The sequence below is a fragment of the Comamonas sp. DB36 genome (assembly GCF_057914905.1).
Window position 1 is genome coordinate 616,220 of sequence record NZ_CP196632.1, and the last position, 54,665, is coordinate 670,884.

Annotated in this window: 56 protein-coding genes (2 of these 56 running past the window's edge); 38 read left to right on the forward strand and 18 right to left on the reverse strand. The window is 65.9% G+C overall.

Translation table 11 applies throughout. The features are described from left to right. The 3 genes from ACSVDO_RS23835 to ACSVDO_RS23845 form a co-directional block, all read right to left on the reverse strand. Positions 1-951: the 5' portion of a Bug family tripartite tricarboxylate transporter substrate binding protein gene (locus ACSVDO_RS23835; RefSeq protein WP_442881460.1), read on the reverse strand. Its footprint begins 63 nt before the window's first position; the window shows 951 of its 1,014 coding nt (coding positions 1-951); the start codon lies at positions 949-951; its stop codon lies off the left edge, out of view. Positions 952-1,124: 173 nt separating this feature from the next. Beyond that, positions 1,125-1,919, reverse strand: a complete 795-nt coding sequence (locus ACSVDO_RS23840) for a class II aldolase/adducin family protein (protein WP_332536137.1) — start codon at positions 1,917-1,919, stop codon at positions 1,125-1,127. Between the two features lie 143 nt (positions 1,920-2,062). Further along, positions 2,063-3,109: a LacI family DNA-binding transcriptional regulator gene (locus tag ACSVDO_RS23845; RefSeq protein WP_332536139.1), complete on the reverse strand. Its 1,047-nt coding sequence runs from the start codon at positions 3,107-3,109 to the stop codon at positions 2,063-2,065. 138 nt (positions 3,110-3,247) lie between these two features. Between ACSVDO_RS23845 and ACSVDO_RS23850 the strand changes: the two genes are divergently transcribed. The 5 genes from ACSVDO_RS23850 (at position 3,248) to ACSVDO_RS23870 (ending at position 9,907) form a co-directional block, all read left to right on the forward strand. Then, entirely contained in the window at positions 3,248-4,234 is a 987-nt protein-coding gene (locus tag ACSVDO_RS23850; protein ID WP_489596770.1) for a Bug family tripartite tricarboxylate transporter substrate binding protein, read from the forward strand. After that, positions 4,231-5,049, forward strand: a complete 819-nt coding sequence (locus tag ACSVDO_RS23855; protein WP_442881461.1) for an HpcH/HpaI aldolase family protein — start codon at positions 4,231-4,233, stop codon at positions 5,047-5,049. Before ACSVDO_RS23850 ends, ACSVDO_RS23855 begins: the two co-directional genes overlap by 4 nt. A gap of 14 nt (positions 5,050-5,063) precedes the next feature. Then, positions 5,064-6,488 (forward strand): FAD-binding oxidoreductase, encoded by a 1,425-nt coding sequence (locus tag ACSVDO_RS23860; RefSeq protein WP_489596771.1) that lies wholly within the window; start codon positions 5,064-5,066, stop codon positions 6,486-6,488. Between the two features lie 73 nt (positions 6,489-6,561). Then, a complete protein-coding gene (araD, locus tag ACSVDO_RS23865; RefSeq protein ID WP_489596772.1) occupies positions 6,562-8,289 on the forward strand; it encodes an L-arabinonate dehydratase in 1,728 nt (575 codons plus the stop codon). 175 nt (positions 8,290-8,464) lie between these two features. Next, on the forward strand, positions 8,465-9,907 hold the full coding sequence (locus ACSVDO_RS23870; protein ID WP_332547883.1) for an NAD-dependent succinate-semialdehyde dehydrogenase: 1,443 nt from the start codon (positions 8,465-8,467) through the stop codon (positions 9,905-9,907). 21 nt (positions 9,908-9,928) lie between these two features. Here ACSVDO_RS23870 and ACSVDO_RS23875 read toward each other — a convergent pair whose 3' ends face one another. Next, positions 9,929-10,810 carry a LysR substrate-binding domain-containing protein gene (locus ACSVDO_RS23875; RefSeq protein WP_489596773.1) on the reverse strand — a complete coding sequence of 294 codons (882 nt, stop codon included), beginning with the start codon at positions 10,808-10,810 and terminating at the stop codon, positions 9,929-9,931. Between the two features lie 131 nt (positions 10,811-10,941). On the opposite strand from ACSVDO_RS23875, the gene phnD reads away from it, so the two are divergent. The 5 genes from phnD to phnX all read left to right on the forward strand — a co-directional run bounded on the left by phnD (position 10,942) and on the right by phnX (position 15,600). Further along, entirely contained in the window at positions 10,942-11,817 is an 876-nt protein-coding gene (gene phnD, locus ACSVDO_RS23880) for a phosphonate ABC transporter substrate-binding protein (protein WP_489596774.1), read from the forward strand. Then, entirely contained in the window at positions 11,814-12,605 is a 792-nt protein-coding gene (gene phnC, locus ACSVDO_RS23885) for a phosphonate ABC transporter ATP-binding protein (RefSeq protein WP_489596775.1), read from the forward strand. The genes phnD and phnC overlap by 4 nt, the downstream gene beginning before the upstream one ends. Further along, entirely contained in the window at positions 12,602-13,429 is an 828-nt protein-coding gene (phnE, locus tag ACSVDO_RS23890; protein ID WP_489596776.1) for a phosphonate ABC transporter, permease protein PhnE, read from the forward strand. The genes phnC and phnE overlap by 4 nt, the downstream gene beginning before the upstream one ends. Positions 13,430-13,547: 118 nt before the next feature. Further along, positions 13,548-14,636 (forward strand): iron-containing alcohol dehydrogenase PsrA, encoded by a 1,089-nt coding sequence (gene psrA, locus ACSVDO_RS23895; RefSeq protein ID WP_489596777.1) that lies wholly within the window; start codon positions 13,548-13,550, stop codon positions 14,634-14,636. Between the two features lie 73 nt (positions 14,637-14,709). Continuing rightward, positions 14,710-15,600 (forward strand): phosphonoacetaldehyde hydrolase, encoded by an 891-nt coding sequence (gene phnX, locus ACSVDO_RS23900; protein ID WP_489596778.1) that lies wholly within the window; start codon positions 14,710-14,712, stop codon positions 15,598-15,600. Positions 15,601-15,668: 68 nt separating this feature from the next. Here phnX and ACSVDO_RS23905 read toward each other — a convergent pair whose 3' ends face one another. Further along, on the reverse strand, positions 15,669-16,565 hold the full coding sequence (locus ACSVDO_RS23905; protein WP_489596779.1) for a LysR substrate-binding domain-containing protein: 897 nt from the start codon (positions 16,563-16,565) through the stop codon (positions 15,669-15,671). A 100-nt stretch (positions 16,566-16,665) separates the two neighbouring features. Between ACSVDO_RS23905 and ACSVDO_RS23910 the strand changes: the two genes are divergently transcribed. The 3 genes from ACSVDO_RS23910 (at position 16,666) to ACSVDO_RS23920 (ending at position 19,184) form a co-directional block, all read left to right on the forward strand. Next, positions 16,666-17,868 (forward strand): MFS transporter, encoded by a 1,203-nt coding sequence (locus ACSVDO_RS23910; protein ID WP_489596780.1) that lies wholly within the window; start codon positions 16,666-16,668, stop codon positions 17,866-17,868. A gap of 34 nt (positions 17,869-17,902) precedes the next feature. Then, entirely contained in the window at positions 17,903-18,718 is an 816-nt protein-coding gene (gene dkgB / locus ACSVDO_RS23915; protein WP_489596781.1) for a 2,5-didehydrogluconate reductase DkgB, read from the forward strand. Between the two features lie 97 nt (positions 18,719-18,815). Beyond that, on the forward strand, positions 18,816-19,184 hold the full coding sequence (locus ACSVDO_RS23920; protein WP_489596782.1) for a helix-turn-helix domain-containing protein: 369 nt from the start codon (positions 18,816-18,818) through the stop codon (positions 19,182-19,184). A gap of 31 nt (positions 19,185-19,215) precedes the next feature. Here the strand turns inward: ACSVDO_RS23920 and ACSVDO_RS23925 are convergent, their stop codons facing one another. Further along, positions 19,216-19,530 carry a DUF5710 domain-containing protein gene (locus tag ACSVDO_RS23925; protein ID WP_489596783.1) on the reverse strand — a complete coding sequence of 105 codons (315 nt, stop codon included), beginning with the start codon at positions 19,528-19,530 and terminating at the stop codon, positions 19,216-19,218. A 133-nt stretch (positions 19,531-19,663) separates the two neighbouring features. Here ACSVDO_RS23925 and ACSVDO_RS23930 point away from each other — a divergent pair, with 133 nt between their 5' ends. After that, positions 19,664-20,611 (forward strand): sensor domain-containing diguanylate cyclase, encoded by a 948-nt coding sequence (locus ACSVDO_RS23930; RefSeq protein WP_489596784.1) that lies wholly within the window; start codon positions 19,664-19,666, stop codon positions 20,609-20,611. Positions 20,612-20,620: 9 nt separating this feature from the next. On the opposite strand, the gene ACSVDO_RS23935 is transcribed toward ACSVDO_RS23930, so the two are convergent. Further along, positions 20,621-21,379, reverse strand: coding sequence for an SDR family NAD(P)-dependent oxidoreductase (locus ACSVDO_RS23935; protein WP_332536170.1), 759 nt, complete (start codon positions 21,377-21,379; stop codon positions 20,621-20,623). 1,288 nt (positions 21,380-22,667) lie between these two features. Between ACSVDO_RS23935 and ACSVDO_RS23940 the strand changes: the two genes are divergently transcribed. The 5 genes from ACSVDO_RS23940 to ACSVDO_RS23960 all read left to right on the forward strand — a co-directional run bounded on the left by ACSVDO_RS23940 (position 22,668) and on the right by ACSVDO_RS23960 (position 27,670). After that, positions 22,668-23,681, forward strand: coding sequence for a ParA family protein (locus ACSVDO_RS23940; protein ID WP_489596786.1), 1,014 nt, complete (start codon positions 22,668-22,670; stop codon positions 23,679-23,681). A 2-nt stretch (positions 23,682-23,683) separates the two neighbouring features. After that, complete coding sequence (locus tag ACSVDO_RS23945) at positions 23,684-24,688, forward strand: ParB/RepB/Spo0J family partition protein (RefSeq protein ID WP_332536173.1); 1,005 nt, start codon at positions 23,684-23,686, stop codon at positions 24,686-24,688. Further along, complete coding sequence (locus ACSVDO_RS23950) at positions 24,681-25,229, forward strand: hypothetical protein (RefSeq protein ID WP_489596787.1); 549 nt, start codon at positions 24,681-24,683, stop codon at positions 25,227-25,229. The genes ACSVDO_RS23945 and ACSVDO_RS23950 overlap by 8 nt, the downstream gene beginning before the upstream one ends. Positions 25,230-25,420: 191 nt before the next feature. Then, positions 25,421-26,335, forward strand: coding sequence for a hypothetical protein (locus ACSVDO_RS23955; protein WP_489596788.1), 915 nt, complete (start codon positions 25,421-25,423; stop codon positions 26,333-26,335). 774 nt (positions 26,336-27,109) lie between these two features. Next, positions 27,110-27,670 carry a DUF3455 domain-containing protein gene (locus ACSVDO_RS23960; RefSeq protein ID WP_489596789.1) on the forward strand — a complete coding sequence of 187 codons (561 nt, stop codon included), beginning with the start codon at positions 27,110-27,112 and terminating at the stop codon, positions 27,668-27,670. Positions 27,671-27,695: 25 nt separating this feature from the next. On the opposite strand, the gene ACSVDO_RS23965 is transcribed toward ACSVDO_RS23960, so the two are convergent. Further along, a complete protein-coding gene (locus tag ACSVDO_RS23965; protein ID WP_489596790.1) occupies positions 27,696-28,616 on the reverse strand; it encodes a substrate binding domain-containing protein in 921 nt (306 codons plus the stop codon). A 105-nt stretch (positions 28,617-28,721) separates the two neighbouring features. Between ACSVDO_RS23965 and ACSVDO_RS23970 the strand changes: the two genes are divergently transcribed. From ACSVDO_RS23970 to ACSVDO_RS24005, 8 genes are all read left to right on the forward strand, one after another. Next, positions 28,722-29,552 carry a DODA-type extradiol aromatic ring-opening family dioxygenase gene (locus tag ACSVDO_RS23970; protein WP_489596792.1) on the forward strand — a complete coding sequence of 277 codons (831 nt, stop codon included), beginning with the start codon at positions 28,722-28,724 and terminating at the stop codon, positions 29,550-29,552. A 141-nt stretch (positions 29,553-29,693) separates the two neighbouring features. After that, positions 29,694-30,260 (forward strand): sigma-70 family RNA polymerase sigma factor, encoded by a 567-nt coding sequence (locus tag ACSVDO_RS23975; RefSeq protein WP_332535467.1) that lies wholly within the window; start codon positions 29,694-29,696, stop codon positions 30,258-30,260. Next, the gene (locus ACSVDO_RS23980) at positions 30,257-31,018 is read left to right on the forward strand and encodes an anti-sigma factor (protein WP_489596793.1); all 762 of its coding nucleotides are present in this window, start codon (positions 30,257-30,259) and stop codon (positions 31,016-31,018) included. Before ACSVDO_RS23975 ends, ACSVDO_RS23980 begins: the two co-directional genes overlap by 4 nt. A gap of 129 nt (positions 31,019-31,147) precedes the next feature. Then, positions 31,148-31,456, forward strand: a complete 309-nt coding sequence (locus ACSVDO_RS23985; RefSeq protein WP_332535471.1) for a TrfB-related DNA-binding protein — start codon at positions 31,148-31,150, stop codon at positions 31,454-31,456. Beyond that, a complete protein-coding gene (locus ACSVDO_RS23990) occupies positions 31,453-32,226 on the forward strand; it encodes a ParA family protein (RefSeq protein ID WP_332535473.1) in 774 nt (257 codons plus the stop codon). Before ACSVDO_RS23985 ends, ACSVDO_RS23990 begins: the two co-directional genes overlap by 4 nt. Beyond that, positions 32,223-33,260: a transcriptional repressor gene korB gene (locus tag ACSVDO_RS23995; RefSeq protein ID WP_489596796.1), complete on the forward strand. Its 1,038-nt coding sequence runs from the start codon at positions 32,223-32,225 to the stop codon at positions 33,258-33,260. The genes ACSVDO_RS23990 and ACSVDO_RS23995 overlap by 4 nt, the downstream gene beginning before the upstream one ends. A gap of 139 nt (positions 33,261-33,399) precedes the next feature. Then, positions 33,400-33,846, forward strand: coding sequence for a type III secretion system chaperone family protein (locus ACSVDO_RS24000; RefSeq protein ID WP_489596798.1), 447 nt, complete (start codon positions 33,400-33,402; stop codon positions 33,844-33,846). 24 nt (positions 33,847-33,870) lie between these two features. Then, on the forward strand, positions 33,871-34,134 hold the full coding sequence (locus ACSVDO_RS24005; protein ID WP_489596800.1) for a hypothetical protein: 264 nt from the start codon (positions 33,871-33,873) through the stop codon (positions 34,132-34,134). Between the two features lie 36 nt (positions 34,135-34,170). Here ACSVDO_RS24005 and ACSVDO_RS24010 read toward each other — a convergent pair whose 3' ends face one another. Together ACSVDO_RS24010 and ACSVDO_RS24015 are read right to left on the reverse strand one after the other, a co-directional pair. Next, a complete protein-coding gene (locus ACSVDO_RS24010) occupies positions 34,171-35,556 on the reverse strand; it encodes a metal-dependent hydrolase family protein (RefSeq protein ID WP_489596802.1) in 1,386 nt (461 codons plus the stop codon). Positions 35,557-35,729: 173 nt separating this feature from the next. Then, positions 35,730-36,011 carry a hypothetical protein gene (locus tag ACSVDO_RS24015; RefSeq protein ID WP_489596803.1) on the reverse strand — a complete coding sequence of 94 codons (282 nt, stop codon included), beginning with the start codon at positions 36,009-36,011 and terminating at the stop codon, positions 35,730-35,732. A gap of 420 nt (positions 36,012-36,431) precedes the next feature. On the opposite strand from ACSVDO_RS24015, the gene ACSVDO_RS24020 reads away from it, so the two are divergent. Then, entirely contained in the window at positions 36,432-36,944 is a 513-nt protein-coding gene (locus ACSVDO_RS24020) for a nucleoside 2-deoxyribosyltransferase (protein WP_489597376.1), read from the forward strand. 7 nt (positions 36,945-36,951) lie between these two features. Here the strand turns inward: ACSVDO_RS24020 and ACSVDO_RS24025 are convergent, their stop codons facing one another. Both ACSVDO_RS24025 and ACSVDO_RS24030 read right to left on the reverse strand, forming a co-directional pair. Then, positions 36,952-38,325 (reverse strand): sensor histidine kinase, encoded by a 1,374-nt coding sequence (locus tag ACSVDO_RS24025; protein ID WP_332535484.1) that lies wholly within the window; start codon positions 38,323-38,325, stop codon positions 36,952-36,954. Beyond that, complete coding sequence (locus tag ACSVDO_RS24030) at positions 38,322-38,981, reverse strand: response regulator (protein WP_489596805.1); 660 nt, start codon at positions 38,979-38,981, stop codon at positions 38,322-38,324. The genes ACSVDO_RS24025 and ACSVDO_RS24030 overlap by 4 nt, the downstream gene beginning before the upstream one ends. A gap of 129 nt (positions 38,982-39,110) precedes the next feature. On the opposite strand from ACSVDO_RS24030, the gene ACSVDO_RS24035 reads away from it, so the two are divergent. The 3 genes from ACSVDO_RS24035 to ACSVDO_RS24045 all read left to right on the forward strand — a co-directional run bounded on the left by ACSVDO_RS24035 (position 39,111) and on the right by ACSVDO_RS24045 (position 45,216). Continuing rightward, positions 39,111-40,937, forward strand: coding sequence for a phosphoethanolamine transferase (locus ACSVDO_RS24035; RefSeq protein WP_489596807.1), 1,827 nt, complete (start codon positions 39,111-39,113; stop codon positions 40,935-40,937). Between the two features lie 272 nt (positions 40,938-41,209). Beyond that, positions 41,210-42,769 (forward strand): M28 family peptidase, encoded by a 1,560-nt coding sequence (locus ACSVDO_RS24040; protein WP_489596809.1) that lies wholly within the window; start codon positions 41,210-41,212, stop codon positions 42,767-42,769. 311 nt (positions 42,770-43,080) lie between these two features. Then, the gene (locus ACSVDO_RS24045) at positions 43,081-45,216 is read left to right on the forward strand and encodes a putative bifunctional diguanylate cyclase/phosphodiesterase (protein ID WP_489596810.1); all 2,136 of its coding nucleotides are present in this window, start codon (positions 43,081-43,083) and stop codon (positions 45,214-45,216) included. A 46-nt stretch (positions 45,217-45,262) separates the two neighbouring features. On the opposite strand, the gene ACSVDO_RS24050 is transcribed toward ACSVDO_RS24045, so the two are convergent. Further along, positions 45,263-45,733 carry a guanylate cyclase gene (locus tag ACSVDO_RS24050; protein ID WP_489596812.1) on the reverse strand — a complete coding sequence of 157 codons (471 nt, stop codon included), beginning with the start codon at positions 45,731-45,733 and terminating at the stop codon, positions 45,263-45,265. A 24-nt stretch (positions 45,734-45,757) separates the two neighbouring features. Then, positions 45,758-46,855 carry an extracellular catalytic domain type 1 short-chain-length polyhydroxyalkanoate depolymerase gene (locus tag ACSVDO_RS24055; protein ID WP_489596814.1) on the reverse strand — a complete coding sequence of 366 codons (1,098 nt, stop codon included), beginning with the start codon at positions 46,853-46,855 and terminating at the stop codon, positions 45,758-45,760. A 238-nt stretch (positions 46,856-47,093) separates the two neighbouring features. On the opposite strand from ACSVDO_RS24055, the gene gntA reads away from it, so the two are divergent. Together gntA and ACSVDO_RS24065 are read left to right on the forward strand one after the other, a co-directional pair. After that, on the forward strand, positions 47,094-47,789 hold the full coding sequence (gntA, locus tag ACSVDO_RS24060; RefSeq protein ID WP_489596815.1) for a guanitoxin biosynthesis heme-dependent pre-guanitoxin N-hydroxylase GntA: 696 nt from the start codon (positions 47,094-47,096) through the stop codon (positions 47,787-47,789). After that, positions 47,782-48,387 carry a DUF1989 domain-containing protein gene (locus ACSVDO_RS24065; protein ID WP_489596817.1) on the forward strand — a complete coding sequence of 202 codons (606 nt, stop codon included), beginning with the start codon at positions 47,782-47,784 and terminating at the stop codon, positions 48,385-48,387. Before gntA ends, ACSVDO_RS24065 begins: the two co-directional genes overlap by 8 nt. A gap of 190 nt (positions 48,388-48,577) precedes the next feature. Here the strand turns inward: ACSVDO_RS24065 and ACSVDO_RS24070 are convergent, their stop codons facing one another. After that, entirely contained in the window at positions 48,578-48,934 is a 357-nt protein-coding gene (locus ACSVDO_RS24070) for a DUF3703 domain-containing protein (RefSeq protein WP_489596819.1), read from the reverse strand. 153 nt (positions 48,935-49,087) lie between these two features. Here ACSVDO_RS24070 and ACSVDO_RS24075 point away from each other — a divergent pair, with 153 nt between their 5' ends. Then, positions 49,088-49,795: a pentapeptide repeat-containing protein gene (locus ACSVDO_RS24075; protein ID WP_489596821.1), complete on the forward strand. Its 708-nt coding sequence runs from the start codon at positions 49,088-49,090 to the stop codon at positions 49,793-49,795. A gap of 20 nt (positions 49,796-49,815) precedes the next feature. Here ACSVDO_RS24075 and ACSVDO_RS24080 read toward each other — a convergent pair whose 3' ends face one another. After that, a complete protein-coding gene (locus tag ACSVDO_RS24080) occupies positions 49,816-50,352 on the reverse strand; it encodes a GNAT family N-acetyltransferase (RefSeq protein WP_489596823.1) in 537 nt (178 codons plus the stop codon). An 82-nt stretch (positions 50,353-50,434) separates the two neighbouring features. On the opposite strand from ACSVDO_RS24080, the gene ACSVDO_RS24085 reads away from it, so the two are divergent. The 3 genes from ACSVDO_RS24085 to ACSVDO_RS24095 are packed head-to-tail and all read left to right on the forward strand — an operon-like array spanning position 50,435 to position 52,482. Further along, positions 50,435-50,836 carry a VOC family protein gene (locus ACSVDO_RS24085; RefSeq protein WP_332535502.1) on the forward strand — a complete coding sequence of 134 codons (402 nt, stop codon included), beginning with the start codon at positions 50,435-50,437 and terminating at the stop codon, positions 50,834-50,836. 42 nt (positions 50,837-50,878) lie between these two features. Further along, positions 50,879-51,505, forward strand: a complete 627-nt coding sequence (locus ACSVDO_RS24090) for a glutathione S-transferase family protein (RefSeq protein WP_332535503.1) — start codon at positions 50,879-50,881, stop codon at positions 51,503-51,505. 14 nt (positions 51,506-51,519) lie between these two features. Continuing rightward, positions 51,520-52,482 (forward strand): D-2-hydroxyacid dehydrogenase, encoded by a 963-nt coding sequence (locus tag ACSVDO_RS24095; RefSeq protein WP_489596824.1) that lies wholly within the window; start codon positions 51,520-51,522, stop codon positions 52,480-52,482. 215 nt (positions 52,483-52,697) lie between these two features. On the opposite strand, the gene ACSVDO_RS24100 is transcribed toward ACSVDO_RS24095, so the two are convergent. Then, positions 52,698-53,558: a LysR family transcriptional regulator gene (locus ACSVDO_RS24100; protein WP_489596826.1), complete on the reverse strand. Its 861-nt coding sequence runs from the start codon at positions 53,556-53,558 to the stop codon at positions 52,698-52,700. 115 nt (positions 53,559-53,673) lie between these two features. Here ACSVDO_RS24100 and bla point away from each other — a divergent pair, with 115 nt between their 5' ends. Then, positions 53,674-54,573: a class A beta-lactamase gene (bla, locus tag ACSVDO_RS24105; protein WP_489596827.1), complete on the forward strand. Its 900-nt coding sequence runs from the start codon at positions 53,674-53,676 to the stop codon at positions 54,571-54,573. A gap of 21 nt (positions 54,574-54,594) precedes the next feature. Here bla and ACSVDO_RS24110 read toward each other — a convergent pair whose 3' ends face one another. Further along, positions 54,595-54,665, reverse strand: partial view of a DJ-1/PfpI family protein gene (locus ACSVDO_RS24110; RefSeq protein ID WP_489596828.1) — the end only. Its footprint extends 511 nt past the window's final position; 71 of the gene's 582 nt are visible here — the last part of the coding sequence; the start codon falls outside the window, past its right edge — the gene reads right to left on this strand; the stop codon is at positions 54,595-54,597.

The window sequence follows — 54,665 nt, forward strand, 5'->3', positions numbered from 1 at the left end:
CATGCGCGCGAACTGCTCGGGCGTGCCGCCCACCGGGTCCGCGCCTTCGCGCACCATCTGGTCATTGAGCTGGGGCAGGATGGCGTTGACCTCCTTGTTGATCAGCTGCACCACCTCGGGCGACACGCCCTTGGGCGCGAAGAAGCCGAACCACGAGCCGGCCTCGAAGCCCGGAACGCGGCTGGACACCGTGGGCACCTTGGGCAGGGCGCGCGAAGCCTGGCTGCTGGACACGGCGAGCGCCTTGAGCTTGCCCGCATGGATATGCGAGACCACCGAAGGAATGGTGGCAAACATGAACTGCAGCCGGCCCGCGAGCAGGTCGTTGAGCGCGTTCGCGCCCTTGTACGGAATGTGCAAGGCCTCGACGCCCAGGTTCTGCATCAGCATGAAGCTCGACAGATGCGACGAAGTGCCCACGCCCGTGGAGCCATAGTTGAAGTCGGCCGGACGCGTTTTGGCATAGGCGAGGAATTCATCGAAGGTGTTGGCCGGCACCGACGGGTGGACCACCAGCACATTGGGCACGTCGGCAATCTGCACGATGGGAACGAGGTCCTTGAGCGGGTCGTAACTCATCTTCTTGTAAAGCGACTGATTGACCGAGATGGGGCCTACCGAGTTGACGATCAGCGTATAGCCGTCGGGCGCGGCGCGCACCACAGACTCGGTGCCGATATTGCCGCCGCCGCCCGGGCGGTTCTCGATGATGAACGACTGCCCCAGCTTTTCTCCGAGCTTCTGCGAGACGCTGCGCGCCAGCAGATCGGTGGTGCCGCCCGCGGTGAAGGCGACGATGATTTTCACGGGCTTGGCGGGGTAGGCCGCGGTCTGTGCCTGGCTGGCGAGCGGCATGAGCCAGGCCAGTGCCAGGCCGGTGCACAGCGCGCGGCGCGGGGCGCGCAGGGGAGGGAGGCGAACGCCGGCGGTGTGATCGGGTGCGGGTTTCATGGGTTTGTCTCCTTGTTGTGAATTTTTCTGGCCTGCGCTTCGAGGCGCAGCGCAGCCGCCGGCAATGCAGCGGCTCAGCAGGGGTGCATAGGCAGACTCCTGGTGCGGAGGGGGGCAGCGGGCGCGGCGCCCGCGGCACCCGCGGCACCCGCGGCACCTGCTAAGGACCGGTCTCAGAGCCGGTAGCTCGGGTCCAGTCGATCGAGCTTGCGCAGCAGCGCCGGCCATTCCATGAGTCCGTAGGGGCGGCGCGTTCCGGGCTGGTAGTTGTTCCAGGTTTCCTCGAGCACGGCGGGCGCGACGGCGACGAACGGCGTGTTGCAGGCCATGGCCGCGAGCTGGGCGCGGCAGGCGAGTTCGAGTCTGTGCATCCAGTTGAAGGCTTCGCCCACCGAGCGGCCCACGGTCATCGCGCCGTGGTTGCGCAGGATCAGGGCCTCGCCCTGGCCCAGGTCGCGGATGATGGACGCCTGCTCGTCGAGGTTGAGCACCACGCCCTGGTAGTCGTGGTAACCGATCTTCAGAAAGCGCATCGCGGTCTGCGTCAGCGGCAGCAGGCCGCATTCCAGCGACGAAACCGCCATCGAGGCCCAGCTGTGGGTATGGATCACGCAGTCGACTTCGGGGCGCGCGCCGTGCACCGCGCTGTGGATCACATAGCCGGCCTTGTTGACGCCATAGTTCAACGCGCCGAAGTCGGGCGTGGACAGCACGTTGCCGTCGTGGTCGACCTTGATCAGACTGGAGGCCGTGATCTCCTCGTACATCATTCCATAGGCGTTGATCAGGAAGGCTCCGTCTTCGCCGGGTACGCGCGCCGAAATGTGATTGGCCATCATGTCGGCCATGCCGTAGTGCTCGACCAGCCGGTAGCAGGCCGCGAGGTCTACACGTGCCTGCCATTCGGCGGCCGAGCAGCGCTCGCGCATGGAGGGAATGTTCAGCGGCTGGAAGTCGGGGGAAGTCATCGGGGTCTCCTGGGTTTTGTCATCGCAGGCCTGGGGCCGGGCTGCAGCGCGGCTGAAGGCGTGGGAGGACTGTAGGCAGGGACCGGGCGCGCGCATAGTCTGCCAAGCGCACCCCCTCTTCACTTTGCGTGAAGGGCAGGCTTTCAGTTGTGGCGCGCGCGCGCCGCCGCTGGCGCGCGCGTGCTGGCGCGCGCAATCACTTCGAAGCCCACGTCCTGTGCGGGCGGCACGCTGTCGCCGCGCATGCGCGCGATCAGCGCCGCCGCGCCCAGGCGGCCGATATAGGCGCCGTCCACTTTCACCGTGGACAGCGCGGGAATCGCATCGGCGGCCAGCGCCTGGTCGCCAAAGCCCAGCACGCCCAGCTGCCGCGGCACCTGCAGCCCCAGCGCATGGGCCTGGGCGAGCACGCCCTGGGCGAGCGCGTCCGAACTGCAGAACACCGCATCGGCGTCGGGCGCCTGGGCCAGCAGCGCGCGCAAGGCCTCGCGCCCGCGGCCGGCCTGGGGGCTGTCTTCGGGGAACACGATTTCCGCCGGCGCCGGCGCGCCGCTTTCCGCCGCGGCGCGCGCAAAGCCCAGCGCGCGCCGCTGGGCGCGGCTGTCGTCGGAGCGCAGGACTGCGGGCCGCTGGTAGCCGCAGGCCGCCAGATGGCGAAACGCGGCCCGGCCCGCGTCTTCCTGCGAGAAGCCGATGATCACGTCCAGCGGATGGGGCGTGTAGTCCCACAGTTCCACCACCGGAATGTCGGCGTTGAGCAGCAGGCGCCGGGTGCGCGCCGTGTGCTCGGTGCCGGTCAGCACAACGCCTTCGGGCCGGCGGCTGAGCATCGCCGCCAGCCAGGTTTCCTCGTGCTCGGGGTCGTAGCGTGAAATGCCCAGCGTGGTTTCATAGCGCTCGCTGGCCAGGCCCGTGACCAGGGCGTCGAGCATGTCGGAAAACAGCGAATGCCCCATCGAGGGCACGATGGCCGCGACCAGGCGTGTCTGGCGTGAGGTCAGCCCGCCGGCCAGCGAGTTGGACACATAGCCCGACTGTTCCACGGCCTGGGCCACGCGTGCGCGCGTCGCCTCGGCCACGAGTTCGGGCCGCTGCAGCGCGCGCGAGGCCGTGATCGGCGACACGCCGGCCAGGCGCGCGAGGTCCTTGAGCGTGGGTGCGGAGGAGGGGCGCGTAGGGCGTTGGGGCATGTTGCTATGGTTGAAATGATTGCCTTGTCATGATAACCATGATGGCCAGCATTTCTGGTTGGTTGCGAATCGGTGAACGTCCCGATGAACCATTGGGCGAAAGCGTGAATGATTGCGCAATCATTTTCGGAGACATCGATGGACAGATCCCTTCCTGACCGCCGCGCCGCCCTGACGGGACTGCTGGCTCTTGCTGTTGCGCCGCTGGCGGCCCAGGCCCAGCCGGCCTATCCCAGCAAGCCCATCACGCTGGTGATTCCGTTTCCCCCGGGCGGCCAGACCGATGTGCTCGGCCGGCTGTTCGGCGAGCGCCTTGGGCAGCGTCTGGGCCAGCCCGTGGTGGTGGAAAACCGCGCTGGAGTCAACGGCTCGCTGGCCTCCGAAGCCGTGGCGCGCGCCAAGCCCGACGGCTATACGCTGGTCATCGGCGGTCCGGGAACGCATGCGATCAACCAGCTCGTCAACCCCAACGTCAAGTACGACACGCGCAAGGACTTCACGCACATCGCCATGCTCAGCCGCGTGCCCATGCTGCTGCTGGCCTCGCCCGAGCTCAAGGCGGGAACGATCGCCGAACTCGTGGCCCTGGCCAAGTCCCGGCCCGGCAGCCTGAATGTCGCGCTGACCGGAATCGGCTCGTCCAGCCACATGACCACGGAGCTGTTCAAGCAGACGACAAAGACTTCCCTGAACGGCATTCCCTACAAGGGCGACATGCCGGCAATGACCGACCTGATAGGCAGCCAGGCCGATCTGCTGTTCGTTCCCGCGACTTCGGCGCTGCCCTTCGTGCAGGGCGGCAAGCTGCGCGCGCTGGCCGTGGCCGGCAGCCAGCGGCTGGCGAGCCTGCCCGCGGTGCCGACCATGGCCGAGGCGGGTCAGCCGCGCGTCGTCAATTATTCCTGGACCAGCCTCGCGGGCCCCGCGGGCATGCCCGCCGACATCGTGCAAAAGCTCAACAAGGCCTGCCAGGAGATTCTGGCCCAGCCCGACGTGATCGCGCGCATGACCACCATGAGCAACGAGCCCACGCCCGGAACCCCGGAGCAGGCCGCAGGCTTCATTGCCGCCGAAGTCGCGCGCTGGACCGACGTGGTGAAGACCGGAAACATACGCATCGAGTGAACATGCTGCAGACCAACCATTTCAAACATGCGCTGCGCGCAGGCCAGGCCCAGATCGGCGTCTGGTCGACGATTCCCTCGCCCTATATCAGCGAACTCATTGCGGGCGCAGGCTACGACTGGATGCTGCTCGACACCGAGCATACCCCTGCCGATGTTCCGCAGATGCTGCAGCAGCTGCAGGCCGTGGCCGCGGCCCAGCCCGCGCCCGATGCGCTGCCCACGCAGGCCGTGGTGCGGCCCGCGTGGAATGACCCGGTGCTGATCAAGCGCTATCTGGACATAGGCGCGCAGACGCTGCTGCTGCCTTTCGTGCAGAACGCGCAGGAAGCCCAGGCCGCCGTGGACGCGATGCGCTACCCGCCGCACGGCATACGCGGCATGGGCGGCTCCACGCGCGCCGCCAACTTCGGCCGCACCACCGACTATGTGGCGCGCGCGGCCGACGAGCTGTGCCTGCTGGTGCAGGTGGAGACCGGCGAGGCGCTGGATCAGATAGAAGCGATCGCTGCCGTGGACGGCGTCGATGGCATTTTCATAGGCCCGGCCGACCTGTCGGCCAGCCTCGGCTACCCGGGCCAGACGCGCCATCCGGAAGTCAGCCGCGCGATCGACGACGCGATCCGCCGGATACGCGCCTGCGGCAAGGCACCTGGCATTCTGATGGTCGACGAAGCGCGCGCGCGCGAATGCCTGGCGCTGGGCGCGCAGTTCGTCGCCGTGGTGCTCGACACGCTGGTGCTGCGCGACGGTCTGGACGCGACGGCGCGGCGCTTTGGCGGTGCGGCCGCCGAAGCGCCGGTCAGCAGCTATTGAGCGGAGACAAACGCATGACTTTCGATTCTGTGTCCTGGCTGGAGCAGGCGCGCGCGCTGATCGGTCCGGCCCATGTGCTCAGCGAAGCGGGCGGCGACGATGTCTCGCCCCATACCCGCGACTGGCGCGGCAAGTTCCAGGGCCGGGCGCTGGCCGTGCTGCGCCCGGGAAGCACGGCTGAAGTGCAGGCGCTGGTGCGGCTTGCCGCGCGCACGGGCGTGGCGCTGGTGCCCCAGGGCGGCAATACCGGCCTGTGCGGCGCATCGGTGCCCACGGCCGACGGCCTGCAGGCGGTGCTGCAGCTGGGCCGGCTGAACCGCGTGCGCGAGATCGACGCCGAGAACAATACCGCCACCGTCGAGGCCGGCTGCATACTGCAGACGCTGCAGGAACAGGCCGCGGCCGCGGGCCGGCTGTTTCCGCTGTCGCTGGGCGCCGAAGGCTCGTGCCAGATCGGCGGCAACATCGCCACCAATGCGGGCGGCGTGCAGGTGCTGCGCTACGGCAATATGCGCGAGCTGGTGCTGGGCCTCGAAGTGGTGCTGCCCGATGGCGAATGCCTGGACCTGCTGCGCGGACTGCGCAAGGACAACACCGGCTACGACCTCAAGCAGCTGTTCATAGGCGCAGAAGGCACGCTGGGCATCATCACCGCGGCCACGGTCAAGCTGTTTGCCGCGCCCGGCGCGCAAGCCGTGGCTTTCGCCGGCGTGTCGTCCATTGCCCAGGCCGTGCGCCTGCTGGGCGCGCTGCGCGGCCATCTGGGCGAGCGCTTCACGGCTTTCGAGCTGATCTCCGGCCCGGCGGTGGCGCTGGTGCGCCAGTACTTTCCCGAAACCCCGGCGCCGCTTTCCGGCGACTGGCCCTGGTATGTGCTGATGGAAGCCGCCGACGGCGGCAGCGACGAAGTGCTGCGCGAGGCGCTGCAGACCGCGCTCATGGCCTGCCTCGAAGACGGCTGCCTCGAAGACGTTGCGCTGGCCGGCAACCTGGCCCAGGCACAGACGCTGTGGACGCTGCGCGAGAACATCACCCATGCGCAGCAGCTGGACGGCAGCAACATCAAGCACGATGTCTCGCTGCCGATCTCGCGCATTGCGGGCTTTGTCGAACAGATGCTGGCGCAGCTGCCGCAGGCATTTGCGGGCGCGCGGCCCATCGTCTACGGCCATCTGGGCGACGGCAACCTGCATTTCAACGTCAGCGCGCCGCCGGGCGTCGCGCCCGACGCCTGGCAGCGCCAGACCGAGGCCGTCAACCAGCTGCTGCACGACGCCGTGGTCGCGCTGCGCGGCAGCATCAGCGCCGAGCACGGCATAGGCCAGCTCAAGCGCGATGAAATGGCGCTGTACAAGACCGCGGCCGAACTGGCCGTGATGCGCCGCATCAAGCAGGCGCTGGACCCGCAAGGCCTGATGAATCCCGGCAAGGTGCTCTAGCCTCACGCACCGCCTGCCTTTTTTACAAGCGGCCCGCGCCATGCGCGGGCCGCCAACCGCAAGACAGACTTTCATGAAACGATCCCCCGAGTCCCTGCGCAGCGCACGCTGGTTTGCCCCCGATGACTTCCGCTCCTTCGGCCACCGCTCGCGCGTGCTGCAGATGGGCTATGGCTATGAGGACTGGATGGGCAAGCCCATCATCGCCATCATCAACACCTGGAGCGACGCCAACCAGTGCCATGCGCACTTCAAGCAACGCGTCGACGACGTCAAGCGCGGCATCCTGCAGGCCGGCGGCTTTCCGCTGGAGCTGCCCGCGATCTCCCTGTCCGAAAGCATGGTCAAGCCCACGACCATGATGTACCGCAACTTCCTCGCCATGGAGACCGAGGAGCTGCTGCGCAGCCACCCGGTCGACGGCGCGGTGCTGATGGGCGGCTGCGACAAGACCACGCCGGGCCTGACCATGGGCGCGCTGAGCATGGGCCTGCCGTTCATCTACCTGCCCGCCGGACCCATGCTGCGCGGCAACTGGAAAGGCAAGGTGCTGGGCTCGGGCTCGGACGCCTTCAAGTACTGGGACGAGCGCCGCGCGGGCCGGCTGTCGGACCAGGCCTGGAACGAGATGGAAGCCGGCATCGCGCGCAGCCACGGCACCTGCATGACCATGGGCACGGCGGCGACCATGACCGGCATTGCCGAAGCCGTGGGCCTGGCGCTGCCGGGCGCGTCGTCGATTCCCGCGGCCGACGCCAACCATATCCGCATGAGCGCGGCGACCGGCAGGCGCATTGTCGACATGGTCTGGGAAGACCTCACGCCGGCGAAGATGCTCACGCGCGCCAACTTCGAGAACGGCATTGCCTGCGCCATGGCCATGGGCTGCAGCACCAACGCCATCATCCATCTGATTGCCATGTCGCGGCGCGCGGGCCATGCGGTGAGCCTGGACGACTTCGACGCCTTCAGCCGCCGCGTGCCGGTGCTGGCCAATATCCGGCCCAGCGGCGATGCCTACCTGATGGAGGATTTCTTCTACGCGGGCGGGCTGCGCGCGCTGCTCGAACGCATACGCGGCCACCTCAAGACCGAGGCACTGACGGTCAACGGCCGCACGCTGGGCGAGAACATCGCCGGTGCCGAGGTCTACCACGATGACGTGATACGGCCGCTGGACAAGCCCATCTACGCCGAAGGCGCGCTGGCCGTGCTGCGCGGCAACCTCGCGCCCGGCGGCGTGGTGATCAAGCCCAGCGCCTGCGCCCCGCACCTGCTGCAGCACACGGGGCGCGCGCTGGTGTTCGACGACTACCCCAGTCTCAAGAAGGCCGTGGACGACCCCGATCTCGACGTGACGGGCGACGACATCCTGGTGCTGCGCAACGCCGGCCCGCGCGGCGCGGGCATGCCCGAGTGGGGCATGCTGCCGATTCCGACCAAGCTGCTCAGGCAGGGCGTGAAGGACATGCTGCGCCTGTCGGATGCGCGCATGAGCGGCACCAGCTACGGCGGCTGCCTGCTGCATTGCTCGCCCGAATCGGCGGTCGGCGGGCCGCTGGCGCTGGTGCGCAGCGGCGACCGCATCAGCGTCGATGTGCCCGCGCGCAGCATCCACCTCGACGTGAGCGACGAGGAACTCGCGCAGCGCCGGGCCGCCTGGACTGCGCCGCCGGCGCGCCACGAGCGCGGCTATGGCTGGCTGTTCGGCCAGCATATCCTGCAAGCCAACGAGGGCTGCGACTTCGACTTTCTCGAAACCAGCTTCGGCAAGGCCGTGCCCGAACCCGACATATTCTGAAGCGCGGCGCGCGCGCATGACTGCCTCGGCGACAGGGTGTCATGGCGCAAGCCCTGGCGGCAGCCGATTTCATGTCACCATGTGCGGTGCCGCCCGCAGTGCGCGCCCTGCGCCCGCAGCGTTTAGCCCCGTGACCGGTCTCCGGTCTTCAGAAATGATGGAAAGAAGATCCTTTATGAGCGTTTCCTACCCCAATGTCCAGCTGCTGATCGCCAACAACTGGGTCGATGCCGACAGCGGCAAAAGCATAGACGTGCGCAACCCGGCCACGGGCCAGGTCATAGGCACCGTGGCCCACGCGGGCATTTCCGACCTGGACCGCGCGCTGGCCGCGGCCCAGAAGGGCTTTGAAGTCTGGCGCGATACCTCGGTCTACGAACGCGCGGCCGTCATGCGCCGCGCCGCTGCGCTGCTGCGCGAACGCGTGGAAGAGATCGCCAGCGTGCTGACCCAGGAAAACGGCAAGCCGCTGGCCGAGGCCCGCGTTGAAATCAATGCCGGCGCCGACATCATCGAATGGTTTGCCGACGAAGGCCGGCGCGTCTACGGCCGCATCGTTCCGGGCCGCAACGTTGCCGCCCAGCAGATGGTGATCAAGGAGCCCGTGGGCCCGGTCGCGGCCTTCACGCCCTGGAACTTCCCGGTCAACCAGATCGTGCGCAAGATAGGCGCGGCGCTGGCCACGGGCTGCTCGTTCCTGTGCAAGGCGCCCGAGGAAACCCCGGCATCGCCGGCCGCGCTGCTGCGCTGCTTTGTCGACGCCGGCATTCCTGCGGGTGTCGTCGGCCTGGTGTTCGGCGACCCGGCTGAAATCTCCAGCTATGTGATTGCCCACCCCGTGATCCGCAAGGTGACGTTCACGGGCTCGACCGCCGTGGGCAAGCAGCTGGCCGCGCTGGCCGGCCAGCACATGAAGCGCGCGACCATGGAGCTGGGCGGCCACGCCCCGGTGATCATTGCCGAGGACGCCGATGTGGCGCTGGCCGTCAAGGCCGCGGGCGCGGCCAAGTTCCGCAACGCCGGCCAGGTCTGCATCTCGCCCACGCGCTTTCTGGTGCACAGCAGCCTGGTCGGCGAGTTCAACCAGGCTTTCGTGCAGTACGCGCAAGGCCTCAAGCTGGGCGACGGCCTGGCCGAAGGCACGAGCCTGGGCCCGCTGGCCAACCCGCGCCGCGTGACGGCGATGCAGCAGGTCGTGGCCGATGCGCGCCAGCGCGGCGCCGAGATCCTCACGGGCGGTGAACGCGTGGGCGACAAGGGCAACTTCTTTGCGCCTACGCTGATCGCCAACCTGGAAACCGACTCCGACCTGTTCAACCAGGAGCCGTTCGGCCCCATCGCCGGCATCCGCGCCTTCGACCGCCTGGAGGACGCGATCAGCGAAGCCAACCGCCTGCCTTACGGCCTGGCCGCCTATGCGTTCACGCGCTCGTTCAAGAACGTGCAGCTGCTGTCCAGCCGCGTCGAGACCGGCATGCTGTGGATCAACCAGCCGGCAACGCCTTCGGCCGAGCTGCCTTTCGGCGGCATCAAGGATTCGGGCTATGGCACCGAAGGCGGCCCCGAGGCGCTCGAGGCCTATCTCAACACCAAGGCCGTCTCGGTCGTCGGCATCTAAACGCCGCCGCCGCCGCGCCTTTCAGGCCGGCGGCTCGGACTGCGGCGTGATGCGCTGCGCCTGCAGGAACGACTGGATCAGCAGGCTGCGGCGGCGCTCGCGCGCATAGTAGAGATAGGTGCTGGTGGTGGCCGGGTCGCCGTCAATGCGAATGGCCACGAAGCGCGGATCGGCAATGAACTCCGCTTCCGACACCGCACCCACGCCCAGTCCGCGCGCGACGGCCTCGCGCAAGGCTTCGCGGCTGCCGACTTCCAGCGCGCAGCGCGTGCGCACGCCCGCTTCCCGCAACGCCGCATCCATGGTGGCCTGGGTCGTGGAGCCGGCTTCGCGGCGCAGCAATTCCATTCCCTCTAGCCGCTCCAGGGTCACGCTGGCGTGGCGCGCCAGCGGGTGTTCGCGGTGGGCAAACAAGATGATGGGATGGCGCGCATATAGCATGCTTTCGAGCGCCGGGTTGTCGTGGCTGCCCGCGAGCACGCCGATGTCGGTGGTGTATTGCTCCAGATCGGCCAGCACCTGCCTGGAGTTGCCCATGCGTATCGACACCTCGATTCCCGGACGGCGCAGCCGGTGGGCGGCGACCATTTCAATCACATGGAAGGGCCCGACCGCGCCCAGGTGCAGCTGGCCCTGGTTGAGCTGGCCCGAATCGCGCAGGAAGAAATCGGCTTCGGCCTCCAGCGCCAGGATCTTCTGCGCGATAGGCAGCAACTGCGCGCCCGCGCTCGACAGGCTCATGCGGTAGCCGCGGCGGTGAAACAGCTCCACCGGGCTGTGTTGTTCCAACGCGCTGATCTGCGCGGAAATCGTCGGCTGGCTCAGCTGGAGCGCGCGCGCGGCGGCGCTGAGGCTGCCGTGGTGGGCAACGGCCACGAAGGCGCGGTAGCGGGCGGTCGACATCTATAGGCTCCATCTATAAAAACACAGTGGAACCAGTCTAAAAATTTCACATGAAAGAAATATGTCGTTCCTACCATCAAGTGGTCAGACAGCCAGTCTCCCACCACCCGATGCCCACCAGGAACGCCCCCATGAACACCACCCGCAGAAACTGCCTCCAGCTTGCCGGCGCCGCCGCGCTGGCCTTTGCCACGGTGAGCACTGCCTTTGCGCAGACACCCGAATTGCGCGTCGGCCTGATTCCTTCCGAGGATGCCCAGGCCATGATCCGTGCCAGCCAGCAGGTCATGGACCAGCTGGCCGAGAAGACCGGCATGAAAGTGCGGCCCTTTGTCGCCAACGACTACAACGGCGTGATCGAGGCGCTGCGCTCGGGCAAGCTCGACATCGCCTACCTCGGCCCGTTCTCCTATGTGCTGGCCAGCAGCATTGCCAACGCCGAGGCGTTTGCCGTCGCCGTGACCAAGAAGACCGGCAAGAGCGCCTATCACAGCGTGGTCATCACGCGCAAGGATTCGGGCCTGGACAGCGTCGCCAGGCTGCAGCGCAAGACCTTTGCCTTTGTCGACCCGACCTCGACCTCGGGCCACCTGTTTCCCAAGGCCGGCCTGCTGGCCGACGGCTTCGATCCCGACAAGCATTTCTCGCGCGTGATCTTCTCGGGCTCGCATGACGCCAACATCATGGCCGTGGCCAACGGCAAGGTCGACGGCGCGGCCGTCGCCGACCGGATCTTCGAGTCGGCCGTCGCCAAGGGCGTGGTCAAGGCCGAGGACTTCCAGGTGATCTGGCGCTCGCAGCCCATTCCCGAGTCGCCCATGGTCTGGCGCAAGAGCCTGGACGCCGCGACCAAGCAGAAGGTCGCGGCCGCGCTCGCCGAGATCAAGGACCTGCCCTGGGGTGACCAGGGCGTGCTCAGCGGCTTCGCGCCGACCACCGACAAGGCCTACGACGTGGTGCGCCAGACCGCCAAGGCCCTGAGCCTGGACCTGGGGAAAATGAAATGATCCACATCCGCGAACTGCGCAAATGCTACGGCAGCAACCAGGTGCTGCATGGCATAGACCTCGATGTACAGCCCGGTGAATTCGTGGTGATGTTGGGATTGTCGGGTGCCGGCAAGTCGACGCTGCTGCGCTGCCTCAACGGCCTGGCCAGTGCCGACAGCGGCACGCTGCAGGTCGGCGGCATTGACCTGATGGCGCGCCACTCGCGCCGTGCACTGGCGCGCGAAGCCGCGATGGTGTTCCAGCACCACAATCTGGTGCCGCGGCTGTCGGTGCTCAAGAACGTGCTCACGGGCCGGCTGGGCGCGCTGGCCACGCTGCCTTCGCTGCTGCAGCTGTTTCGCCAGAGCGACATCGATCTGGCGCACGAATGCCTGGAGCGCGTAGGCCTGTCGCACAAGGCGCATGAGCGCACCGAGGACCTGTCGGGCGGGCAGATGCAGCGCGTGGGCATTGCGCGTGCGCTGGCCCAGCAGCCGCGCGTCATCCTGGCCGACGAGCCCGTGGCCAGCCTGGACCCCAAGACCGCGCGCACGGTGCTGCAGTATCTGCGCGATGCGACGCGCGGCCTGGGCATTGCCGTGGTCTGCAATCTGCACCAGGTGGACTATGCGCGCGAGTTCGGCGACCGCATTGTCGGCCTGGCCCAGGGCCGCATGGTCTATGACGGCAATGCCCAGGGGCTCGATGACGCCGCGCTGCACGCCATCTACCACGCGCCGCCCGCCGCCGTGGCGCCGCCCGCGCCCAGCCAATGGCAGGCCATTCCCGCCGGAGGTCTGCTGTGAGCCATACCGTGCACAGGAATTCCTACCGCTGGACCGCGCCCAGACCCGAGGGCACGCTGGGCTGGCTGGGCTATGCCGCGCTGGCCCTGGCCCTGGGCTGGACGCTGCAGTGGAGCGCCAGCGGCGCGCAGATGAGCTGGGGCGAGCTCGCCAACGGCATGCCGCAGATCGGCGACTTCCTGTCGCGCTCGGTGCCGCCCGATCTGAGCATACTGCCGCGGCTGTGGGCGCCGGCGCTCGAGACGATACAGATCGCGATCTGGGGCACGCTGCTGAGCATCGTGCTGGCGCTGCCGCTGTCATTCATCGCGGCCAGCAATCTGCACGGCTGGCACGGCCTGCGCCGCGCCACGCGCCAGTTCCTCAACGTGGTGCGCAGCATCAACGAGCTCATCCTGGCGCTGGTGTTTGTCTCGGCCGTGGGCCTGGGGCCGTTTCCCGGCGTGCTGGCACTGGCGCTGCACGGCATGGGCATGCTGGGCAAGTTCTTTGCCGAAAGCATAGAGGAAATCGACAGCGGGCCGCTGGAGGCGCTGCGCAGCGCCGGCGCCAGCCAGCTGCAGATCATCGTGTTTGGCGTCGTGCCCCAGGCGATCACGGCCTGGATTGCAGTGGTGCTCTACCGCTTTGAAGTCAACCTGCGCTCGGCCACGGTGCTGGGCATGGTGGGCGCGGGCGGCCTGGGCTTCGAGCTGGTCGGCAGCCTCAAGCTGTTTCGCTACCAGGAAACCGCGACCTGCATCATCGTCATCACCGTGATGGTGATTGCCGCCGACCTGGTCTCCAACCTGCTGCGCCAGCGCGTGCAGGGCAGCCGGCGCTGAACGCCGGCGCCGGCGGCGCCCCTTCCCATGATTGCCCGTCCCGCAGCGCCCCGCGCCGGCGCGGCCGGGCCCTGGGCGCGCGCATTTCACCTTCTCACTCTTTTTCAGGCAAATCACCGTGTGGACCTATCACAACCCCGTCAATATCCAGGCCGCGCCGGGCGCGCTGGCCCGGCTTGCCGGCCTGCTGGCCGGCCGCGACTGCATTCTCGTGACCTTTCCCCAAGCCCATGGTCTGGGCCTGGTCGAGCGCATGCAGGCGCTGCTGGGCGCGCAGCTGCGCGGCGTGATCAGCGACATCCTGCCCAACCCCGATGTGCAATGGCTGGCACCGCTTTATGAGCAGGTGCAGCGCGACCATGCCGATGTGCCCTGCGTGGTCGCGCTGGGCGGCGGCAGCGTGATCGACAGCGCCAAGGCGCTGCTGTGCGCCACGCCCTCGGGCCGCTTTGCCGAACTGCTGGCGGTGCTGGAGCAGGGCGGCGAACTGCCGGCCGGCGCGCACAAGGCGCTGATCGCGATTCCGACAACGGCCGGCACGGGCAGCGAAGTCACGCCCTGGGCCACGCTGTGGGACCAGGCGGGCGGGCGCAAGCATTCGCTGCACCAGCGCTGGACCTGGCCCGAAGCCGCGCTGATCGACGCCGATCTGATGCGCAGCCTGCCCGCGGGCGCGACGCTGGCCAGCGGCCTGGATGCGCTGTCGCATGCGCTCGAGTCCTTGTGGAACGTCAACCGCAACCCGGTCTCCAGCCAGTTGGCCGTGGGCGCGGCGCGGCGCATCCTGCGCACGCTGCCGGCGCTGATGCAGGATCTGGGCCATGCCGGCCTGCGCGCCGAGATGGCCGAGGCGGCGCTGCTTGCCGGTCTCGCGTTCTCCAACACCAAGACCGCGCTCGCGCATTCGCTGTCCTATGACATCACGCTGCGCTACGGCCAGGTGCATGGCATTGCCTGCTCGTTCAGCCTGCCGCTGGTGCTGGAGATGGCGCTGGGCGCGGACGCGCAATGCGACGCCGCGCTGCTGTCGGTGTTTGACGCGGCCAGCGGCGAAGTGGCCGTGGCCAGCCTGCGCGACTTCCTGCAGGGCCTGGGCGTGTCGACCGATCCTGCCCAGTTCGGCCTGAGCGCTGGCGACTGGGAGCGCATGGTGCGGTCCGCGGCCTGTGGCCCGCGCGGGCGCAATTTCATTCGCGCCCTGGCCTGAGCCATGTCGCTGGCCACCTGCTGTCAGTTGCCGCTGTGCTGTCTTTCCCTGTCCTCTTCTTGCGCCATTTCCCATGACTCTTGCTCTCGCTCCCCATCCCGCTGCCGCCACCTCCTGCGCCTCGCCTGCGTTCTTGCCCGAAGGCGGCTGCGCCGACTTGGCGCCCTTGCAGGCCGTGATCTTTGACTGGGCCGGCACGCTGGTCGACTTCGGCTCGCTGGCGCCTACCCAGATCTTTGTCGAAGCCTTTGCCACCTTCGGCATCACCATCACGCTGGCCCAGGCGCGCGGCCCCATGGGCCTGTCCAAGTGGCAGCATATCCACCAGTTGCTGCAGGAACCCGCGATCCATGCGCAATGGGTCGGCGTGTTCGGCCAGGCGCCGCAGGACGCCGATGTCGATGCGGTCTACGCGCGCTTCATGCCGCTGCAGATCGCCAAGGTGGGCGAGTTCTCGGCGCCCATCGACGGCGCGGCCGAGGTGCTGCGCTGGCTGCGCGACCAGGGCCTGCGCACCGGTTCCTGCTCGGGCTATCCGCGTGTGGTGCTTGACAAGCTGCTGCCCCAGGCGGCCGCGGCCGGCGTCGCGCCCGAACATGTGGTGGCCGGCGACGAGCTGGCCGCGGGCGCACGCCCCGGCCCGTTCATGGCGCTGGCCAACGTGCTGGCGCTGGGCGTGAGCGACGTGCGCGCCTGCGTCAAGGTCGATGACACCGTTCCCGGCATAGAGGAGGGGCGCAACGCCGGCATGTGGAGCGTGGGCCTGAGCCTGTCGGGCAACGAAGTCGGCTATTCGCTGGAGGAATATGCGCGCGCCCCGGCCGGGGAAGCGGCGGCGCGCATTGCGGCGGCCGACGCCAAACTGCGTTTGGCCGGAGCGCATTACGTGGTGCACAGCGTGCGCGACCTGCCCGAAGTGCTGCTGGCCATCGCGGCGCGCATGCGGGCGGGGGAGAGGGCTTAAGCAAGGGGGCTGAGGGCTGGCCGTTCACCCTTCGACAAGCTCAGGGCGAACGGAAAACACTCGGCCCCTCAGCCTTGATTCCCGCGCAATTCCCTGCCCAGATAGTCCACAAACACGCGGATGCGTGCCGCCAGCTCCGTGTTGCGGTAATAGACCGCGTTCACGGGCTGCAGCTGCTCGACGGTATGGGGAATGAGCAACTGCACCAGGTCGCCGCGCGCGCGGTCGGCCCGGGTCATGAAGTCGGCCAGGCAGGCAATGCCGTGGCCGGCAAGCGCCAGTTGGCGCACGGTCTCGCCGCTGGAGGCGCGCAGCACGGGCGTGATTTCGTAGTCTTCGCCGCCCGCATGGCGCAGCGGCCAGCGGTTGAGGCTTTCGGGCTGGGTGAAGCCTATCAGGCCGTGCTGGCGCAGATCTTCCACCGTGCGCGGCTTGCCATGGGCCTTGACGTAGGCTGGTGAGGCCAGCACGCGCAGCGCAAAGCGCGCCAGCGGCGTGGCATGCAGCGTCGAGTCGCGCAGCGCGCCTATGCGTATGCCCACGTCGGTGCGCTGCTCTATCAGGTCGATCAGGTCGTCGTTGCTGTTGAGCTCGAGCTCGATGTCGGGATACTGGGCGCGAAAGCCCGCGAGCAGCGGCACGACCGCATGCAGCATGAAGGGCGAAGCCGCATTCACGCGTAGCCGGCCCACGGGATGTTCGCGCCGCGCGGCCATCTCGTCCTCGGCCGACTCGACGGCATCGAGCACCGCGCGCGCGCGCAGCAGGAACAGGCTGCCTTCCTCGGTCAGCGCCAGGCGGCGCGTGGTGCGGCGCAGCAGCGTGGTGCCCAGCTTTTCCTCGAGCCGGCGCAGCGTGCGGCTCACGCCCGACACCGTCTGCGCGAGGTGCTCGGCCGCGGCGGTGATCGAGCCGGTATCGATCACGCTTACAAAGGCCTGGAGTTCATCAAGCGTGGTTTTCATGGATTATTGATTCTGAGTCAAGAGTATTGTGCTGATGACCGTCTTTTTCTGCAAGTATCCGCGGCGCATAGTACGGCTATTCCACTTCCATGCCCCTGCCATGCCACTTGCTCTTCTTGCGCTGACGATCAGCGCCTTTGCCATTGGGACGACCGAGTTCGTCATCGTCGGCCTGCTGCCCACGCTGGCCGCCGACCTGGCCATCAGCCTGCCGTCGGCGGGTCTGCTGGTGAGCCTTTATGCGCTGGGCGTGGCCATAGGCGCGCCGGTGCTCACCGCCCTGACGGGCAAGCTGCCGCGCAAGCTGCTGCTGCTGGGCCTGATGGCGCTGTTCACCGCCGGCAATCTGCTGGCCTGGCAGGCGCCCAGCTATGAAGCCCTGGTCGCGGCGCGCGTGCTCACCGGCCTGGCCCATGGCGTGTTCTTCTCGATAGGCTCGACCATTGCGACCAGCCTGGTGCCGCGCGAAAAGGCTGCCAGCGCAATTGCCATCATGTTCACCGGCCTCACGGTGGCGCTGGTGACCGGCGTGCCGCTGGGCACGTTCATAGGCCAGCACTTCGGCTGGCGCGAGACCTTTCTCGCGGTGTCGCTGCTCGGCGCGCTGGCCTTTGTCGGCAGCTGGGTGTTTGTTCCCGCCAAGCTGCGCCACACGCTGCCGGCGTCGCTGGCCCAGCAGGCCGGGGTGTTGACCCAGCCGCGGCTGCTGCTGGTCTATGCGACCACGGCCATTGGCTACGGCGGCACCTTCATTCCGTTCACTTTCCTTGCCGCCATCCTGACCGAGATCTCGGGCTTCAGCGCCGCCGCCGTGGGCTGGGTGCTGCTGGTCTACGGCGTGTCGGTGGCGGCCGGCAACCTCTGGGGCGGGCGCCTGGCCGACCGCAAGGGCGCGATTGCCGCGCTGAAGATCATCTTTGCGGCGCTGGCCGGCGTGCTGCTGCTGCTCAACTTCACCGCGCCCCATGCCTGGCTGGCGCTGGCCACGGTGCTGCTGTGGGGCGCGGTGGCGTTCGGCAATGTTCCCGGACTGCAGGTCTATGTGGTCAAGCAGGCCGAGCGCTTCGCGCCCCAGGCCGTCGACGTGGCTTCGGGCCTGAACATCGCGGCTTTCAATCTGGGCATTGCAGGCGCGGCCTGGGCCGGCGGGCTGATCGTGAGCCACTGGGGCCTGAAGCACACGCCCTGGATAGGCGCGGCAGTGGTGCTAGTGTCGCTGGCCCTGACCCATTGGAGCGGGGCGCTCGATCGCCGCGACAGCGCGGCCGCGCGCCGCCAGGGCCTGGCGTCGGCCGCCCATTGATTTCCTTTTCTCTCATTTTTTCAACGGAACATCCATGACGACTTCCTTTCATATCCCCGACCTGGGCCTGGGCACCTTCCGCCTGACGGGCAACGCCGTGATCGACTCGGTGCGCAATGCGCTCGAGGTCGGCTACCGCGCGATCGATACCGCGCAGATCTACGGCAACGAGGCCGAGATCGGCCAGGCGATTGCCGACAGCGGCGTGGCGCGCGACCAGCTGTTCCTGACGACCAAGATCTGGACCGAGAACCTGGGCGGCGCGCAACTGCTGCCCAGCCTGCGCGAAAGCCTGGCCAAGCTGCGCACCGAACATGTCGAGCTGACGCTGATCCACTGGCCTTCGCCCGCGTCCGCCGTGCCCCTGACCGAGACGCTGGATGCGCTGATGCAGGCCAGGGAGCTGGGCCTGACCCGGGCCATAGGCATCTCCAACTTCCCGGTCGCGCTGCAGCAGCAGGCGATCGACGCCATAGGCGCGCACAACATCGCCACCAACCAGATCGAGCTGCACCCGCGGCTGCAGAACCCGGCCGTCGTCGCGCATGCGAAGCAGCACGGCATACGCATCACCTCGTACATGACGCTGGCCTACGGCCAGGCGCTCAAGGAGCCGCTGATCCAGGCGATTGCCGCGGCGCATGGTGCGACGCCCGCCCAGGTCACGCTGGCCTGGGCGCTGGCGCGCGGCTTCGCGGTGATTCCTTCGTCCACGCAGCGCGTCAACCTGGCAAGCAACCTGCAGGCCTTGGCACTGCGCCTGAGTGACGCAGAGCTCGCGCAGATCGACGCCATGGACCGCAGCGAGCGCCTGGTCAACCCCGAAGGCCTGGCGCCGCGCTGGGACTGAGGGCGGGCGCCGCAGCCGGCGGCGCGGGCATTAAGATGCAGTCAAGGCCCGCGCCGCCAACTTTAGCGGCTAAAAATCCTGGCCGCGTCCGCCCGCCATGTACCAAGAAATCTTTCTGCGCAATGTGCTCAGACTGCTCTATGAGAAGCAGATGACCCGCCAGGCCCTGGCGCACAAGGCCGGCATGTCCCTGTCCTTCCTGTCGGATCTGACCCATGGCAAGGCCAATCCTTCGCTCAAGATCATGGCGGCGCTTGCCGACGCGCTCGAGGTGCCCTTGCCGCAACTGCTGGAAGTCGCGCAGCCGGCGCTCCATGAGGAAGAAGTCGAATACAAGACGGGCAAGCCTTTGCCCGCAGGCCTGACGCGTGTGGCCGCGGTGCTGACCGACTACCAGGCATTCAATGTGCGGCAATGGGACGCGGCCAACCGCAGGCAGCTCGCCAAGGAGAGGAAGCCGCGCTGAAGCCTGGAGCTGGGGTGCTGCGCGCGCTCGCTCAGTCTTCCCAGGGAAGCTTGTCCGAATTGTCGGGCGCCACCTGCGCCGGACCCGTGACAATCGCTGTCGCCGCGCTGGCCGAGCGCGCCGCCTGCGGTCTGGGTGCGGCCGGCGCGCCGGCCTTTTTCAACGCTTCCACGGCCTGCGCGCCCTGCGCCTTGAGTTCCTGCGGCCACCACGCCTGGAACGGCTGTATATCGACGCCCAGCGGTACATACCAGCTGCGCTGCTGTGGATCCCAGCGAGCGCCCAAGCCTTTGGCCTGGTCCTTGGCCGCGAAGGGAACGTTGAGTAGGAGTTGGGCTTGCTTCATGGTCCAATCTTAAGCGCAGCACAAGGCCAATTCGGCAAGGTATCCTGCGGGCATGTGAATGCGGCTGCGGCCCGCATTCGGCACCCGCGCACGCACGGGCTTTTCATCGAAACGGATCAGGGAGTGGACGAGAATGTCCGAAGTGACTGAATTCAGCAACGACCCCACGGTGTACCAGGCGCTGCTGGAATCGACCCGGGCCATCCCCTGGAAGATCGACTGGGCGAGCATGACCTTTGCCTACATAGGTCCGCAGATCGAGACGCTGCTGGGCTGGAGCCGCGAAAGCTGGCGCAGCGTGGAAGACTGGGCACTGCGCATGCATCCCGACGACCGCGAGCGCGTGGTGAACTTCTGCGTCACACAGTCGCAGGCGGGCGTGGACCATGAGGCCGACTACCGCGCACTGACGCGCGATAACGGCTATGTCTGGATTCGCGACGTGGTGCATGTGGTGCGCAACGACCAGGGCGAAGTCGAGGCGCTGATAGGCTTCATGTTCGATATCAGCGAGCGCAAGAAGACCGAGGAACGCCTGCTCACTCTGCAGGGCGAACTCGAGGCGCTGTCGTTCAAGGACGGCCTGACGAACATCGCCAACCGCCGGCGTTTCAATACGAGCTTCGATCTGGAGTGGGAGACGGCGCGCAAACAGGCCCAGCCGCTGTCGCTGCTGATGATAGACATCGACTACTTCAAACAATACAACGACCTGTACGGACATCTGCGCGGCGACCAGTGCCTGGTCGAGATCGCCCAGACCTTGAGTCTGGCACTCGACGGCCCGCGCGACCTGGTCGCACGCTTTGGCGGCGAGGAGTTCGTGATCCTGCTGCCCGCGGCCGATGCCGCCGCCGCCTGGAATGTCGCGCAGCGCTGCCAGCGCCTGATCCAGAAACAGGCGATCACCCATGCGCTGTCGCCGCACGACAGACGTGTCACGGTGAGCATTGGCGTGGGCACGGTCATTCCGGATGCCCAGGCGGGTTCCTCGGGGTTTGCCGACGCCATCGATCAGCAGCTGTATGTGGCCAAGAACAATGGCCGCAACCGCATAGAGCGCCGGGAACTGGCGGTCTGAGCTGCCGGCTCAGGTCAGGTTCAAGCCGCCGTCCGACAGCAGGATCTCGCCCGTCAGATAGTCCGAAGCCACCAGCATGGACACGGCCTGGGCAATGTCCTCGGGGCGCGCCGCCCGGCGCATGGGTGAGCGCTGCTGCCAAAGCTGCTGGGCCTGCTTCCAGTCCGCCGTGAGCGGGGTATTGACCAGACCGGGCGCGACCGCGTTGACGCGGATGTCGGGCGCCAGCGACAGCGCGAGCAGCCGGGTCATATGGTTCAACGCGGCCTTGCTCGCGGCGTATGGGATGGATGCGCCCTTGGGCCGCTCGCCCGCATGCGAGCTGATGTTCACCACGCAGGCCGCGCGGCCTGGCTGCGCCGCGGCACGCAGCGCCGACTCGGTCAAAGCGACCAGGCGGAAGGGCGCAATCACGTTGACTTCGTGCAGCGCATGCCAGATTTCCGGCGTCGCGGCCGCGAGATCGGCATGCGCAATCACCTGGCTGATGCCTGCATTGTTGACCAGCACATCGAGCCGCCCCCATGCCGCCAAAGCGTGATCGACCAGCCGGATACGGTCGGCGTCCAGCGCCAGATCCGCCTGCACGTAGACGGCATTGCCCAGTTCAGCGGCCAGTGCCTGACCCGCGTCGATTGAACTGCGCGAATGCAGCACCAGCGCAAATCCTTCGTTCGATAGACGGCGGGCGATCGCGGCACCGATGCCTGAGGTGGATCCGGTGACGAGGGCTACGCGGCGGGAGGTGGTGATGGGGACTTGGGGCATGGACGGCATGCGAGGTCGTGTGGACCCCGCAGGGCATTATCCGATGATTGTGCGCGATAGACGCAGCCGCTGTGCAACGGGGCCTGTGGACATGGCGGCGCTGCACCGGTCTGGCATCCAACGCTGGGAGGGCATGTGGAAAGCTACATATGCGTTGGCTGCCAAAGCAGTCAGGTATTGAATACAGCTTACATAAATAAGATCTGTCTTTGCCACAAGCTTTTATAGACAAACCGGATGCAAGGCAGACAACACCCACGTTGTTTACAGCAGGCAATGCAACAGCAGGTAGCGCCCCGCATATAGGAGCAGATCTTCGTGACAGGATGCTGCGCACGGCGGGCGGCCGGCATGCGTCCCATCATTTCCTGCGCTGTCCTGGATTGGGTGTATCAGTTCAGCGGGTGTGGCGCACGCTGCGACTGCGGCGATGCCAGCAGCGCGCAATGCCTGCGGGCGCCGGCCTCTTGCCCACCACGTGAAGCATCGCGGTGTTGCTTGCCGGGTATTCAATCCGAGCCAGCAACAGACATCATGGTGCCAAGCGCATTTCAAGGCCGCTGCTGCACCGGTTGGTGGCATGCAGATGAGCAGGCCCGGGGCCAATGGGACTCACATTTCGCAAATTCCAGTCGGTGAAGTACTATTTAGCCTATCTGTATACAGCTTACATGATATAAACCAATATTCAAACATTCAAAAAGTGAACTGATAAAGGCGACATGTAAGCAGCATAGATGTTCATCAGAATCAAAAACTAGGAGTGAGTGCCAACATGCGATGCTTTGAATCTGCAGTTGCGCAGACAACAATGCACTGGCGAGTTGGCGTGAACCCATCACAGGCAGCCGCCTCGAAGCACTTGGGAAACAGCAGGTTCACACTCATCACGACGCATGACATGTACGGTCACAATCGTCCACTTGCTAATAAGTAGCACATACCGTTTTTCTGACAGACATCGATGCAGCGCAGGCACGACTCATCCTAGCGAACATCCTGATGAAAGTTGACCCTCAGCCGACAAGCGATCTGTGCAGTGACCCAAGCTCACGCTAGCAATAAGGCAACTGTCTGGCATCGTGCGGCTGGATCAATCTTTTATTGTTGAGGGAAAAGCTTGGGGACGATGCTCAGCGTTTGGTAGTTTTTTTAAGAGAATCCAGAAAAAACTTGTCAACATTGTTGTTCGGCCTTATGCTTCGCTTCTCAAACATGAGATACGTTGGTTAATGCCATGGCTAGAGCGATTCAATTCAAAACATCCGTAGCGACAGCCCTGTCAGGCTTGGATGTTTCCGCCAAAAAGTTGCAGGAGTTGGTGGGTCGCGAAAAGCCTGCAGGCCAGCACCACATGAAGTACACGCCTGCCGACATGCGCGCAGCGCGCTACCGTGCGGCGGGCATGGTGCCGCCGACCACGCATTCTCTACCCCTCGGTTCCACGAATCTTCCACCAGTCATCGTGACCCGCATGACCAAAGGTGGCGTGGGCAAGACCAGCGTTTCGGTCAACGTTGCTTCGTCCTTGGCGATGATGGGTTTTCGGGTGCTGGTCATCGATGCCGATCCCCAGGCATCGGCGTCCAACCTGCTCGGCATTGATACAACTGGTTACGAAACCGACATTCGACACATCGGCCACTTTTTGCGCAAGGCGGAGAAGGAACCCGATGCAGAGCTTCCTTCGGCCATCAAGCACATTTACGAGGGCGGATTTCTCGACCTGATTCCAGCCGACATCACCTTGGCCGAGACCGATGCCAGCCTGGTGGCAGTCATGGCCAGCCATGCGCGCGCCCAGCTTTTTCTCAACCGCAACGGTGCATTCCTGTCGAGCGCCTATGACGTCATCATTGTCGACACCGCTCCAGGCACCACACCTATCGGGCTGGCATTTTCGTTCGCCGCAAAAGTGTCGGGCAAGGTGCTGACCATCGTCGAGCCCGAAGGCAGCTGCCTGCGCGCGCTCGATTCGCTGGCATCGAATCTGGCCGAAATCCAGTCGGTCACTGGTGCCGAAGTCGGCATGGAAGTCGTGATCAACAAATACCATCCCAGCCTCAAGCATGTGCGCGAGAGCATGGGCTTTCTCTATTCGAAATACGGATCCATGCTCAATGACTCGATCATTCCGCAGTTTTCCGGGTTTGCGCGCCAATTGAATCCCAATGCGCGTGAAACCGCGCCGCTGGTCGAAGTCGAGCCAAGCTCGGTGGGCGCGGCTGCGATTTACGATGTCGCCAAGAGCCTGATTCGCAGCTACCGGATCACCATGCCAGGCATGCCGGTTGGAGAATGACGATGGCCAAACCACCGCCAAAGCTTTCCGGCCTGATCAAGAGCGGATCCGTCGTTCCGGCGTTTCCGCTGCACGCGTTGCCGGACATGCCCGTGGCCAAACCCGACGCGGAGAACATTCCGGCCGGCAACGATGACCAGGTGGCTGCGCCTGTACGACAGGCCGAACGCTATGTCCAGCAGATCAGTCTGCAGCTGATAGATCCCAATCCATTGGCGCCGCGCGAGGTCTACACCTCGGAGATGATTCTTCAGCGCGCGGAGAATCTGCGCACGCAGGGTCAGCATGACCCAATACACGTCATTCCCAATCCCAGCGCTGCGGGCCGGTTCATCATCTGCGATGGCTGGACGCGGGTGCAGGCCTGCCGCGAGCACAAGGTTTTCGAATCGCTGCTGGCCGAAGTTCACCTCGATCTGACGCTGGAAGAATCGGCCTGGTTCGGCTACGAGCAGAACGAATGCCGTCAGCAGCATTGCGACTTCGACCGGGCGATGTTCTACGAGAAGTTGATCATTGCGGGCGAGTCGGCTTCGGATATCGCTCGGCGCGCCAAGCTCTCCAAGACATTGATGAGCTTTTACCGCGCCTACGCCAAGCTGCCCGAAGATCTGCTGGAGCTGGTGCGCCAGCATCCCGAGAAGTTCGGTGCCAATGCCGCGTATCAGTTGCTCAAGGTGCACGAGAAATGCGGCCAGCGCCGTGCGGTCTCGCTGGCCAACAAGTTCGCGGCCGAAGACCAGCCGCTGCGCTGGTTGTCCAACCAGGTACAGGCTTTTCTGAACCCATCGGGCTCCAAGAGCGCGAGCCCGTCCAAACAGATCAAGTACTCCAACGGCTACTACAAGCAGCGCGGAGATGTCTTCGAAGTGTCGATTGCCGTGCCGGACGACAAGCGGCTCGCATTCGCGACAGCGCTCGAGAACCTGCTGGACACGGTTGCCGTGGTCTTGCCCGCGGAGCCCGAGAAGTCGCCAGTTGCTGAAAAGCCCGGGCTTCATGACTGAAACCGTTTATACGCATAAACAAGCCGCCGTGCGCAAGCCCGTGCGGCCTGTTTGCTTTATGCGCTGCGCTTCGGCGCGCGCGCAACATGCGCGCTTGTTCTCCTATGCCCCGCCGTCGCGCGAACGCGTTTCACATGCTGTCGATACGCATGAATTTCAGACCCCTGCCGCGCTGGAAAGCGTCTTGCGCATGGCGGACGTTGGAGTTCATGCGTATCCGCAGATTTCGTCCACGCTACAGGTGTGCACTTTGCCCTTGGCATCGCGCTCAACTGTTTATACGCATAAACCGGCTCGCCAATACGCCGGTCAGCATGGACATTGGGCTGCGGATGTCTGCGGTTTGCTGCAGGACTGGTCCTTGGAAGTTGTTTATACGCATAAACAGCTGCCACCGCCCATGGCGCAGCGGCCAGCCCCGCGACGAGGGCAACGACGGCTCACCCAATCTGTTTATACGTATAAACACCCCACCGAACCCCGCCCCGAGCGGGGTTCGGTGCGTCTGGGCCTGCCAACCTGGAGATCGACCATGACTTGAGTTCCAGCACTTTCGTTCAGAAAACAAAAAACCCTCAAAGCGCCAACTTTGAGGGTTGCTTGTGAATCTTGATGATTCTTCCCAAATTCCCTTCAACCGACGGAAATCGGTCAAAAGCTCTCCGAATGAGCGAATAGTAAGGGAACTGAGAAGAAGTCGTCAAGGGATTTTCGTGTCCTTTGGAGACTGCGATGGAAAAACTCGCCCCTACTGTTTACCCTTCGATGATTGCGCGCGCCTGTTCGGCACTGGATGAGTCGCCTTTGTTCCGCGACATGCCCGACGGCTATCTGCGCGTGATTTTTCGCATCATCAAGAAAATCAACCTGATTCGGCTGAATTCGCCGATTCTGGCCAGTCGCGGCACACTTGCCGCGGAATCGGGGAAATCGGTGGAAACCGTCCACCGCGTGGTCAAGTGGCTGGAAGACCGCGGGCTGATCGAAAGGGTGCAGAAAGCCCGCGCCGGCCTGCGTGGTTCCAGCTCCCCATTGATTCCCACTGCCAAGTTGCTCGACGCGCTGCTGCTGACCGACAGCCGCCACGCGGGCAAGACGCCGGTGATCGCACCCATGCAGCCGCCGGCCCGCAACGCGCCAGCGCGCACAACTGCGAGCGAGCCATCTCCCGATTCGCAGTTCGAGACCGTAGGCAAGCTCAAGCTGCCTTCGGACCTGGTCTGGCTGGTTCGCGACCAAGGCATGCAAGGCACGGGCGTGCTGCAGCTGATGAAACTCGCCAAGCAGACCAGGCAGCGCCTGTCGGACGTGGTGGGCGCGACGCGCAAGTACCTGGAAAAACTCGAAGGCCGCCGGCTCTATGCCTATCTGCGCGCCCTGCTGGGCAGCGACAACGACTTCGGCCAGCGCGCGCAGGCCGCGACCAGCGAGGCGCTCGAACAGCAGCAACAGAGCTATCTGCAGGAGAAAACCGCGGCCTTCGCCGGACAGACATTCCAGAGCCGCGATGCGCGGCTGGTGGTCACGGTCGACGCCTGCGGCATGCTGCTCGAAGAACGTGATGGCCGCCGCGCGGCGCGGCCCATGTGCCAGACATTCCTCGATGCGATCGCCGCAGGCCGCCTGATCGCCCGGCGCGATGCCTGAGCCGACCCTGAAAACGCGCCGAAATGTGGATAACTTTCACGCCACCAGATGTCAGCGCTGACGCCTCTAAATCAGAGTTTTAAAACCACAATCTAAAGAGAACAACCCGCTGTGCGTGCTTTTTTTCAGCATCGACCACGAATGCCAGACGACTGGGCACCGACGCCGGCGCTGCATGGGAGCGGTTGCCATGTTCGGCCAGCAGCAGGCATGCGCACGTTTGGCGCGGCCGGCCAAAGCCTGCAGGTGTCGTTGCCAGGCCATGCTGCTCGCGCTGCCTGGGGCAACGCGCCTGGCAGCAAGCACATGTCGTCATGTGCCCGGTCGCGTTGGCCGCGCTTGACCGTTTGCATTCAGGCGCTGCCATCGGAGTCTTCCAACCGTGCGGCATTGCCTGCCGCTGCTGCGCCGGCAGTCCAGCATTCGCCGCACGTTTGCCACGCGCTTTCTGCGCCATCGAGCCCAACCTCAGCCTGGCCGGCTGGTCGTGGTGAACAGGTTTCCACGCGCAGTGACTGCGCCGCCTGGCAGTAATTGCGCCTGGCCGCGTGCCCCGAGATCGCCATGCAGGCCGGATGGCTATCGTTCAGCAGTCGAATGCACGCAGGCTTTTCTTGTTGAATCCGGAGGCGACTGCGCGTTTGGCGAACGGCTCGCAGCGGCCGGCAAATTTATTTTGCATCCACTGCATCCAAAGTCCGCTCTGGTGGGTAGTACCCATAGCAGCTCATCAAGCTGCCTGGTTCCACCCCCATTTTCTTCTGGAGAATTTCCATGAAAACGCTTTCTGCTTCCATCCTCACACCCGCTGCTATCGTCGCTTCCGCGCTGTTGCTCACCGCATGCGGCTCCATGGACAAGTCGCAGCCTCAGTTCAACCCCATGAGCGTTCCCGAAAGCGTGCGCGTGCCCGCAGGAAACAAGATCGCCTGGGAAACGACTACGGGCGGCGGCAAGATCACCTATGAGTGCCGCGACAAAGCCAATGCACCGGGCCAGACCGAGTGGGTGTTTGTCGGTCCGCAGGCCGATCTGATGGATCGCAGCGGCAAGAAAGTGGGTACTTACTATGGCCCTCCTGCCACCTGGGAAGCGCTCGATGGTTCCAAGATCACTGCCACCCAGCTGGCCGTCGCACCGGCCGGAGAAGGCAATCTTCCCTACCAGTTGGTCAAGGCCAATCCGGCGATGGGCAGCGGCGCGATGAGCGGCGTGACCTACGTCCAGCGCGTCGCGCTCAAGGGCGGCGTGGCGCCGGCAATGGCCTGCACCGCAGGCAACAAGGGCCAGCGCCAGATCGTCATGTACCAGGCCGACTACATTTTCTGGAAGTGAAGCCGGCGCGGTCCAGCGCAGCGGTTCATCCCGCGTGCGGCGGCGGCGCCAACGCGGGAGAAAAGGCTTCGACCAGATAGTCGATCATGGCCCTGACCTTGGCCGGCCGGCGGCGATCGGCGGGAAACAGCACATGCACGCCTCCCAGATCGAGCACCGGCTGGTCGAGTTCCAGCAGCATCAGGGCGCCGCTGGCCAGCGCTTCGGCGACGATGAAGTGCGGTTGGTAGATGATGCCCTGGCCGCCGACCGCAGCGGCAAGCAATGCGTCGCCGTTGTCGGCCCTGAGGTTGCCTTGCACCGGCACCAGGATCTCGGCCCCGTGGCCAAAGGCCCAGGTGCCGCGTGCCTGCACCGGTGACAGCGTATAGCTGAGGCAATTGTGTGCCGACAGTTCTGTGACACGCCGCGGTGTGCCGTGGCGCTCCAGATAGCCCGGTGCCGCGCAGATCCGCAAAGGGCAATCGGCCAGGCGACGCGCCTTGAGCGCGCTGTCCGCGAGATGGCCAATGCGTATCGCCATGTCCCAGCCTCCCTGTATCAGGTCCTGCTGGGCATCGCTCAGGCCCAGCTCCACCTCGACCTGCGGATAGCGGCGGCTGAACTCGGGCAGCAGCGGCGCGATGAAGCGCGTGCCGAACGACAGCGGCAGATTGATGCGCAAGCGGCCCACCGCGTCTACGCGCCGGGCCGCGACTTCCGATTCGGCTTCTTCCATTTCCTGCAGGATGCGCCGGCTCGCGGCCAGGTAGTCGGTGCCGGCTTCGGTCAACGTCAGACGCCGCGTGGTGCGGTGCAGCAGCTTGACTCCCAGCCGTGCTTCGAGGGCATCCACATGTTTGGTCGCCATGGCGGGCGACATGTCCAGCGCGCGCGCCGCGGCCGACAGGCTTGCATGGCTAGCCGCCAGGATGAAAACCTGCATGCCGGTAAAACGATCGAGCATTTATTTGATACCCGTAGTAAGAGCTCTTGGCTTGAATCAAAGGATTCTATGTTTTATTGAATCAAATTATCATCGAATCCCAGGCCACAAAAACACCCCGACCCCATGCACCAACTCCCCGTCTCGCCGTCCACCGCCGCGCTCCAGCCCGTGCTGTTCATTCCCCATGGCGGCGGCCCCTGCTTCTTCATGGACTGGTCGCCAGCCGACACCTGGAGCGGCATGGCCGAGTTTCTGCGCGGCGTGGCGGCCACGCTGCCCGCGCGGCCCAAGGCGATCGTGCTGGTCTCGGCCCACTGGCTCACCCCGGGTTTTCGCGTCACGTCGGGCGCCCGGCCAGGCCTGATCTACGACTACTACGGTTTTCCCGAACACACCTATCAGCTGACCTATCCCGCGCCGGGCGACACCGCGCTCGCCGAGCGCGTGGCGGGGCTGATTGCGGCCACCGGTCTGGACAGCGGTCTGGATGGGGCGCGCGGTTTCGACCACGGCATGTTCATTCCGCTCAAAGTGATGTTTCCCGCAGCGGATATTCCGGTGGTGCAGCTGTCGCTGCGCGACGACTTAGATCCCGCGGCGCATCTCGCGCTGGGCGAGGCGCTGGCCGGGCTGCGCGCCGAAGGCGTGCTGATCATAGGCAGCGGCATGAGCTTTCACAACATGCGCGGCTACGGCGATGCGCGCTACACCGCCCCGTCGCAGGCGTTCGACGACTGGCTCACCGCGGCCGTGGAGTCGCAACCTGGGGAATGCCGCGCCGCCTTGTGCAATTGGGCGCGCGCACCATTCGCGCACGACTGCCATCCCGCAGGCCATGAGGAACACCTCATTCCGCTGATGGTGACCGCGGGCGCGGCCGGTCAGGACCCGGGTCGCAAGGTGTACTCGCAGCAGGTCATGCGCACCCAGGTGTCGGCATATCGTTTCGGTTGAGATCGAAGGGCGCAGACCCTGGTCCGTGGCATCATCCAGCGTGCGGCATGTTCAACGTCGCATCCCCTGCAGCGGCGCACGCGCCGCTGCAGGGGCCGTGATCAACGGGCGTGAAATTCTCACTTGTCTGGAGCCAAGACCTTGTCTGTTCACTTCGACGATTTCGACTACGAGGCCACCTTGCTCGCCTGCGCGGCGGGCGAGCGCGCCGCAATGCAGAGGCTTTATGAACAGGAAGCCGGCCGCCTGTTCGGCGTGGTGCGGCGCATCGTGCGCGACGCCGCGCTGGCCGAAGACGTGCTGCACGATGCCTGCGTCAACATCTGGACCCGAGCCGCAAGCTTCGATCCCGCGCGCGGCTCGGCACGCGGCTGGATCTACAGCGTCGCGCGCAACCTCGCGCTGAATGCCAGACGCGATGATTTGCGCGAAGCCGATGTGCCGCACGAAGCCTTGCAGGCGATCGACGACCAGGCTTCGCTCGCTGCCTGGGAAGCGGTGAGCCGCTCGGACCAGTGGGCCGACAGCGCGGGCCGCGTCAGCCACTGCCTGGCCGAGCTCGAGCCGGTGCGACGCGACTGCATCATGTATGCCTATGTCGAAGGGCTGTCGCAAAAGGAAATCGCCGCGCGTGTCGAAGCCCCGCTGGGCACCGTGAAGGCCTGGATACAACGCAGTCTCGTGGCCCTCAGGGCCTGCATGTCATGAATCAGACGACTTCGCCGAATTTTCCCGATGATGCCGACAACGCCCAGCAGGCGCTGGCCGGCGAGTATGTGCTGGGCACGCTGTCGCGCGAGGAGCGCCAGGCCGTCGATGCGCTGCTCGGCAGCAATCCCGCATTGCGCGCCGCGGTCGACGCCTGGCAGCAGCGCCTGCTGCCTTTGGTGTCTCTGGTCGAACCGGTTGCGCCGTCTGAGCGTCTCTGGCAGCGCATAGAGCGCAGCCTGGACCATGCGGATGCAGCCGCCAAGGTGTCGCCCGCGCGCGCCGCGCCCAGGTCCGTGCCCTGGTGGCGCGATTTCCAGTCGCTGGCCTTGTGGCGCGGCCTCACGGCCGGAGGCTTTGCGCTGGCCACGCTGCTGGCCGCGGTGCTGGTGCTCAAGGTGGCTGCGCCCCTGCCGGGCACGCGCTATATGGTGGTGCTGGTCGCGCCCCAGGACCGTTCACCGGGATGGGTGATGCAGACCAGCAGCGATCGCAAGATCGAGCTGATTCCCCTGGGCGCCATGGAGATCCCCGCCGACAAGGCGCTGGAACTGTGGACCAAGGCCGATGATTGGAATGCGCCGATCTCGCTGGGCCTGGTCAAGCCCGGAGAGCGCGTGCAGGTGCCGCTGGACCGGATTCCTGGCGTTCAGCCCAACCAGCTTTTCGAGCTGACGCTGGAGCCGCCCACCGGATCGCCCACGGGTCGTCCGACCGGCCCCATCCACTTCATCGGCCGCTCGGTGAAAGTGTCCTGAATCGCGGAAAAACACCTGCGAGCAAAGCCGTTGTCAGCTGCTTTAGCAGCTAAAATCTGGGGCACCAGTTTAGCTAAACCTGCGTCCTGGGCCGGCATTCCGCCGGCCCTCGATGCCGTCTTGAACTCCATGAAAAAACGGCTCAGCGAGGCGCAATTTCAGGCGTGCATTCACGGCCTGGACGTGGGCGCGCAGACCCTGCAGATCGCCCATGGCGTTCTGGTGCGTGGACAGACGCAGGCCTCCTTCGTCCAGGCCCTGGGCCTGAGCAAGGGTGCGGTGTCCCAGGCCGTGCACCGGGTCTGGCGCGTGTTCACGCGCAGCGATATCCCGCCAGGGTATGAACGCGTGTCTGCGGTACTGCCGCAGCATCAGGCATACATCGTCAAGAAATGGGCCGAGGACGCACAGGCCAGGAACAACGGATCAAAAATATGAAGACCTTGGTCGTAGCACAGCAAAAAGGCGGTGTCGGCAAAACGTCCAGTGTGGTGCACTTGGCGTTCGATTTTCTGGAGCGCGGCCTGAGCGTGGCCGTGATCGATCTCGACACCCAGGCCAACGCGTCCTACACCCTGGGCCAGTACAAGATCGAGGCCCGGGCCAGCCAGCTGTTCGGCCCGGTGCCGGCCGACCGCTGGCAGCAGGCCGCGCAGGCGCAGGACGATGGCCCGCGCCTGGCGCTGATCGAGGCCGATCCCGAACTCGCCAACGCCGTGTTCCTGCCCCTGCCCAAGGCCAAGAAGAACATGTTGGCCAACATCGAGGCGCTGGCCGAACAGGGCTTCGATATCTGCCTGATCGACACCGCGCCGGGCCTGGGCGTGGCCCTGGTCGCGGCGCTGTATGCGGCCGACTGCGTGCTGTCGCCCATTGAACTCGAGGCCTACAGCATCCAGGGCATCAAGATGATGCTCACGACCATCATGAACGTGCGCAAGGAAAATCGCAGCCTGCAATTCCTGGGAATGGTGCCGTCCAAGGTCGATGCGCGCAATCCGCGCCATGTGCGCCACCTGGCCGAGCTCAAGGCGGCCTACCCCCAATTGATTGTTCCGGTCAGCATCGGCCTGCGCAGCAGCATCGCGGATGCGCTGGCCTCTGGTGTTCCGGTCTGGAAGATTCGCAAGACCGCGGCCCGCAAGGCCACGCAGGAAGTGCGTGGCCTGGCCGCCTATGTCTTTGACAAAATGGAGATTGCGCAATGACAGTTGCAGCGAAAAAGCAAAAGTTTTCCTACGTTCCTGCCGACAAGAAACCCGCGGGCTCGGTGATGGGCGGCCTGGGGCTGGAGGAAATGGGCGACCTGTCGGCGCTGCTCGCCGGCCCCGAAGCCGTGGTTCAGGGCGGCGGCCCGCTGGCCCTGGAGATGACGCTGATCGATGAAGATCCGCACCAGCCGCGCACCCAGGACAATCCGGGCTTTTCCGAGCACAGCCTCGAGGAACTCGCGGCCTCGATTTCGCTGCGCGGCGTCAAGACGCCGATCTCGGTGCGCGAGCATCCCGATGCCGGCGGCCGCTACATCATCAACCATGGCGCACGGCGCTTTCGCGGCGCGCAGCGCGCGGGCCTGGCGACGATTCCCGGCTTCATCGACAATGACTACAACGAAGCCGACCAGGTCGTGGAGAACCTGCAGCGCAATGAATTGACGGCGCGCGAAATCGCCGACTTCATCGGCCGCGAGCTCGCCAAGGGCATGAAGAAAGGCGACATCGCCAAGGCCATCAGCAAGTCGCCGGCCTTCATCTCGCAGCATGTGACGCTGCTCGACCTGCCCGAGCCGCTGGCCCAGGTGTTCAACACCGGCCGCGTGCGCGACGTGACCGTGGTCAACGAACTGATGACCGCCTACAAGAAGACGCCGCAGGACGTGACGGCCTGGCTGGGCGATGCCAACCAGGAAATCACGCGCGGCTCGGTCAAGCTGCTGCGCGAGTTCCTCGACGTCAAGAGCCAGCCCCAGCCGGCCGCGAGCGCCGCACCGGCCAGCCCGGCGGCAGCGGCCGCGAAAGCCGTGGCCGCGCCGCCGGCCAAGCCCGGCAAGGCTGCGCCTGCCGATCCGCTGCGCAATGCGGTGGTCCATGTGCTGCACAACGAGCGCGCCGCGCGCCTGATGCTCGAGCGTCGCCCGGCCCGGCAAGGCCTGGCCTGGCTGAAGTACAACGACGATGGCCAGGAGTTCGAAGCCAGCCTCAAGAGCGTGACCCTGGTGGCCTTGCTCGAAGGCCAGGAATAAGAACGCCAGGCCCTGGAGGCCTGGGTCCGGCCCGCGCCGCAGCGCGCGCGCCAGGCCGCAAAATAATTTGCGTCGATGATGGAACCTTGCGGTTCGGGGCGTTACTCACAAGACGTACTGACTGTTCAAGGGATCACCCATGTTTGCGCCCTATGAAGATCTTCTGTCTGCGCTGGCAGAAGAAGTAGGTCTTGAGGCGTCATCGCTGATTTCCTCGCAAGAGATAGTCATTGATGAGCTGCCGATTTCCCTCAGGCTCGAAGGCGAAGGCGAGCAGGCCGAACTGCGCCTTTGCTGCCAGCTGGGCATTCCGAGCAAGCTACGCTGGGCCCTGGCCATCCGCACCATGCTGCAGGCCAACCACCTGTGGACCGGCACCGGGGGGGCGACCTTGGGCATGCTGGAAAACGATATGGTGAGCCTGAGCGTGCGCCGCCTGCTCAGCAGGCTCAACGCCGACCGGCTCGCCGTCCTGCTCGCCAAAACTGCCGATATCGGACTTGCGTGGCAGGACTTCATTACCCAGGACCAGGCCGTCCCCGTGATGCCGGAATTCTTCCACGAAGCGAGCCTCGTGCGCGTTTGAGTTCAACCAACTGGAATCATGACCATGGATCCCCTCTCGATGCGCGTTGCGAATCCTGCGTTGCCAGCGCACGCCGAGGCACCTGTGGATGCCGCTGCTGGGCGAGCGGCTTCGTCGCTGGACGTGGGCCGGGCCGTGGTGGGCTGCGGCGCGCTGGCCAACCGGCAGATTGCCGTGGGAGCGGGCGAAGAGCGGGCGCGTTCCACTTGCGCCGCTTCGGTCATTGGCGCGCTGCTGTCCAAGATGTCCACCGCGCTGCAGGCGATCGTGCTGAGCCCGCGACCCTGAGCGCATTGCGACCCGCGCGCCCGGCGGCGGCGACGTCTACAGCGTGTTCTTGTGGACCTTGCCGTCCTTCATGATGAGGCGCAGGTTGCGCTCGGGATCGGCCAGAAAATCGAGGTTGACGCCGGGGTCGCCATCGGCGACCAGCAGGTCGGCCCAGGCGCCTGCGGCAATCCTGCCCAGCACGCCGGGATAGGGGCTGCGCGCGCCCGACAGCGCGAGCAGCTCACCGTTGGTGCCCGTGGCCTGGCCCAACAGCGTCAGTGGATCGTAGAAGCGTGTGAGCTTGGCGAGCTGCCGGCCTTGCGTTGCGGTGTTCTTCGGGTTGAACAGGATGTCCGTGCCCCAACCGGTCCTGATGCCGTGTTTCTGCGCCAGGGCATAGGCTTTTTCCGTGCCTTCGGCGACCTGCCGCTGGCTTGCGCGCTGCCCCGGGTCGGCGTAGACATTCGCGTCGGCATCCTGCAGGAACGGCTGCAGGCTCCACCAGACGCCTTCGCCTTGCATCATGCGCACGCTGGCCTCGTCGGCCAGCTGTCCATGCTCTATGCATTTGACGCCGGCACGGATCGCGCGCTGTATTCCCTTGGGCGTGTAGACATGCGTCATCACATAGGTGTTCCAGTCGCTCGCCGCCTCCACTCCCGCGCGCAGCTCGCGCTCGGAGAACTGCGTGCTGTCCAGCGGGTCATACAGCGACGCCACGCCACCGCCGGCGAGCATCTTGATCTGCGACGCGCCCAGCATCAACTGCTCGCGCACGCGGCGCAGCACCTCGGCCTCGCCATCGGCGATCATCGCCACGCCCATCTGCTCGACCAGGCTCAGCGGACCGTTGGCGGCGCGCGGCAGATCGCTGCGCAGGCGGAAGTCGCCATGTCCCGACGTCTGGGAAATCATCGCGCCGCTGGCGAAGATGCGCGGCCCGGGCACCAGGCCTTCATCGATGGCACGCTTGAGTGCGAACGCCGGCCCGCCGGCATCGCGCACCGAGGTGAAGCCGCGCAGCAGCGTGCGCTGCGCCTCCTGCGCCGCGACCAGGTAGAGATAGCCCAGGTCGGCGGAAACCGCCGAAAGCTGGGAGATTCCCGCGAGCATGGTGTGCCAGTGCGTGTCTATCAGCCCCGGCAGAACCAGCTTGCCCTGGCAGTCGATCACCTGCGCGTTCTCCACCACTGCCGCCGCGGGCAGCAGCTCGGCAATGCGCTGGCCTTGTATCAGCACCTGGACGCCGGCGCGCGGCGCCTGGCCCGAACCGTCGAACAGCCGCATGTTGCGCAGCAGCAGCGGGCGGCGCGTTTGCTGCACCGGCGTTTGCGCCACGGCCTGGGGCAAGGCAAACGGGGCCAGCATGGCGGCCGCGCCGCCGAGAAAATGGCGGCGCGAAAGATCCTGTGTGACGCGCAGATGCAGGCGCTGGCACATGGCGCTGCTGCAGGCGCAGCCTCTGGCGCGTATCGGACCCAGGCGCCACGGAAATGCGCTAGGGGAATCGGATGGAGAATCCACAGGCACCTTTCTTGCAGGCAGCGCATTGCAAATCGCAATGCGTATCCTGCGCAATGAAGGGGGCGCGGCCGGTGGGCCGCGTCAGGCGTTTACTTCAGGCCGCTGATTTTCCATTTGCCATCGGCCAATTGGCAGAACGATACCTGCCAGCTGTTGGCGCGGCTGCCCTGGCTTACCTGGCCCTGCAGCAGGCGGCATTCGCCCGCAGACCTGGTCTGTACCCGCGGGCCGGGCGTGAGCACCACCTTGACCGGCGGCTTGCCCGCGCGCGCACTGCTGCTCCATTCGGCCACGGTATCCGCAGCGCCTTCATTGAGTGTCTTGCCGATGAACGATTTGAAATCGGGCACATCCTTGGAAGGTATATGCACCAATACAGTTTGGTCGAGCAAAACATAGGGTACGGCCTGGGCCTGTGCTGCCGGCAACAGCAGCAACGAGGCAGCGCAGGCTGCAGCTTGAAGAATGAAGGTATTCATATGCAATACAGTGTCACATGGATGCATCGGCGGTGCAAATTTCGTTCCGGATAATGTCGACTATTGCTGTTTGGTGAAGATTCACAGCGAAAAAATCCCTGCAGAAAAGGCCGGGCGATAATCGAATATCGGTTGATGAACAGAATGTTTTTTCTCTGCGGGTATTGCCGCCCGCCCGCTCTGCCATAACCATGTTCGTGCTTGCGGTTCAGCGTTGCGGTCATTTCCGGCAACAAGCCAGCCACGCTGGCGGTTAGCATGGTTTGGCAGGCGCGCGTTGTGCCTGTGCCCATCTGGGAGGTGCACCAAATGTTGAAGAGCGTCTATCTGGCCGGCCCCGAAGTCTTCTATCCCGATGCGCGCGCGCATGGCGGGCGCATGCAGGCGGTGTGCCGCGAGGCAGGATTCTCGGGCCTGTTCCCGCTCGATGCGGAAATTACCGCGCTGCCCGACGGACAGTCGCTGGCCATCTATGAAGCCAACCGCGCGCTGATCGAGCGCGCCGATGCCGTGGTCGCGAACCTGCGTGATTTCCGCGGCTTCGAGCCCGACAGCGGCACGGTGTGGGAGGTTTCGTATGCGCTGGCCCGGGGCAAGCCCGTCGTGGGTTACTGCCCCACGGCGGCGACCATCGTGCAGCGCGTGCAGGCCAGCCCCCATGGCAAACTGTTCGACGCGCAGTGCGCGGTCGAGGATTTCGGCCTGCCGCTCAATCTGATGCTGGCCCACAGTCTCACAGCGATTGCCTATGGCAGCGAGGACAATTTCCTGGGCCTGAAAGCGGCGCTGGCAAAACTCCAGGCGCTGCCAGATTTCAGCGGCTGAAACGCGCTCAGCGCGGCGTGGATGTGGAGAAGTTCAGTCGCACTTCGAGACCTGTGCCGCCGTCGGCCGGTGGCGAGCGCAGCTCCAGCTGCGCCCCATGCTTGAGCGCAATCGAGCTGACGATGGACATTCCCAGCCCGTAGCCCACGCGCCGGCTGTCGGCGCGCACATGGCGCTGCAGGATCAGTGGCAGTTGAGCCGCCGGCACGCCGGGACCATGGTCGCGCACCACGAGCGCCGGCGCGGGCCAGCGCTCGACGCTGAGCTCCACGGCGGCGCTGGTATGGGTCAGGGCGTTGTCGAGCAGGTTGCGCAGCGCGATTGCCAGGCTGTCGATATCGCCCTGTATGCACACCGGTTCATGGCCTTCGGGGGCGATCCAGTCCAGACGCTTGAGCGCGCGCGGCTGCTGCCAGAACTCCTGGGCCAGCGTGCCGGCCAGCTGCACCAGGTCCACCGGAGCGAAGCTTGCGCTGTCGCCGGCTTCGGCGCGTGACAGCTGCAGCAGGCGCTCGGTGCGGTGAGACAGCGTTTCCAGCGCCTGCAGCGCGGCCTTGGCTTCCTCCAGCGGCACGTTCGATGCGGCGTTCGATTCGGCCTGGTCGATCGCGGTGTGCAGCCGCAGCCGCACCGATGCCAGCGGGGTCCTGAGTTCATGCGCCGCATTCGCCGCGAGCGAGCGCTCGACGTTGAGCGCTTCCTGCAGACGGCCCAGCAGCAGGTTCACGCCCAGACCGACCTGGGCCAGCTCCAGCGGGTAGTCGGCGGTGCGCAGCGGATCCAGATGGCTGCCGTTGCGCGCCTGGATCTGCTCCTGGATGTCGCCCAGGCTGCGCAATTTCCGGCGCGCGACCCAGCGGATGATCAGGGCCAGCACCGGCAGTATCAGCAGCAGCAGCAGCACCAGTCCGGTGAGCGTGTTGCGGCTGGCTTCACGGCGCTCCTCCTGGGTGTCGGCCAGCTGCAGCCACAGCTGCTTGGCGGGGTCGTAGATTGTGAAAATGCGGTAGTTGCTGGTGTCGCTGAAGCCTTCGGCCAATTCGCTGGTCCAGCCGGTTTCCGGCGCCGCCTCGGTGCGCACCAGCACGCGTCCCTGGAGGTCGCGCAGTTGCAGCAGCAAGGGTGCGTCGTGCACGGTATCCGGTGCCTCATGCATCACGGCCGGCGTGGCTTCGCCTGGGTCCGGGATGTACATGGGCGAGGCGAACAGCTGGCGGTGCGCGCTTTCCGACAGCTCGAAATCGAAATTGCGCTGGATCTTGTAGTTCACATACCAGGCGACCATCCCGGTTCCCACGGCCCAGACCAGCACCACGGCCGCCAGCAGGGCGCGCGTGAGGCTCGATACCAGGCTGGGCTGCAGCGGTGCGTCGGCGCTCATGGCGGTGCGAGGCGGTAGCCAATGCCGCGCACGGTCTGGATCAGCGAGTTGCCGAGCTTGCGCCGCAGCCGGCTGATGAACACTTCGAGCGTGTTGCTGTCGCTGCTGTCATCCCATTGGTAGAGCGCATCGAGCAGACGTTCGCGCGTGTGTACCTGCTGGGCGCGGCTGGCGAGCACGCGCAGCAAGGCCCATTCCTTGGGCGTCATGACCACGGGAAAGCCATTGGCCTTGACGACTTCGCGCGTCAGATCGATGCTCACATCGCCGCGCGTGACCACCGAGCTGGTCTGGTGGCCGCGGCGGCGCTCGACGGCGCGCAGCCGCGCCAGCAGCTCCTCCGGATCGTAAGGCTTGATCAGATAGTCATCGGCGCCCGCATCCAGCCCGCGTATGCGGTCGCTGACCTGGTCGCGCGCCGTGACCACGATCACCGACGCCGGATCGTCCTGGGCCTGGATGGTGGGCAGCAGTTGCAGACCGTCGCCGTCGGGCAGGTTCAGATCCAGCAATACGGCCGAATAAGCCGCCAGCGACACCATGGAACGTGCCTGGCTGAGGTCGGCGGCCAGATCCACCAGGAATTGCTTGCCGTGGAGGTAACCCAACACCGCGTTGGCCAATGCGGTATCGTCCTCGACCAATAAAATGCGCATGGGCAGTGGAAATAAAGGTGACGGGCCCCATGGTACGCCCTGGGCGCTGCAAGTATGGGCGGCTTACCTGAACCAAGTCTGAACGTGGCATTCAGGGCGGGTTCAGGGCGGCTGCCTACATTGATGGCCGTGAATACTCTCGCCATACTCCAACCGCCCACTTCGCTGCCCGAAGTGCCCGCCGGCCTTCTTGCCCGGGCCGCAGCCCACGCGCGCCGATACAGGATGAGCCTTGCGCCGCGCTGGGGCGCGGCGCTGCTGACGCTGTGGTGCACGCTGCTGCTCAATGCGCCGCTGTGGTCCAAGCTGGCCCAGCTGCCCGACTTCGTCGACCCCTGGTTCTGGAAGCGCGCGGCCATCGTCGGCCTGATCGCCTGCGCGACCTACTGGTGGTTCATGCTGCTGTCGTGGCCCGGCCTGCGGCGCCTGGGCTGGAGCCTCACGCTGCTGACCGCTGCGGGCATGGAGTACTACATCCAGCATTACGGCATCCTGCTGGACAGCGGCATGGTGCGCAATGTGCTGCAGACCAATACCAGCGAGGCCCTGGCCCTGCTGGGTCCGCGCATGCTGCTGCATATCCTGGTGTTCGGCGGCCTGCCCAGCCTCTGGCTGTGGTTCGGCGTGGCCTGGCGGCGCGATTCGCTGTGGCGCGGCTGGCGTTCGCTGCTGCTGGTCCTGGCCAGCTTCGCCCTGCTCGCGGCCGGGGTCGCCGGCATGTACCGCCAGCTCGCTCCCCTGCTGCGCAACCACATGGAACTGCGCTATCTGATCAACCCCACATCGGGCATCGTCGCGCTGGCCGATGTCACGCTCAAGCCGCTGCTGATCCCAGCGCGGCCTTTCGTGTCCATTCTGGGCGGCGCGGGCCTGGGCGCGAGCTACGGCATCGCGCAGTCGGGCGGCGGGCCCGCGAGAAGCCTGCCGGTGTCGATGGCCGCCGGCAGCTCCGCGCACAAGCCGCCGCTGCTGGTCCTGGTCGTGGGCGAGACGGCGCGCGGCGACCATTTCGGCATGAACGGCTATGCACGCGACACGACACCGCAGCTGCAGGCGCGCAACGCGATCAGCTGGAGCAATGTGCGCTCCTGCGGCACCAATACCGCAGCCTCCGTTCCCTGCATGTTCTCGCACCTCGGCAAGAAGGATTTCGAGGCGCGCAAAGCCAACCATGAGACGCTGCTCGACGTGCTGCAGGCCGCAGGCCTGGGCGTGAGCTGGCTCGACAACCAGTCGGGCTGCAAAGGGGTCTGCGACCGCATCCCGCATGCCACGGCCTACGATCAGGCGACCGCGACCCAGCGCGCCAAATGGTGCGAAGCCGATGGCGAGTGCCTGGACCAGCTGATGCTCGACCAACTGGACCTGAGCCTGGCCAAGATTCCCGCGCAAAAGCGCGCCGTGGGTACGGTGCTGGCCCTGCATCAGATGGGCAGCCATGGCCCGGCCTATTTCCGCCGCTCGACGGCGCAGGCCAAGCACTTCCGGCCCGAATGCACCACGCAGGTCACATCAGATTGCAGTCAGCAGGACCTGATCAACGTCTACGACAACAGCATCGCCGAAACCGATCTGTTTGTCGCGAAGACCATAGACTGGCTCAAGACCAAGGCCGCCGACTATGAAGTCGCGCTGATCTATCTATCGGACCATGGCGAATCGCTGGGCGAGAACGGCATCTACCTGCATGGCCTGCCCTATGCGATCGCGCCCGACAGCCAGAAGCATGTGGCCTGGATCACCTGGCCCGGCACGCTGGCCGCGCGCACCCGCACCGATGAGGCCTGCCTGCGCGCGGGCAAGGCCCAGCCGCTGACCCATGATTTCTACTACCACACGGTGCTGGGACTGCTGGACCTGCGCAGCCCCACCTACCGCAGCGCGCTCGACGCCTATGCACCTTGCCGGCAGCAGGCGCTGGTGAGCCGCGCGCCGAATGTGCCCGACGCGCTGTGAGCGGCTATCCATCGCGCGCAACAGTCGGTAAGTTCAGCCTCCGATCGCAAAATTAGCCGGGCCTGCAAGCAGCCGGCCGGCGGCGCGAACGGCTTGATGCCGGCGGTTTTTTCCTCTCGACTGGTCCTCCTTTTGCACGACCCCGATCGGGGCTTTGCGGCTGTAAATGCCGAACGCCCATGGTGTGCGCAGGGCTTGATATGTAGGCAAGGTGATGCGTGGCCGCGCGCGCGCCGCGCTGGCATCATCCGGGCGCTCAAACGAGGAACGCCATGACCCACACCACGTCACTGATCTCGAGATTGCGTACCCAGACCGCACCCGGCAACGCGCCCTGGCGCTGTTGTCTCATCACCGCCGCGGCATTGCAGCTGTGCGCCTGCGGCGGTGAGGACGGCTCCAGGGCGGTACCCATTGCCGCCGCCGCGGGCGAAGCTGCAGGCGCCGAATCCGCACTGCGTCCCGCATTTGCCCCGGCACTGATGACCGCTCCCGCCGACTGCGCCACGCGGCCCAACGACACACCAGACCAGCTGCTCGAATGCGTCACGCTCGCGGGCGTGCGTGCCCACCAGACCGAGCTCGCGGCGATCGCCCGGGCCAACAATGGCACGCGCATGGCGGGCTCGCCGGGCTACGACGCGTCGCTCGCCTATGCGCGCAAAGTGTTCACCGAGGCCGGCTACCGCGTCACGGTCCAGCCGTTCGAGTTCGCGCTGTCGCGCATCCACGCGTCCAGCCTGCGCGAACCGGGCCAGATCGCGCCCGAGTCGATTCCGCATCTGGTCGCCGACTACTCGGGCAGCGCCGACGTCACTGCCGAGGTGAGCCGCCCGGCCGGTGCCGTGGGCTGCGAGGCCGCGGACTTCACGGGATTCCCGCGCGGCAACATTGCGCTGCTGCGCCGCGGCGGCTGCGATCTGGCGCAGAAGGCGGCGGCTGCGGTGCAGGCCGGCGCCGTGGGCCTGGTCATCTACAGCCTCGACGACGGCGCGCTCACGGGCAGCCTCTCGGCCAAAACGCCGCCGAACCTGCCCGTGGTGCTGGTCGGCAAGACCGAAGGCGAGCGGCTCGCGCAGCGCACGCTCACCGGCGTGCAGCTGCACCTGCAGACCGAAACCTCGCGCAGCATGGCCACCACCTACAACCTGCTGGCCGAATCGACAGGCGGCGACCCCGACCATGTGACCATGGCGGGTGCTCATCTGGATTCGGTGCGCGCGGGCGCGGGCATCAATGACAACGGCTCGGGCGTGGCCGCAATCCTCGAGACCGCCCGCCAGATGGCGCGCGTGCAGCCAGTGAACCGGCTGCGGTTCGCGCTGTGGGGGGCCGAGGAACAAGGCCTGCTGGGCTCCACCTATTACGTTCGCAAGCTCGACGCTGGTCAGCGCGCGAAAATCGACCTGTACCTGAACTTCGACATGATCGGCTCGCCCAACCATGTATTCGAAGTCTATGGCGGCGACGGCTCGGCCGGCAAGGAAGCGATCTCGAGTCCGCAGCAGTCGGCGCAGATCGTGCAGTTCCTCGAAAGCTTCTATGCGCAGCGCAAGCTGGCCTCGAAGCGCGTGAATTCAGGCGGGCGTTCGGACCACAAGCCGTTCGCCGACGCAGGCATTCCCTTCGGCGGGCTGTTCACCGGTGCCGAGGAAATCAAGAGCCAGCAGGATGCCGATACCTGGCGCGGCACGGCGGGCAAGGCATTCGATCCCTGCTATCACCGCGCCTGCGACAACCTGGACAACTTCAATGCGGCGGCGCTGGACGTCAACGCCGACGCCGTGGCCAATTCCGTGCTGTTCTTCGCGATGAACCGATTGGCGCGCTGAGCCTCTAAGCGGTCTGCAGGCAAGCGCCCTGGCGCGGGCGCTGCCGGCATGGGGTCGCCAACCCACCTGCCCTCGCGCTGCGCGTCGGGGCAGGTGGGCTTTGCTTCGCCCGTATGCCGAGCGGGAAATCACGGGCCATGCGACAATTTTTGTCTTTCATTGCCTTGGCTGGCGTGGGCCCGGCATGCCACGCATCTTCCTCCCACGCTTCCATCGTGCATGGAGTCGGCGCTCGAGCGCCAGGGGAGAGCTTGCCAGGCGCAATGCCGCCTGCAGTTCCCGATTGGATTTCTCCCCGTATGACTACGTTCATGCCCTCCGGCTACAACCTGTTGGTGGTTGCCGCGTCGTTTCTCATTGCCATGCTGGCCTCCTACGTCACGCTGGACCTTGCCCGGCGGGTGCGCAGCGCCCAGCGCCGCGTGGGCCTTGCCTGGTGGGCCGCGGGCTCGCTGGTCATGGGCACCGGGATCTGGTCCATGCATTTCCTGGGCATGCAGGCGTTCACGCTGCCCATTGCCATCGGCTTTTCCAGCGGAATGACGCTGTTGTCCTGGCTCGCGGCACTCGCGGCCGCGGGCGTGGCGCTGGAGCTGGCCAGCCGCGAGCATTTCGGCCACCGGCAACTCGCGCTCGGCGCGCTGTTCATGGGCGCGGGCATCAGCGGCATGCACTACATAGGCATGGGCGCGATGGATATGGCGCCGGGCATCGTCTGGGATCCGTTCATCGTCGCGCTGTCGGTGCTGATCGCGGTACTGGCATCGGCCGCGGCGCTGCTGATCTTCAAGCTGCTGCGCCAGGTGCATGCGGGCCAGCGGCTCAAGTACCAGCTGGGCGCTTCCTGGGTGATGGCCGTGGCGATCTGCGGCATGCATTACACCGGCATGGCCGCGGCGAGCTTTCTCATGGGCTCGGTGTGCCTGAGCGCGGGCGAGCTCGGCGGCCCCGGCCTCACGGTGCTGGTGGTGATGGCGGCCGGCATGCTGCTGGTCAGCACGCTGTTCACCTCGATTCTCGACGCGCGGCTGCAGAGCACGGCCGAGCGCCTGACCGAATCGCTGCAGGAAAGCAATGCGCGGCTCAAGGCCGCCAACGACGAGCTGCAGCACCGCGCCTTTTCGGACCCCTTGACCGGCCTGCCCAACCGGCTGCTGTTCGAGGACCGGCTGCGCCAGGCGCTGCTGCGGCTGGACCGCACCAACAACGAAGGCGTGGTCGATCGTCTGGCGGTGCTGTTCGTGGACCTCGATGGCTTCAAGCCCATCAATGACTCGTTCGGCCACGCGGCCGGCGACCTGATACTGCGCGGCGCGGCCGACCGCCTGCGGCTCGAGGCGCGCGAAGGCGATACCGTGGCGCGCGTGGGCGGCGACGAATTCCTGCTGCTGCTCGAGAACGTGGTCGACGAGGAGGCTTGCATCAACGTCGCGAAAAGAGCGCTGACCGCGCTGTCCAAGCCGTTCGAGCTTACCGGAAAGCAGGTGCAGATCGCCTGCTCCATAGGCATTGCCATCCATCCCGGCCACGGCGAACGCAGCAAGCTCGTGGCCAACGCCGACGCTGCCATGTATGCGGCCAAGCGCGCCGGCGGCAGCTGCCATGTGCTGTTCGAGCCGCACATGGGCACGGATGCCTCGGCGCAGCTGGAGCTGCAAAACGACCTGCGCCATGCGCTGGACCGCGGCGAACTGTCGCTGCATTACCAGCCAAAGATCGACGGCCTCGACGGGCAGATCTGCGGCGTGGAAGCCTTGCTGCGCTGGAACCATCCCCAGCTGGGCATGGTCAGCCCCACGGTGTTCATCACGCTGGCCGAGCGCTTCGGCCTGATCGGGCTGCTGGGCAATTGGGTCATAGACGAGGCCTGCCGGCAGATCGCGGCCTGGAAGCGTGAAGGGGCCAACATTCGCGTGGCCATCAATATCTCCGCCTACCAGTTGCGCGACAACACCCTGACCGCACGCATAGAGCGCGCGCTGAGCCAGCATGGCGTGCCGGCCTCGCAGCTGCTGTGCGAGATCACCGAAACCGTGGCCATGGAAGACATGAAGGCCACGCAGCGCACGTTCGACGGACTCGCGCGCATAGGCGTGTTCCTGTCCATAGACGACTTCGGCTCAGGCTACTCCAGCCTCAACTATCTGCGCCAATTGCCGGCGCGCCAGCTCAAGATAGACCGCAGCTTCGTCAAGGACCTCGAGGTCAGCGAAGATGCGCGCTCGGTGGTGAATGCGGTGGTGAAGCTGGCACATGCCTTGAATCTGCGCGTGGTCGCCGAAGGCGTGGAGACCGGCGGCCAGCGCGACATCCTGCTGGCGATGCACTGCGATGAGTTGCAGGGCTATTTCTTCGCGCGGCCGATGTCGGCCGACAGCCTGCTGGCCTGGTCGCAGAACGAGAGCACGCGCGGGGCCCCCGACAAGGGCCTGCCGGCGCAGGGCTGAAGCCCGCGCGGCGCGCGGCGCGCAGCGCCTGCGCCGCGTTCCACGCTTATGCCGGCACGCTGCGCAGCGGCTGGTCGAGGTAGGCCGGCAGCAGCTGGGCGGCCGCGCGGAAAATCTCGAATTCGTTGTCGTCAAGCTCCAGCGCCTGGGCATCGAAGTGGCACATCGTGCCGTACAGTTCACCGCTGCTGTCGAGCAGCGGCAAACCGACATAGGAAAGCAGCACCCCCTGGTACTTGTGGCCGTCGAGGCGCGGATCGGCGCCCGAGTCCTGCGTCGTGAACAGGCCGTCGCGCAGCGTGAATTGGCAGAAGCTGTCGCACAAGGGCACGACCTGCAGGAATTCGGGCACGATCTCCCCCAGCTTGTCATGCAGGAACATGTTGCGCAGCGCGCCTTCATGCAGGCGAAAAACGCCGGTATATCGATGCGGCACACGGGCGTTGAGAAATGCCAGACCGGCCGGGCCCTGGGTCTCTAGCGAAAGTTGGTATCCCTGAAGGATGGACGAGTTCATGTCCTACAGAATACGCTAAATCATTCAGCCTGCCGTGGCGCTCAGGCGCGCCTGGTCCGCATGGTTTTTGGGGTGGGCCAGGAAGAAGCGCAGCATCTCTGCGGTCGCGTCCACGCCTGCCGGGTCCGTATAGCTGCCGCCGGGATTGCCGCCAGACCAGGCATGGCCGGCGCCGTGCAGCTGCCAGTATTCGACCGTGGTGCGGCCAGCGCTGTCCTGGTAGAGCGTCTTGCTGTAGCGCTGTCCCTGCGCGGATTCGCCTTCGCTGGCCTGGACGTCGCCGCCCGGCGTTTCCCGGGCCTGGAGCGCGGCGTCGACCACCGCGATGCCGTTGCTGACATGCACGGTGCTGTCGGCATCGCCATGGAAGACGATGGTCGGCGGCACGGCGCCATGGGCCGTGCCATGTGTCGCACAGCCGATGCGCATGGCAGTGAGCGCTGACATCACATCGGTGGCGCAGCCCCGCGGCAGCCCTGAATGCACACCGATGGCGGCGAACATGTCGGGATACGCGGCGCCGAGGATGTCGGCCATCGCCCCCCCGGCCGACAGGCCGGCGACGTAGATGCGCGATCTGTCGACGGCGTGGCTTTCGGCGATAGACCGCGTGAGCGCCGCGAGCACCGCGGGTTCGCCGCGGTCGCGCTGCTGGTTCTGTGGCGTGAACCAGTTCCAGCATTTCTTGGGGTTGTCACGCGAAGATTGCTCGGGGTAGAGCACGATGGCGCCGAGTGCCCCCGCCTGGGCATTCATCTGCGTGCCGGCGGCGAAATCCTGCGCATCCTGCGTGCAGCCATGCAGCATCACGACCAGGGGGCGCGGAGCGCCGCGCACTGGCTGCGGCGGTACATGGAGCTTGTACGTCAGCGTGCGGCCGCGCTCGGTGAAAGTGCCGTCCAGCCATTGCGCATCGCCGGCGGGCGCCTGGGGGACATGCTGCTGCGCCGGCGCACTTTCTTCGCGCGCCGGCCACAGCGCGGGATTCAGGGCCCTGAACTGCGCGTTCATCGCAGGCAGCAGTGCGGAGACACGCGCCAGCGCGGGTTTGGCGGCGTATTGCAGATTCTTGCGGGTCCATTTGCGGGCCTGCGACTGCATTTTCTTGAGCAGATAGTTCACGCATTCTTTCGTTAGCGGCCAACGGCGGCGGGGAACGGCTTGCACTTTTGACCTCCCTGCACTGTCCTCGCTTTATTTATGCTGCACTGCAACATTTGTCCTCGACAGGTTGTAAGTGAAGTCCTACGCAAGCGGCGGTCGCGTGGGTTCACCCCTACATTGCCGGGGCCCCCGCTCCCACGGTCGGGCCGGCAATGGGCGCACCGAGGATGGGCGAGGATGGACTTAACTTAGCTGCATGCAACTCCATCCCACAGAAAACGACCCGTGCGCTCCCGCGTCCGCAGGCCTCCTCAAGGAGTTCATCGCCGACAAGGCCTTTCCCTGCGTCGGTGCCAAATCGGCGCTCAACAAGGGGCGCATGCAGCTGCAGGAATTCGGCGAACTCGGTGATGAAGCCCTCACTGCGGCGCTGCACGCTGCGCTCATGGACTATTCGCGCCAGTACCCCGAGCCCGGCATGGTGCCCGTGAGTTTCATTGCCGTGTTCCGCGCGCCCAGGCTCGATGAACTGCGTTTCGAGCAGCAGATGTGGCGCCAGCTGCAGGCGCTGCACGCGCATGATTGCGCCCACCGCATTCCCTGGGCGGCGGACGTCAGCGACGATCCCGGCCGCGAGGATTTTTCGTTCAGCGTAGGCGGGCGCGCGTACTTCGTCGTCGGCCTGCACCCCGGAGCTTCCCGACTGGCGCGCCGCGCGCCCATGCCTTGCCTGGTCTTCAATTTCCATGAGCAGTTCGAGCAGCTCAAGGCCAGCGGCAAGTACACCTTGCTGCAGGATGCGATCCGCACGCGCGATATCGCGCTCCAGGGCGCGATCAACCCGGTGCTGGCACGCTTTGGCGAAGCCTCGGAGGCACGCCAGTATTCAGGCCGGGCGGTGGAAGCCGGCTGGCAATGTCCATTTCATTCGAAAGTCCCCAAAGATGCATGAAGTCCAGCACGCCTGCACGCGTATTCCTCCCCAATCGGGCGTTGCCTTTCGCCTGCGCGCCGGCGAGATCCTGCGCATTCACGACCCGCTGGGCGAGCAGGTCGCCGACCTGTTTGCGTTCAGGGACGGCGACCATGCCTGCAGCCTGTCTTCCGGGCGCAGCATCGACTATGCGTCCAAGATCTATCTGAGCAGCGGCGACACGCTGTACGCCAACGACAGCCGGCCGATGTTCGTGATTCTCGAAGACCGGGTCGGGCGCCACGATTTCCTGCTGACGCCCTGCAGCCAGGAGATGTTCGAGATCCTCTACCGGCATCAGGGCCACCACCCGAGCTGCTTCGAGAATCTCTACACCGCGCTGGCCGAATTCGGCATCCGGCCCGAGCAGATCGGCACGACTTTCAATGTGTTCATGAATGTCGAAGTCGGCCCCGATGGCGCGGTCGCGGTGAAGCCACCCAAGTCCAGGCCCGGCGACTTCATCGAACTGCGTGCCGAGATGGACCTGGTCTGCGGCCTGACCTCGTGTTCGGCCGAGAACTCCAACAACGGCAGTTTCAAGCCCATCGACTACGAAATTCTCGCGCGCCGCTGATATTGCCGGTCCGAAAGCATTCTTGCGCGCAATGGAAGCGGCCGCGGCCGTGCTGTGCCTGTTTTTTGAGCATGCCCTGGAAAGCCAGCACTGGCGCCACTTTTTCAAGTTGTTCCGGTAGTTATGCACAAGCTTGGACGCCCGGCATGGGGATAAGACGGCAGCCCGGAAAACTGCCATGCGCGCTGGGTCACTGCCGGCGTGCCCGGGCAATGAGTTGCGCGATCTCAGGGAGCACGGGCAGCGGCGTGAAGGCGCTCACGTTGGCGCGCCCGGGGTTGCCTGCGGGCAGGCGCCGGCTCAGATGGCCCAGCGGCACCAGCGCCAGTCGCAGCAGCTGGCCCATGGTCTCCGAGCCGTCGGCGCTGCGCCAGGCGAGGGCCAGCATGCGCACATGCGTCTGCCAGTGCGGCCGCAAATGCAACTGGCCCAGCACATGCGCGGCCTCGAGCAGCAGCCAGGCCTGGGCGCTGGAGCCTGCGGCATCGGCCTGCTGCAGCAGACGCAGATGGGTGGCGGGATCGAAGCTGGAATCGCAATGGGACATGGTTTCACCTTTCTGGCCCTATTGAAAACACTGCAGCCACTACAGGGTCAAGCGGTTTCGGCCCGTATCAGGGTTTTGGCGCAGCGCACGAGCATGTTGTGAAAACCCCGTTCCGGGCCGTTAAGCTGGCGATTCTGCTCCCAGACTCTTCGCATGACACATACCGCCAGCCCCGTTCCGTCGCCTGCCACCCTGATCGAGGACCAGGCCGTCTCACGCGAACAGATGGAGTCGCTGATCGAGTCCGGCGCGCCGCTGGCGTTCGAACGCTGCGATTTCGAAGGCGTAGACCTGTCGCGGCTCGTGCTGCGCGACTTCGAATTCAGCGCCTGTTCGTTCATCGAAGCCTCGCTGTTTGCCGCCTCGCTGAGCCGCACGGTCTGGCAGGGATGCCGCGCCCGCCAGGCGGACTTCGAATCGGCCGACCTGACCGATGCGCGTTTCCACTCCTGCGACCTCAACAATACGCGCTGGCGCCGCGCCAAACTGGGTGCCGCCTTCTTCCAGGGATGCAAGCTCACGGGCGCGAACTTCGAGGAAGTCGCGCATCTGGGATTGAAGTTCGAGGACTCGCTGCTGGTCAGTGCCAACCTGCAGCGGCTGTCGTTTCGCAAGCTGCAGCTGCAGGACCTCAATTTCTCGGACGCCAATCTGTCGGGTTGCGATTTCCGTGATGCCGTCTTCATCGGCGGCAGCCTGCGCGATGCCCACCTGAAGCTCGCGCGCTTCGAAGGCGCCGATTTGCGCGAGGCCGACATCGGCGGCCTCAAGCTCGAGGACGCGCGGCTGTTCCGCGGCGCGACCATCTCCCACCGCCAGGCCGCGGACCTGTTGATGGAGCTCGGGATCTCGGTGGATTGAGCCAGGCCTTGCCAGGGGGTCTACCGCTCGGCGGGCAGATGGCTGTACACCAGGACATCGTGGGCATGGCCCTCTATCCAGCGGTACTTTCGCAGGCGGCCTTCATGCTCGAAGCCTGCGCGTTCGAGCACGCGCCGCGACATCTCGTTGCCGATCAGCAGCGTTGCCTGAATGCGCACGAACCCCTGGCGCTGCGCCCATTCGACGATGGCGCAGCAGGCCGCGGTGGCCAGGCCCTGGCCCCATTGGTCCGGCGCGATGTCGTAGCCGACATCGGCGCTGCGATGCACCTTGGAGATCGTGTGCAGGCCCACGGTGCCCAGCAGGGCGTCGTCATCGGTGCACGCGATCGCGAATCGGACCTGGGAGACCGGGTTGTGCAGTTCGGTGGCATCGACGAACTCGCGCAGCGCGTCCGTGGTCTGCGGGCGCCAGCTGATGCCCCGGCGCACCGGATCGCTGCGCAGATAGTCCAGCCAGTGCGCAAGATCGGTCTCGCGGATGGGGCGCAGGTGGGCGAAGCCGTTGGCAAGAGGATGATTCAGCAAGGGTGTCATGCATGCAGAATACTGAAAGCCCCGGCCAGCCCCTGTGGGATTCTGCCCCGGCTTGTCCCTTCACCGCAAAGCAAGTATCTCCATGATCAGCCACCTGGACCACCTGGTTCTCACCACCGCCGACGAAGCGCAATGCGTGCGCTTTTACACCGAAGTGCTGGGCATGAAGCTCGAATCGTTCATCGGCGGCACGCCGCCCGTGGAGCGCAAGGCCTTCATGTTCGGCGCGCAGAAAATCAATCTGCATGTCAAGGGCCGCGAGTTCGAACCCAAGGCGCATACGCCCGTTCCGGGAGCGCTCGACCTGTGCTTCATGGCGTCGGTGCCGCTGGACGCGGTGATTGCGCACCTGCACCAGCTGGGCGTGCCGATTGCCGAAGGCCCGGTGCTGCGCACCGGCGCGACTGCGAGAATTCGCTCCATTTATCTGCGCGACCCCGATCTCAACCTGATCGAGATTTCCGAGCCGGTCGGCGCGCCCTAGCCCGCGCCGCACGCTCCCTTTCCTGCCCCTCCCGGAGACCCGATGATCACTGTCCACCACCTCAACAACTCGCGCTCGCAGCGCATTCTCTGGCTGCTGGAAGAGCTGGGCCTGGCCTATGAGATCAAGCGCTACCAGCGTGACCCCAAGACCCATCTGGCGCCGCCCGAACTCAAGGCCATCAGCCCGCTGGGCAAGTCGCCCGTGATCGAGGAAGGCCCTCTGGTATTGACCGAGTCGGGCGCCATCGTCGACTACCTGATACGCCGCCATGGCGGCGGCCGGCTGCAGCCCGATCCCGCGAGCCCCGCGTACGACGAATACGTCAAGTGGCTGCACTTCGCCGAAGGCTCGGCGATGCTGCCGTTGATGCTCCACCTCTACGTCGGTCGCCTGGGCGAGGCCGGCGCGCCGCTGCAGCCGCGCATCCAGTCGGAGCTGGCGAATTTCCTCGGCTATATCGATGCCGCGCTGCGCGACACGCCGTTCCTGATGGGCGGGGAGCTCAGCGGCGCGGACATCCAGCTGAGCTTCGTCGGCGAACTGGCCAAGGTGCAGCGCATGGACGCACCCTACCCGCATCTGCAGGCCTGGATGGCCAGGCTGCAGGCGCGGCCGGCCTACCGCAAGGCGATAGAGCGCGGCGGTGAATACGCCTACGGCAATTGAACGGACGGACCCCTATGAAGATCGTATTTCTTGACCGCGCCACCTTGTCGCCCGAGACCACGTTGCGCCTGCCTTCGTTCCCGCACGAACTCGTGTGCCATGACAGCACCGCCCCGCATGAAGTCGCGCAGCGCATTGCCGATGCCGACATCGTGATCAGCAACAAGGTCAAGCTGGGCGCCCAGGCGCTGGAGCAGGCCGCATGCCTGAAGTTCATCGCGGTCGCGGCCACGGGCACCGACAGCATAGACCTGCAGGCCTGCGCCCGGCGCGGCATCATCGTCAGCAACATCCGCAACTACGCCGAGCACACCGTTCCCGAGCACACCTTTGCGCTGATGTTCGCGCTGCGACGCAGCATCTGTGCCTACCGCGACTCCGTCAAGGCCGGCCGCTGGCAGGAATCGGGGCAATTCTGCTATTTCGACTATCCGGTGCGCGATCTTGCGGGATCGACCCTGGGCATCATCGGCGACGGCGCGCTGGGCTGCGCCGTGGCAACGATTGCGCGCGCGCTGGGCATGACGGTGCTGATATCGGCGCACAAGGGGCGCTCCGGCATGGGCAGGCTCTACACGCCGTTCGAGGAAGTGCTCGCGCGTTCGGACATCATCACGCTGCACTGTCCGCTCAACGCCCAGACGCGCGGCATGCTGGGCGCAGCGGAGTTCGCGCAGATGACGCGCCGCCCGCTGATCATCAATACCGCGCGTGGCGGCCTGGTCGACGAGGCCGCGCTGGCCGACGCGCTGCGCAGCGGCCAGATCGCGGGCGCGGGCTTTGACGTGGTCTCGGCCGAGCCGCCGCCGGCCGACCATCCCTTCATGGCGTTGCTGGACCTGCCCAACTTCATCCTGACGCCGCATGTGGCCTGGGCCTCGCAAGAGGCCATTCAGGGCCTGGCCGATCAACTGGTCGACAACATCGAGGCGTTCGAGCGCGGCGCGCCGGTCAACGTGGTGCGTCCCGCGGCCTGAGCGTCGGCGTGGCATGACGCGGCATGACATTCCGCGCGCAGCTGCCTGTTTTTTGAGCACGCTCTGGAAACCCAGCACTGGCGCGGCTTTGCGGGGTTATTGCGGCAGTTATGCACAAGCTTGCTCCCCTGTCTTGGGGATAAGAGCGGCTTGTATGGAAGCCTCCCGGATTACAAGTAGCTTTGGCGTGTAGAGCGCAGGAGGCAGGGCTGCAGTCATTTCGGCGTCGTCTGCAGCAACCAGTCGCTGAAGGCCTGCATGGCTGCGGTCACGGGCCGGGACTTCAGGCGCGTGAGCCAGTACCGGCCGGTGGCTATCTCGGTCTCGAACGGGCGCACCAGCCGGCCCTGCTGCAGCTCTTGCGCGAACATGCGCACCGGCAGCAGCGCAATGCCCGCGCCCTGGGCCGCGGCCTGGGCCATGGTCAGCGACGAGTCGAACACCGCGCCGCGCAGCAGGGGACAGGGCGTGGCCGCGGCCGCAAACCAGGCGACCCATTCGTCCGCGCGGTAGGAGCGCAGCAGCACCTGGCCGGCGAGATCGCCAGGCGCGTGCAGTTCGGCCGCCAGGGCCGGCGTGCACATCGGCGACAGCGGCGCGGCCAGCAGGGGCTGGGCTTGGGTGCCATGCCAGGCGCCGTCGCCGAAGCGGATCGCGTAATCCAGGCCTTCGCCCGCGATGTCGACACGGTTGTTGTGGGTGAACAGCCGGAAGTCGACGAACGGATGGAATTGCTGGAAGTCGCGCAGGCGCGGAATCAGCCAGCCCACGGCAAAGGTGCCGACCACGCCCACGGTCAGCGCCTCGCGGGCGCGCCCGTCGCCGAACTGGTCGAGCAGCTGGCCTATGCGCTCGAACGACTGGGCCAGCACCGGCAGCAGGGCCTGGCCTTCGTCGGTCAGCGCCAGGCCGCGCGGCAGGCGGCGAAATAGCGTCACCTTGAGCCGGTCTTCCAGGTTCTTCACATGCTGGCTGACCGCGGTCTGGGTCACATGCAGTTCCTCGGCGGCGCGCGTGAAGCTCAGGTGGCGCGCCGATACTTCGAAAGCGCGCAAGGCGTTCAACGGCAGGTGCATACGGAAACCTCGGCTGTCCCCAGTTTTTCTGGGGTCAAAACTCGATTATTACTGTTTGTCGTGGGCGCCCAAGGCCGGCATCATCGCTTTCGTTCAAACCCACTACAAGGAAAACATGGAGCGACGTCCTTTCATTCGCGCGGCCGGCCTGGCTGCGGTCACGGTCTTGAGCGCCGGCTGCACGCTGGCCCGCAGCCCTTCGGCGGCCCAGGCGAGCCGCTTCCAGCAGGAAGTGCAAAAGATCGAACGCGACAGCGGCGGCCGCCTGGGCGTGGCCGTGCTCGATACCCACACGGGCCTGGCCTGGGCCCACCGCGGCACGGAGCGCTTTCCCATGTGCAGCACCTTCAAGTTTCTTGCCGCGGCCCTGGTGCTGGACCGCGTCGACCGCGGGCAGGAACAGCTCACGCGCCGCATCGCGGTGCAGGCCAGCGATATCGTGCCGCATGCACCGGCGACCGCGCCGCGCGTGGGCGGCGCACCCATGACCATGGCCGAACTCTGTGACGCTGCGGTCACGCTCAGCGACAACCCCGCGGCGAATCTGCTGCTGCAGAGCTTTGGCGGCCCCGCGGCGCTGACGGCCTATGCACGCTCGCTGGGCGATGACTTCACGCGCCTGGACCGCATCGAGCCCGAGCTCAACGAAGCGCTGCCCGGCGATCCACGCGACACGACCACGCCCCAAGCCATGCTGCAGACCTTGCGCAAGATCGTGCTGGGCGATGCCTTGTCGCCGGCCTCGCGCGCGCAGATCACGCGCTGGCTGCAGGACAACAAGACCGGCGACCGCAAACTGCGCGCGCTGCTGCCCGCGGGCTGGCGCGTGGGCGACAAGACCGGCGGCGGCGCCTACGGCACCAACAACGACGTGGGCGTGCTCTGGCCGCCGGGAGGCCGCGCGCCGCTGCTGGTCAGCAGCTATCTGACGCAGACCCAGGCCGATCAGGCAACGCGTGACCTGGCCTTGGCGCAGGTGGGCCGGCTCGCGGCCTCGCTGGTCGGCACGGCCTGACGCCCGGCACCGTGCGCGGCGCTATGGCAGGCGCGTGCCGTGCTCCGCCGCCAGCATGGCACGCAGCTGCGCAATGGGCTCGGGTGCGAGTC

Excerpts from the sequence above, each read along its gene's own strand:
- ACSVDO_RS23840 (WP_332536137.1), bottom strand. The coding sequence starts at position 1,919 with ATGACTTCCCCCGACTTCCAGCCGCTGAACATTCCCTCCATGCGCGAG.
- ACSVDO_RS23845 (WP_332536139.1), bottom strand. The coding sequence starts at position 3,109 with ATGCCCCAACGCCCTACGCGCCCCTCCTCCGCACCCACGCTCAAGGAC.
- ACSVDO_RS23850 (WP_489596770.1), top strand. The coding sequence starts at position 3,248 with ATGGACAGATCCCTTCCTGACCGCCGCGCCGCCCTGACGGGACTGCTG.
- ACSVDO_RS23860 (WP_489596771.1), top strand. The coding sequence starts at position 5,064 with ATGACTTTCGATTCTGTGTCCTGGCTGGAGCAGGCGCGCGCGCTGATC.
- araD (WP_489596772.1), top strand. The coding sequence starts at position 6,562 with ATGAAACGATCCCCCGAGTCCCTGCGCAGCGCACGCTGGTTTGCCCCC.
- ACSVDO_RS23870 (WP_332547883.1), top strand. The coding sequence starts at position 8,465 with ATGAGCGTTTCCTACCCCAATGTCCAGCTGCTGATCGCCAACAACTGG.
- ACSVDO_RS23875 (WP_489596773.1), bottom strand. The coding sequence starts at position 10,810 with ATGTCGACCGCCCGCTACCGCGCCTTCGTGGCCGTTGCCCACCACGGC.
- phnD (WP_489596774.1), top strand. The coding sequence starts at position 10,942 with ATGAACACCACCCGCAGAAACTGCCTCCAGCTTGCCGGCGCCGCCGCG.
- phnC (WP_489596775.1), top strand. The coding sequence starts at position 11,814 with ATGATCCACATCCGCGAACTGCGCAAATGCTACGGCAGCAACCAGGTG.
- phnX (WP_489596778.1), top strand. The coding sequence starts at position 14,710 with ATGACTCTTGCTCTCGCTCCCCATCCCGCTGCCGCCACCTCCTGCGCC.
- ACSVDO_RS23905 (WP_489596779.1), bottom strand. The coding sequence starts at position 16,565 with ATGAAAACCACGCTTGATGAACTCCAGGCCTTTGTAAGCGTGATCGAT.
- ACSVDO_RS23910 (WP_489596780.1), top strand. The coding sequence starts at position 16,666 with ATGCCACTTGCTCTTCTTGCGCTGACGATCAGCGCCTTTGCCATTGGG.
- dkgB (WP_489596781.1), top strand. The coding sequence starts at position 17,903 with ATGACGACTTCCTTTCATATCCCCGACCTGGGCCTGGGCACCTTCCGC.
- ACSVDO_RS23920 (WP_489596782.1), top strand. The coding sequence starts at position 18,816 with ATGTACCAAGAAATCTTTCTGCGCAATGTGCTCAGACTGCTCTATGAG.
- ACSVDO_RS23925 (WP_489596783.1), bottom strand. The coding sequence starts at position 19,530 with ATGAAGCAAGCCCAACTCCTACTCAACGTTCCCTTCGCGGCCAAGGAC.
- ACSVDO_RS23930 (WP_489596784.1), top strand. The coding sequence starts at position 19,664 with ATGTCCGAAGTGACTGAATTCAGCAACGACCCCACGGTGTACCAGGCG.
- ACSVDO_RS23935 (WP_332536170.1), bottom strand. The coding sequence starts at position 21,379 with ATGCCCCAAGTCCCCATCACCACCTCCCGCCGCGTAGCCCTCGTCACC.
- ACSVDO_RS23945 (WP_332536173.1), top strand. The coding sequence starts at position 23,684 with ATGGCCAAACCACCGCCAAAGCTTTCCGGCCTGATCAAGAGCGGATCC.
- ACSVDO_RS23950 (WP_489596787.1), top strand. The coding sequence starts at position 24,681 with ATGACTGAAACCGTTTATACGCATAAACAAGCCGCCGTGCGCAAGCCC.
- ACSVDO_RS23955 (WP_489596788.1), top strand. The coding sequence starts at position 25,421 with ATGGAAAAACTCGCCCCTACTGTTTACCCTTCGATGATTGCGCGCGCC.
- ACSVDO_RS23960 (WP_489596789.1), top strand. The coding sequence starts at position 27,110 with ATGAAAACGCTTTCTGCTTCCATCCTCACACCCGCTGCTATCGTCGCT.
- ACSVDO_RS23965 (WP_489596790.1), bottom strand. The coding sequence starts at position 28,616 with ATGCTCGATCGTTTTACCGGCATGCAGGTTTTCATCCTGGCGGCTAGC.
- ACSVDO_RS23970 (WP_489596792.1), top strand. The coding sequence starts at position 28,722 with ATGCACCAACTCCCCGTCTCGCCGTCCACCGCCGCGCTCCAGCCCGTG.
- ACSVDO_RS23980 (WP_489596793.1), top strand. The coding sequence starts at position 30,257 with ATGAATCAGACGACTTCGCCGAATTTTCCCGATGATGCCGACAACGCC.
- ACSVDO_RS23985 (WP_332535471.1), top strand. The coding sequence starts at position 31,148 with ATGAAAAAACGGCTCAGCGAGGCGCAATTTCAGGCGTGCATTCACGGC.
- ACSVDO_RS23990 (WP_332535473.1), top strand. The coding sequence starts at position 31,453 with ATGAAGACCTTGGTCGTAGCACAGCAAAAAGGCGGTGTCGGCAAAACG.
- ACSVDO_RS23995 (WP_489596796.1), top strand. The coding sequence starts at position 32,223 with ATGACAGTTGCAGCGAAAAAGCAAAAGTTTTCCTACGTTCCTGCCGAC.
- ACSVDO_RS24000 (WP_489596798.1), top strand. The coding sequence starts at position 33,400 with ATGTTTGCGCCCTATGAAGATCTTCTGTCTGCGCTGGCAGAAGAAGTA.
- ACSVDO_RS24005 (WP_489596800.1), top strand. The coding sequence starts at position 33,871 with ATGGATCCCCTCTCGATGCGCGTTGCGAATCCTGCGTTGCCAGCGCAC.
- ACSVDO_RS24010 (WP_489596802.1), bottom strand. The coding sequence starts at position 35,556 with ATGTGCCAGCGCCTGCATCTGCGCGTCACACAGGATCTTTCGCGCCGC.
- ACSVDO_RS24025 (WP_332535484.1), bottom strand. The coding sequence starts at position 38,325 with ATGAGCGCCGACGCACCGCTGCAGCCCAGCCTGGTATCGAGCCTCACG.
- ACSVDO_RS24030 (WP_489596805.1), bottom strand. The coding sequence starts at position 38,981 with ATGCGCATTTTATTGGTCGAGGACGATACCGCATTGGCCAACGCGGTG.
- ACSVDO_RS24040 (WP_489596809.1), top strand. The coding sequence starts at position 41,210 with ATGACCCACACCACGTCACTGATCTCGAGATTGCGTACCCAGACCGCA.
- ACSVDO_RS24045 (WP_489596810.1), top strand. The coding sequence starts at position 43,081 with ATGCCCTCCGGCTACAACCTGTTGGTGGTTGCCGCGTCGTTTCTCATT.
- ACSVDO_RS24050 (WP_489596812.1), bottom strand. The coding sequence starts at position 45,733 with ATGAACTCGTCCATCCTTCAGGGATACCAACTTTCGCTAGAGACCCAG.
- gntA (WP_489596815.1), top strand. The coding sequence starts at position 47,094 with ATGCAACTCCATCCCACAGAAAACGACCCGTGCGCTCCCGCGTCCGCA.
- ACSVDO_RS24065 (WP_489596817.1), top strand. The coding sequence starts at position 47,782 with ATGCATGAAGTCCAGCACGCCTGCACGCGTATTCCTCCCCAATCGGGC.
- ACSVDO_RS24070 (WP_489596819.1), bottom strand. The coding sequence starts at position 48,934 with ATGTCCCATTGCGATTCCAGCTTCGATCCCGCCACCCATCTGCGTCTG.
- ACSVDO_RS24075 (WP_489596821.1), top strand. The coding sequence starts at position 49,088 with ATGACACATACCGCCAGCCCCGTTCCGTCGCCTGCCACCCTGATCGAG.
- ACSVDO_RS24080 (WP_489596823.1), bottom strand. The coding sequence starts at position 50,352 with ATGACACCCTTGCTGAATCATCCTCTTGCCAACGGCTTCGCCCACCTG.
- ACSVDO_RS24085 (WP_332535502.1), top strand. The coding sequence starts at position 50,435 with ATGATCAGCCACCTGGACCACCTGGTTCTCACCACCGCCGACGAAGCG.
- ACSVDO_RS24090 (WP_332535503.1), top strand. The coding sequence starts at position 50,879 with ATGATCACTGTCCACCACCTCAACAACTCGCGCTCGCAGCGCATTCTC.
- ACSVDO_RS24095 (WP_489596824.1), top strand. The coding sequence starts at position 51,520 with ATGAAGATCGTATTTCTTGACCGCGCCACCTTGTCGCCCGAGACCACG.
- ACSVDO_RS24100 (WP_489596826.1), bottom strand. The coding sequence starts at position 53,558 with ATGCACCTGCCGTTGAACGCCTTGCGCGCTTTCGAAGTATCGGCGCGC.
- bla (WP_489596827.1), top strand. The coding sequence starts at position 53,674 with ATGGAGCGACGTCCTTTCATTCGCGCGGCCGGCCTGGCTGCGGTCACG.